The sequence below is a fragment of the Streptomyces sp. NPDC046727 genome (genome assembly GCF_040645635.1).
Taxonomy (GTDB): Bacteria; Actinomycetota; Actinomycetes; order Streptomycetales; family Streptomycetaceae; genus Streptomyces.
In genome coordinates this window covers 1-53,132 of the sequence record NZ_JBEYYR010000033.1, presented here as the reverse complement: position 1 = coordinate 53,132, position 53,132 = coordinate 1, and the positions used below count along the sequence as shown (strand labels likewise).

53 protein-coding genes and 2 riboswitches are annotated in these 53,132 nt (G+C 71.8%); of the genes, 18 read left to right on the top strand and 35 right to left on the bottom strand.

The genetic code is table 11. The features are described from left to right. Positions 1–119: 119 nt before the first annotated feature. The 3 genes from ABZ937_RS32025 to ABZ937_RS32015 all read right to left on the bottom strand — a co-directional run bounded on the left by ABZ937_RS32025 (position 120) and on the right by ABZ937_RS32015 (position 2,165). Positions 120–485: an Rv2175c family DNA-binding protein gene (locus ABZ937_RS32025; protein WP_027758504.1), complete on the bottom strand. Its 366-nt coding sequence runs from the start codon at positions 483–485 to the stop codon at positions 120–122. A 64-nt stretch (positions 486–549) separates the two neighbouring features. Next, positions 550–1,782, bottom strand: coding sequence for an FAD-dependent oxidoreductase (locus ABZ937_RS32020; RefSeq protein ID WP_361696852.1), 1,233 nt, complete (start codon positions 1,780–1,782; stop codon positions 550–552). Between the two features lie 32 nt (positions 1,783–1,814). Next, complete coding sequence (locus tag ABZ937_RS32015) at positions 1,815–2,165, bottom strand: hypothetical protein (RefSeq protein WP_361696851.1); 351 nt, start codon at positions 2,163–2,165, stop codon at positions 1,815–1,817. A gap of 53 nt (positions 2,166–2,218) precedes the next feature. After that, positions 2,219–2,330: riboswitch (TPP riboswitch) on the top strand. Here ABZ937_RS32015 and thiO point away from each other — a divergent pair. The 6 genes from thiO (at position 2,328) to ABZ937_RS31985 (ending at position 8,133) form a co-directional block, all read left to right on the top strand. Further along, positions 2,328–3,506 carry a glycine oxidase ThiO gene (gene thiO / locus ABZ937_RS32010; RefSeq protein ID WP_361696849.1) on the top strand — a complete coding sequence of 393 codons (1,179 nt, stop codon included), beginning with the start codon at positions 2,328–2,330 and terminating at the stop codon, positions 3,504–3,506. It overlaps the preceding riboswitch by 3 nt. After that, entirely contained in the window at positions 3,503–3,727 is a 225-nt protein-coding gene (thiS, locus tag ABZ937_RS32005) for a sulfur carrier protein ThiS (protein ID WP_361696847.1), read from the top strand. The genes thiO and thiS overlap by 4 nt, the downstream gene beginning before the upstream one ends. A 3-nt stretch (positions 3,728–3,730) precedes the next feature. After that, the gene (locus ABZ937_RS32000; protein WP_361696845.1) at positions 3,731–4,525 is read left to right on the top strand and encodes a thiazole synthase; all 795 of its coding nucleotides are present in this window, start codon (positions 3,731–3,733) and stop codon (positions 4,523–4,525) included. A 126-nt stretch (positions 4,526–4,651) separates the two neighbouring features. After that, positions 4,652–6,589 carry a Stk1 family PASTA domain-containing Ser/Thr kinase gene (pknB, locus tag ABZ937_RS31995; RefSeq protein WP_361696843.1) on the top strand — a complete coding sequence of 646 codons (1,938 nt, stop codon included), beginning with the start codon at positions 4,652–4,654 and terminating at the stop codon, positions 6,587–6,589. A gap of 56 nt (positions 6,590–6,645) precedes the next feature. Beyond that, positions 6,646–7,524: a deoxyribonuclease IV gene (locus ABZ937_RS31990; protein WP_361696841.1), complete on the top strand. Its 879-nt coding sequence runs from the start codon at positions 6,646–6,648 to the stop codon at positions 7,522–7,524. 75 nt (positions 7,525–7,599) lie between these two features. After that, a complete protein-coding gene (locus ABZ937_RS31985; protein ID WP_361696839.1) occupies positions 7,600–8,133 on the top strand; it encodes a DUF4396 domain-containing protein in 534 nt (177 codons plus the stop codon). Between the two features lie 12 nt (positions 8,134–8,145). Here ABZ937_RS31985 and ABZ937_RS31980 read toward each other — a convergent pair whose 3' ends face one another. After that, on the bottom strand, positions 8,146–8,778 hold the full coding sequence (locus tag ABZ937_RS31980) for a sulfite oxidase-like oxidoreductase (RefSeq protein ID WP_361696838.1): 633 nt from the start codon (positions 8,776–8,778) through the stop codon (positions 8,146–8,148). A gap of 173 nt (positions 8,779–8,951) precedes the next feature. On the opposite strand from ABZ937_RS31980, the gene bfr reads away from it, so the two are divergent. Next, on the top strand, positions 8,952–9,455 hold the full coding sequence (gene bfr / locus ABZ937_RS31975; protein ID WP_361696837.1) for a bacterioferritin: 504 nt from the start codon (positions 8,952–8,954) through the stop codon (positions 9,453–9,455). Positions 9,456–9,476: 21 nt separating this feature from the next. Here the strand turns inward: bfr and ABZ937_RS31970 are convergent, their stop codons facing one another. Beyond that, positions 9,477–9,701: a (2Fe-2S)-binding protein gene (locus ABZ937_RS31970; protein WP_361696836.1), complete on the bottom strand. Its 225-nt coding sequence runs from the start codon at positions 9,699–9,701 to the stop codon at positions 9,477–9,479. 153 nt (positions 9,702–9,854) lie between these two features. Further along, positions 9,855–11,207: a class II 3-deoxy-7-phosphoheptulonate synthase gene (locus ABZ937_RS31965; RefSeq protein ID WP_361696835.1), complete on the bottom strand. Its 1,353-nt coding sequence runs from the start codon at positions 11,205–11,207 to the stop codon at positions 9,855–9,857. A 105-nt stretch (positions 11,208–11,312) separates the two neighbouring features. On the opposite strand from ABZ937_RS31965, the gene ABZ937_RS31960 reads away from it, so the two are divergent. Together ABZ937_RS31960 and ABZ937_RS31955 are read left to right on the top strand one after the other, a co-directional pair. Beyond that, positions 11,313–11,369, top strand: coding sequence for a trp operon leader peptide (locus ABZ937_RS31960; protein WP_189697087.1), 57 nt, complete (start codon positions 11,313–11,315; stop codon positions 11,367–11,369). 92 nt (positions 11,370–11,461) lie between these two features. Beyond that, positions 11,462–13,318 carry an anthranilate synthase family protein gene (locus ABZ937_RS31955; protein ID WP_361696834.1) on the top strand — a complete coding sequence of 619 codons (1,857 nt, stop codon included), beginning with the start codon at positions 11,462–11,464 and terminating at the stop codon, positions 13,316–13,318. Positions 13,319–13,334: 16 nt separating this feature from the next. Here the strand turns inward: ABZ937_RS31955 and ABZ937_RS31950 are convergent, their stop codons facing one another. The 4 genes from ABZ937_RS31950 to ABZ937_RS31935 all read right to left on the bottom strand — a co-directional run bounded on the left by ABZ937_RS31950 (position 13,335) and on the right by ABZ937_RS31935 (position 17,276). After that, positions 13,335–14,363: a 6-phosphofructokinase gene (locus ABZ937_RS31950; protein ID WP_361696833.1), complete on the bottom strand. Its 1,029-nt coding sequence runs from the start codon at positions 14,361–14,363 to the stop codon at positions 13,335–13,337. A gap of 110 nt (positions 14,364–14,473) precedes the next feature. Next, positions 14,474–15,151, bottom strand: a complete 678-nt coding sequence (locus ABZ937_RS31945) for a response regulator transcription factor (RefSeq protein ID WP_361696832.1) — start codon at positions 15,149–15,151, stop codon at positions 14,474–14,476. Beyond that, complete coding sequence (locus tag ABZ937_RS31940; protein ID WP_361696941.1) at positions 15,148–16,347, bottom strand: DUF5931 domain-containing protein; 1,200 nt, start codon at positions 16,345–16,347, stop codon at positions 15,148–15,150. Before ABZ937_RS31940 ends, ABZ937_RS31945 begins: the two co-directional genes overlap by 4 nt. A 188-nt stretch (positions 16,348–16,535) precedes the next feature. Then, a complete protein-coding gene (locus ABZ937_RS31935; protein WP_361696939.1) occupies positions 16,536–17,276 on the bottom strand; it encodes a lysophospholipid acyltransferase family protein in 741 nt (246 codons plus the stop codon). A 117-nt stretch (positions 17,277–17,393) separates the two neighbouring features. On the opposite strand from ABZ937_RS31935, the gene ABZ937_RS31930 reads away from it, so the two are divergent. The 3 genes from ABZ937_RS31930 (at position 17,394) to ABZ937_RS31920 (ending at position 19,556) form a co-directional block, all read left to right on the top strand. After that, complete coding sequence (locus ABZ937_RS31930) at positions 17,394–18,173, top strand: alpha/beta fold hydrolase (RefSeq protein WP_361696831.1); 780 nt, start codon at positions 17,394–17,396, stop codon at positions 18,171–18,173. Then, a complete protein-coding gene (locus ABZ937_RS31925; RefSeq protein ID WP_361696830.1) occupies positions 18,166–18,813 on the top strand; it encodes a hypothetical protein in 648 nt (215 codons plus the stop codon). The genes ABZ937_RS31930 and ABZ937_RS31925 overlap by 8 nt, the downstream gene beginning before the upstream one ends. A 71-nt stretch (positions 18,814–18,884) precedes the next feature. Beyond that, positions 18,885–19,556, top strand: coding sequence for a TetR/AcrR family transcriptional regulator (locus ABZ937_RS31920; RefSeq protein WP_361696829.1), 672 nt, complete (start codon positions 18,885–18,887; stop codon positions 19,554–19,556). A gap of 105 nt (positions 19,557–19,661) precedes the next feature. Here ABZ937_RS31920 and ABZ937_RS31915 read toward each other — a convergent pair whose 3' ends face one another. From ABZ937_RS31915 to ABZ937_RS31885, 7 genes are all read right to left on the bottom strand, one after another. Next, entirely contained in the window at positions 19,662–21,026 is a 1,365-nt protein-coding gene (locus ABZ937_RS31915) for a serine hydrolase domain-containing protein (RefSeq protein WP_361696828.1), read from the bottom strand. Positions 21,027–21,124: 98 nt separating this feature from the next. Continuing rightward, a complete protein-coding gene (locus tag ABZ937_RS31910; RefSeq protein WP_361696827.1) occupies positions 21,125–21,886 on the bottom strand; it encodes an endonuclease/exonuclease/phosphatase family protein in 762 nt (253 codons plus the stop codon). Positions 21,887–21,942: 56 nt separating this feature from the next. Next, on the bottom strand, positions 21,943–22,896 hold the full coding sequence (locus tag ABZ937_RS31905; protein WP_361696826.1) for an ROK family glucokinase: 954 nt from the start codon (positions 22,894–22,896) through the stop codon (positions 21,943–21,945). Positions 22,897–22,963: 67 nt separating this feature from the next. After that, positions 22,964–23,452, bottom strand: coding sequence for a DUF5304 domain-containing protein (locus ABZ937_RS31900; RefSeq protein ID WP_361696825.1), 489 nt, complete (start codon positions 23,450–23,452; stop codon positions 22,964–22,966). A 56-nt stretch (positions 23,453–23,508) separates the two neighbouring features. Further along, a complete protein-coding gene (locus tag ABZ937_RS31895) occupies positions 23,509–24,681 on the bottom strand; it encodes an ArsA-related P-loop ATPase (RefSeq protein ID WP_361696824.1) in 1,173 nt (390 codons plus the stop codon). Positions 24,682–24,725: 44 nt separating this feature from the next. Continuing rightward, positions 24,726–25,169 (bottom strand): SRPBCC family protein, encoded by a 444-nt coding sequence (locus ABZ937_RS31890; RefSeq protein WP_361696823.1) that lies wholly within the window; start codon positions 25,167–25,169, stop codon positions 24,726–24,728. Positions 25,170–25,292: 123 nt separating this feature from the next. Further along, positions 25,293–26,090, bottom strand: a complete 798-nt coding sequence (locus ABZ937_RS31885; RefSeq protein ID WP_361696822.1) for a metallophosphoesterase — start codon at positions 26,088–26,090, stop codon at positions 25,293–25,295. A gap of 307 nt (positions 26,091–26,397) precedes the next feature. Here ABZ937_RS31885 and ABZ937_RS31880 point away from each other — a divergent pair, with 307 nt between their 5' ends. Further along, positions 26,398–28,194 carry an AMP-dependent synthetase/ligase gene (locus ABZ937_RS31880; protein ID WP_361696821.1) on the top strand — a complete coding sequence of 599 codons (1,797 nt, stop codon included), beginning with the start codon at positions 26,398–26,400 and terminating at the stop codon, positions 28,192–28,194. A 13-nt stretch (positions 28,195–28,207) separates the two neighbouring features. On the opposite strand, the gene ABZ937_RS31875 is transcribed toward ABZ937_RS31880, so the two are convergent. Further along, positions 28,208–29,794, bottom strand: a complete 1,587-nt coding sequence (locus tag ABZ937_RS31875; RefSeq protein ID WP_361696938.1) for a GMC oxidoreductase — start codon at positions 29,792–29,794, stop codon at positions 28,208–28,210. Between the two features lie 108 nt (positions 29,795–29,902). Continuing rightward, a complete protein-coding gene (locus ABZ937_RS31870) occupies positions 29,903–31,045 on the bottom strand; it encodes a glycosyltransferase family 4 protein (protein ID WP_361696820.1) in 1,143 nt (380 codons plus the stop codon). A gap of 134 nt (positions 31,046–31,179) precedes the next feature. Here ABZ937_RS31870 and ABZ937_RS31865 point away from each other — a divergent pair, with 134 nt between their 5' ends. Next, a complete protein-coding gene (locus ABZ937_RS31865) occupies positions 31,180–32,418 on the top strand; it encodes a glycosyltransferase 87 family protein (protein ID WP_361696819.1) in 1,239 nt (412 codons plus the stop codon). On the opposite strand, the gene ABZ937_RS31860 is transcribed toward ABZ937_RS31865, so the two are convergent. Next, on the bottom strand, positions 32,379–33,707 hold the full coding sequence (locus ABZ937_RS31860; protein ID WP_361696936.1) for an MATE family efflux transporter: 1,329 nt from the start codon (positions 33,705–33,707) through the stop codon (positions 32,379–32,381). The two genes, ABZ937_RS31865 and ABZ937_RS31860, sit on opposite strands and share 40 nt — an antisense overlap. A gap of 98 nt (positions 33,708–33,805) precedes the next feature. Between ABZ937_RS31860 and ABZ937_RS31855 the strand changes: the two genes are divergently transcribed. Next, entirely contained in the window at positions 33,806–34,339 is a 534-nt protein-coding gene (locus ABZ937_RS31855; protein WP_361696818.1) for a PadR family transcriptional regulator, read from the top strand. On the opposite strand, the gene ABZ937_RS31850 is transcribed toward ABZ937_RS31855, so the two are convergent. From ABZ937_RS31850 to ABZ937_RS31830, 5 genes are all read right to left on the bottom strand, one after another. Next, positions 34,320–35,507 carry a hypothetical protein gene (locus ABZ937_RS31850; protein WP_361696817.1) on the bottom strand — a complete coding sequence of 396 codons (1,188 nt, stop codon included), beginning with the start codon at positions 35,505–35,507 and terminating at the stop codon, positions 34,320–34,322. The genes ABZ937_RS31855 and ABZ937_RS31850 overlap by 20 nt on opposite strands. A gap of 27 nt (positions 35,508–35,534) precedes the next feature. Beyond that, positions 35,535–36,551, bottom strand: coding sequence for an NlpC/P60 family protein (locus ABZ937_RS31845; RefSeq protein WP_361696816.1), 1,017 nt, complete (start codon positions 36,549–36,551; stop codon positions 35,535–35,537). 239 nt (positions 36,552–36,790) lie between these two features. Beyond that, complete coding sequence (locus ABZ937_RS31840; RefSeq protein WP_361696815.1) at positions 36,791–37,831, bottom strand: NlpC/P60 family protein; 1,041 nt, start codon at positions 37,829–37,831, stop codon at positions 36,791–36,793. Positions 37,832–38,043: 212 nt separating this feature from the next. Further along, complete coding sequence (locus ABZ937_RS31835; RefSeq protein WP_361696814.1) at positions 38,044–39,387, bottom strand: NYN domain-containing protein; 1,344 nt, start codon at positions 39,385–39,387, stop codon at positions 38,044–38,046. A gap of 46 nt (positions 39,388–39,433) precedes the next feature. After that, the gene (locus ABZ937_RS31830) at positions 39,434–39,673 is read right to left on the bottom strand and encodes a hypothetical protein (protein WP_361696813.1); all 240 of its coding nucleotides are present in this window, start codon (positions 39,671–39,673) and stop codon (positions 39,434–39,436) included. A 162-nt stretch (positions 39,674–39,835) separates the two neighbouring features. Between ABZ937_RS31830 and ABZ937_RS31825 the strand changes: the two genes are divergently transcribed. Together ABZ937_RS31825 and ABZ937_RS31820 are read left to right on the top strand one after the other, a co-directional pair. Further along, positions 39,836–40,579, top strand: coding sequence for a rhomboid family intramembrane serine protease (locus ABZ937_RS31825; RefSeq protein WP_361696812.1), 744 nt, complete (start codon positions 39,836–39,838; stop codon positions 40,577–40,579). Next, positions 40,576–40,857 (top strand): Lrp/AsnC ligand binding domain-containing protein, encoded by a 282-nt coding sequence (locus ABZ937_RS31820; RefSeq protein ID WP_361696811.1) that lies wholly within the window; start codon positions 40,576–40,578, stop codon positions 40,855–40,857. Before ABZ937_RS31825 ends, ABZ937_RS31820 begins: the two co-directional genes overlap by 4 nt. On the opposite strand, the gene ABZ937_RS31815 is transcribed toward ABZ937_RS31820, so the two are convergent. The 7 genes from ABZ937_RS31815 to ABZ937_RS31785 all read right to left on the bottom strand — a co-directional run bounded on the left by ABZ937_RS31815 (position 40,854) and on the right by ABZ937_RS31785 (position 50,210). Further along, the gene (locus ABZ937_RS31815; protein ID WP_361696810.1) at positions 40,854–43,025 is read right to left on the bottom strand and encodes a PQQ-binding-like beta-propeller repeat protein; all 2,172 of its coding nucleotides are present in this window, start codon (positions 43,023–43,025) and stop codon (positions 40,854–40,856) included. The two genes, ABZ937_RS31820 and ABZ937_RS31815, sit on opposite strands and share 4 nt — an antisense overlap. Positions 43,026–43,158: 133 nt before the next feature. After that, positions 43,159–44,520, bottom strand: coding sequence for an aminotransferase class V-fold PLP-dependent enzyme (locus ABZ937_RS31810; RefSeq protein WP_361696809.1), 1,362 nt, complete (start codon positions 44,518–44,520; stop codon positions 43,159–43,161). Positions 44,521–44,648: 128 nt separating this feature from the next. After that, positions 44,649–44,765: riboswitch (SAM riboswitch) on the bottom strand. 74 nt (positions 44,766–44,839) lie between these two features. Next, positions 44,840–45,904 (bottom strand): anthranilate phosphoribosyltransferase, encoded by a 1,065-nt coding sequence (gene trpD, locus ABZ937_RS31805; protein ID WP_361696808.1) that lies wholly within the window; start codon positions 45,902–45,904, stop codon positions 44,840–44,842. A 121-nt stretch (positions 45,905–46,025) separates the two neighbouring features. Beyond that, positions 46,026–47,663, bottom strand: a complete 1,638-nt coding sequence (locus ABZ937_RS31800; RefSeq protein WP_361696807.1) for a cytochrome bc complex cytochrome b subunit — start codon at positions 47,661–47,663, stop codon at positions 46,026–46,028. Next, complete coding sequence (locus ABZ937_RS31795) at positions 47,660–48,718, bottom strand: Rieske 2Fe-2S domain-containing protein (RefSeq protein WP_361696806.1); 1,059 nt, start codon at positions 48,716–48,718, stop codon at positions 47,660–47,662. Before ABZ937_RS31795 ends, ABZ937_RS31800 begins: the two co-directional genes overlap by 4 nt. Beyond that, on the bottom strand, positions 48,715–49,527 hold the full coding sequence (locus tag ABZ937_RS31790) for a c-type cytochrome (RefSeq protein WP_361696805.1): 813 nt from the start codon (positions 49,525–49,527) through the stop codon (positions 48,715–48,717). The genes ABZ937_RS31795 and ABZ937_RS31790 overlap by 4 nt, the downstream gene beginning before the upstream one ends. 62 nt (positions 49,528–49,589) lie before the next feature. Then, positions 49,590–50,210, bottom strand: a complete 621-nt coding sequence (locus ABZ937_RS31785; protein ID WP_030348419.1) for a heme-copper oxidase subunit III — start codon at positions 50,208–50,210, stop codon at positions 49,590–49,592. Between the two features lie 166 nt (positions 50,211–50,376). Here ABZ937_RS31785 and ABZ937_RS31780 point away from each other — a divergent pair, with 166 nt between their 5' ends. Next, positions 50,377–50,778, top strand: a complete 402-nt coding sequence (locus tag ABZ937_RS31780; RefSeq protein ID WP_361696804.1) for a hypothetical protein — start codon at positions 50,377–50,379, stop codon at positions 50,776–50,778. A gap of 47 nt (positions 50,779–50,825) precedes the next feature. Here the strand turns inward: ABZ937_RS31780 and ABZ937_RS31775 are convergent, their stop codons facing one another. The 3 genes from ABZ937_RS31775 to ABZ937_RS31765 all read right to left on the bottom strand — a co-directional run. After that, positions 50,826–52,088 (bottom strand): Ig-like domain-containing protein, encoded by a 1,263-nt coding sequence (locus tag ABZ937_RS31775; RefSeq protein WP_361696803.1) that lies wholly within the window; start codon positions 52,086–52,088, stop codon positions 50,826–50,828. A 150-nt stretch (positions 52,089–52,238) separates the two neighbouring features. Next, positions 52,239–52,637: a cytochrome c oxidase subunit 4 gene (locus tag ABZ937_RS31770; RefSeq protein WP_361696802.1), complete on the bottom strand. Its 399-nt coding sequence runs from the start codon at positions 52,635–52,637 to the stop codon at positions 52,239–52,241. Beyond that, a partial coding sequence (locus ABZ937_RS31765; protein ID WP_361696801.1) for a cbb3-type cytochrome c oxidase subunit I occupies positions 52,634–53,132 on the bottom strand: 499 nt, incomplete at its 5' end. The genes ABZ937_RS31770 and ABZ937_RS31765, both read right to left, overlap by 4 nt.

Here is a 53,132-nt window from a genome sequence, read left to right as displayed (position 1 = left end):
AGCACCCGCACCACGCGTTCCCGCAGGGGCGGACCGGCCGGCTCCTCGGGGCCCACCAGGACGATGTCGCCGGGGCGCAGGTGGTGGGGGCCGCACGCCACCTCCTGGTGCGGGTCGGCTCAGACGGCGAGCGCCTGGGCGCGGCGCTTCACCTCCGTGCCGCGATTCTCGCTCAGGGCCTGCGCGGGGGTGCCGGGCAGGGTCGGGTCGGGGGTGAAGAGCCACTCGATCATCTCTTCGACCGTGAAGCCGTCGTCCCGCAGGAGCGTCAGGGTCCCGGACAGGCCCTTGACGACCTTGTCCCCGTCGATGAAGGCGGCGGGGACGTGCAGCGCCCGGTTCTCACCTCGGCGTACGGCGATGAGCTGGCCCTCCTTGACCAGCTGCCGCACACGTGTCACCTCGACGTCGAGCATCTCGGCGATGTCGGGGAGGGTGAGCCAGGCGGGGACGAGAGCATCAATCTTTGCGTCAATCTCGGTCACGGGAACTAGCCTGCCATCCCCCACTGACAGTCGGAAGTCAGGCAGGTCCAGGTGGGAGGGTGTGCTAGTCCGCCGTGGCGTCCTTCAGGGGCCGTGCCGGGTCCGCCAGGGCCTCGGGATCCATGGCGCGGCCCGCCTCGATCAGGCGGCGGCCCTGGGCCAGGTCGCGGGGGCGGCCCACCGCCAGGAGGGCCACCAGGCGGTCCTCGCGCAGCCAGCACACCGTCCAGGACGGGCCCTGCGGGTCGCCGCGCCAGACCAGGCGGTCGGCAGCGGGGTGGTGGCCGGCGTACTGCACGAAGCGGCCGAACTGCTCGGACCAGAAGTACGGCACCGGGTCGTAGACCACGTCGGTCTCGCCGAGGATGTTCGCGGCGACCGTGCGCGGCCCCTGCAGGGCGTTGTCCCAGTGGTGGACGAGGAGCCGCTCGCCGTAGCGGGCCGACGGGAACGACGCGCAGTCGCCGACGGCGTACACGTCCGGCAGGGAGGTGCGCAGACGGGCGTCGGCGAGGACCTCGCCGTGCGCGCCCAGCTCGATGCCGGAGCCCGCGAGCCAGGCGGTGGCGGGGCGGGCGCCGATACCGACGACGACCGCGCCCGCGGGCAGCCGGGCGCCGTCGGCGAGCACCACCTCGCCGGGCTCGACGCGCTCCACGCGCGCGTGCAGGCGCAGCTGAGCGCCCGCGTCGGCGTACCAGGCGGCCATGGGTGCGGCGACCTCGGCGGGCAGGGCGCCGGCCAGCGGGCGTTCGGCGGCCTCCACGACGGTCACCGCGCAGCCGGCCTCGCGGGCGGCGGTGGCGAACTCGGCGCCGATCCAGCCGGCGCCCACGACCACGATGTCGTGCTGCCGGGCGAGCACGGGCCGCAGCCGTTCGGCGTCGTCCAGGGTGCGCAGCAGATGCACACCGGGCACGCCCTCGGTGCCGGGCAGGGTGATCGGTTCGGCGCCGGTGGCGAGGACCAGGACGTCGTACGGCACCGGACCGGCCTCGGTGTCCAGCTCGTGCGCGGCGGGCCTGAGGCCCCGCACCTCGCAGCCGAGCCGCAGCTCGACCCCGAGGGACTCGAAGTCCACGTCGAAGGCGGAGTCCTCGGCCTTGCCGAGCAGCACGGCCTTCGACAGCGGCGGCCGGTCGTACGGCTGGTGCGGCTCGGCGCCGATGACGGTCACGGGGCCCGGAAAGCCCCGCTCCCGCAGGGCGACCGCGGTCTGCACCCCGGCCATGCCCGCGCCGACGACGACCACGCGCCGCCCCGGTGACGTGCCCTCTTGCGCTGTCTGCTCGCTCACCCGATCACCATAGACAATTGATGATCCGTCAGTCAGGGGGCGTGCTCGGTGACCTGCTCCACAACGCTCGTCCCGGAGCCGGGCTGGGACTCCCACTCCCAGGTCTCGTCGAGCCGCACGCGCCCGTCCGGCAGTTCCGTGACGGTGGACATGCAGTGCCCCGAGGAGGTCGAGCCGTCGGTCTTCAGCTGGACGTAGCGGAAGTCGAGCCGGTCGCCCTCGCGGGTGCCGACCAGATGACCGCGCACGACGTCGCCGCCGGCGTACTCGGCCCAGATCCCGCCGTCCTTCTCGTGGTACGCGAACCGGGTGCGGGTGCCCACCTGACCTGGGGCTTGGTCCGCCACGGGGGCGAGGATCAGTCCGTCGAGCGACCGGGCCATGAAGCAGGGCTCCCTTACGGGTGAGGAGGGGGGCGGGCTAGGGTGGCCACCGTACAAGCACTCGCGGGAGCCCGGACGCACCGGGCTGAGAGGGAGGCTGGCGGCCTCCGACCGTACGAACCTGATCCGGGTCATGCCGGCGAAGGGAGGGGCTGGACGCCCATGTCGTCACGTACGTCCGACGTCCTCGTCATCGGGGGCGGAATCATCGGCCTGGTCACGGCCTGGCGCGCGGCGCAGCGCGGGTTCGCCACGGCCGTGGTGGACCCCGAGCCCGGGGGCGGGGCCGCGCAGGTCGCGGCCGGGATGCTGGCCGCGGTCACCGAACTGCACTACGGCGAGGAGACCCTGCTCGCCCTGAACTTGCAGTCGGCCCGCCGCTACCCGGAGTTCGCGGCCGAGCTGACCGAACTGACCGGGCACGACCTCGGCTACCGCCGCTGCGGCACCCTCGCCGTCGCGCTCGACGCCGACGACCGCGCCCACCTGCGCGAACTGCACGCGCTGCAGCAGCGCTCGGGCCTGGAGTCGGAGTGGCTGTCCGGGCGGGACTGCCGGCGCCTTGAGCCGATGCTCGCGCCGGGGGTGCGCGGCGGGCTGCGGGTCGACGGCGACCACCAGATCGACCCGCGCCGGCTGGCGGCGGCCCTGGTGGCCGCGTGCGAGCGGTCCGGGGTGGTGTTCCACCGCGACTGGGCCGAGCGGCTGGACGTGGCGGGGGACCGTGCCGTCGGGGTCACCACGGCGGACGGCACCGCGCTGCGCGCCGAGCAGGTGGTGCTCGCGGCCGGGAGCCTGAGCGGGCGGCTCACGGGCGTGCCGGACGAGCTGCTGCCCCCGGTGCGGCCGGTCAAGGGGCAGGTGCTGCGGCTGACCGTGCCGCGCCGGTACGCGCCGTTCCTGAGCCGGACCGTGCGGGCCGTGGTGCGCGGCAGCCATGTCTACCTGGTGCCCCGGGAGAACGGCGAACTGGTCGTCGGCGCCACCAGCGAGGAGCTGGGCTGGGACACGACGGTCACCGCCGGGGGCGTGTACGAGCTGCTGCGCGACGCCCACGAGCTGGTGCCCGGCATCACCGAGCTGCCGCTCACCGAGACCCGGGCCGGGCTGCGCCCCGGCTCCCCCGACAACGCGCCGCTGCTCGGCCCGTCCGGCCTGGCCGGGCTGCTGCTGGCCACCGGGCACTACCGCAACGGGGTGCTGCTCACCCCGGTCACCGGAGACGTGCTGGCGCACGCGCTGGTCACCGGTGAACTCCCCGAGGAGGCACGCCCGTTCACCCCGCGGCGGTTCGGCGCCGCGCTCATGCACACGACGGACAAGCTGGAGCAGCCCGCATGAACCTCTCCGCCAACCTCTCCGTCACCGTCTCCGTCAACGGCGAACCCCGCCAGGTCGCGCCCGGCACCGCGCTGGACGCGCTGGTGCGGACCCTGACCGCGGCACCGCGCGGGGTGGCCGCCGCCGTCAACGAGACCGTCGTCCCGCGCGGGCAGTGGGCGACGACCGCCCTCGCCGACGGCGACCGGGTCGAAGTCCTCACCGCCGTGCAGGGGGGCTGAGCCATGGCCGACGATCCCCTGGTCCTCGGTGGGCTGACCTTCTCGTCCCGGCTGATCATGGGCACGGGCGGGGCGCCCAGCCTGGAGGTGCTGGAGCGGGCGCTGGTCGCCTCCGGCACGGAACTGACGACGGTCGCGATGCGCCGGGTGGACCCCTCCGTGCACGGTTCGGTGCTGTCGGTGCTGGAGCAGCTCGGCATCCGGGTGCTGCCGAACACGGCGGGCTGTTTCACCGCGGGTGAGGCCGTGCTGACCGCCCGGCTGGCCCGGGAGGCGCTCGGTACCGACCTGATCAAGCTGGAGGTCATCGCCGACGAGCGGACGCTGCTGCCGGACCCGGTGGAGCTGCTGGAGGCGGCGGAGACGCTGGTCGACGACGGCTTCACGGTGCTGCCGTACACGAACGACGACCCTGTGCTCGCGCGCAAGCTGGAGGACGTGGGGTGCGCCGCCGTGATGCCGCTCGGCTCCCCGATCGGGTCCGGGCTGGGCATCCGCAACCCCCACAACTTCCAGCTGATCGTGGAGCACGCGCGCGTGCCGGTGATCCTTGACGCGGGGGCCGGTACGGCGTCGGACGCGGCGCTCGCGATGGAGCTGGGGTGCGCTGGGGTGATGCTCGCCTCCGCGGTGACGCGGGCGCAGGAGCCGGAGCGGATGGCTGCCGCGATGCGGCTTGCCGTGGAGGGGGGCCGGTTGGCCCGGCTGGCCGGGCGGATCCCCCGTCGGTATCTCGCGGAGGCGTCGTCTCCCGCGGAGGGCTTGGCCGTGCTGGATCCTGAGCGTCCTGCGTTCTGATTCCCGTGGGGCCCCCGCCGTCGGCGGCCGCGGGTTTGTGCGAAGCGTCACAGGTCGGCTTCAGTCCCGGTGCTATCAGGGACGAACGGGCAGGGCTGTCGGTCGGTCCTCGTAGACTCCCCTCTCGTGGATACGACCCTTCAGGACCCCCTCGTCGGGCAGGTGCTCGACGGCCGCTACCGCGTCGACGCGCGCATCGCGGCCGGCGGGATGGCCACGGTCTACCGGGCCCTGGACACCCGCCTGGACCGCGTGCTCGCGCTGAAGGTGATGCACCCGACACTCGCGGCCGACGGGTCCTTCGTCGAGCGGTTCATCCGGGAGGCGAAGTCCGTCGCCCGGCTCGACCACCCCAACGTGGTGCAGGTCTTCGACCAGGGCACCGACGGGTCGTACGTCTACCTGGCGATGGAGTACATCGCCGGCTGCACCCTGCGGGACGTGCTGCGGGAGCGGGGCGCCCTGCAGCCGCGGGCCGCGCTGGACATCCTGGAGCCGGTGCTCGCCGCGCTCGGCGCCGCGCACCGGGCCGGGTTCGTGCACCGCGACATGAAGCCCGAGAACGTGCTGATAGGGGACGACGGCCGGGTGAAGGTCGCCGACTTCGGGCTGGTGCGCTCCGTGGACACGGTGACCAGCACCACGGGTGCCGTCCTCGGGACCGTGTCCTATCTCGCGCCCGAGCAGATCGAGCAGGGCACCACCGACCCGCGCGTCGACGTGTACGCGTGCGGGGTGGTCCTGTACGAGATGCTGACGGGCACGAAGCCGCACTCCGGGGACTCCCCGGCCCAGGTGCTCTACAAGCACCTCCACGAGGACGTGCCGCCGCCCTCGGCGCTCGTGCCGGGGCTGCCGTACGAGCTGGACGAGCTGGTGGCGTCGGCGACCGCGCGCCACCCGGACATCCGGCCGCACGACGCCGTGGCGCTCCTCTCCGAGGTGCGCGAGGCCCGTCGGCCGCTGACCGACGAGCAGCTGGACACACTGCCGCCGCAGGCGCTGACCGCGGCGCACGACAACGCCGAGGACCGCACGAGCGTGATCCCGCGCGCGCTGACCGTGCCCCGGCCGCTGCCCGTGAACGAGGACGTCCCGGCACAGGCCGCAGGCGACGGCACCGACCGCACCGCCCGCTTCCAGAGCCCGCCCGTGCCGCCCCGCCGGCGCCCGGCGCGGCCCCCGCGCGCCGTGCTGGCGATGCTCGCCGCCGTGCTCGTGGTGCTCGGCGTGGGCGTCGGGATCTGGTACATCAACTCCGGCCAGTTCACCAAGGTGCCGCCGCTGCTGGCGAAGACCGAGGCACAGGCGAAGGAGCGGCTGGACGCGGCCGGGCTCGACGTCGGGCAGGTCAAGCGCGCCTACAGCGACACCGTCGAGCGGGGCACGGTGATCGGCAGCGACCCGGCGCCCGGCGCGCGGATCCGGGACCACGACTCGGTGACGCTGACCGTGTCGCTGGGCCCGGAGACGGTGAACGTGCCGAACGTGCGGGGGCAGACGCTCGCGAAGGCGCGGGCGCGGCTGAAGGCGGACGGCCTGGAGCCGGGCATGGTCACCCGCGAGTTCAGCGAGGACGTCCCCAGGGGCTCGGTGATCGGGACGACGCCGGACGCGGGCACCAAGCGGCACGCGGGCTCGGCGATCGCCCTGGTCGTCAGCAAGGGCAGCCCGATCGACGTGCCGGACGTCACCGGCGACGACCTGGACAGCGCGAAGCAGGAGCTGACGGACGCCGGGCTGAAGGTGAAGGTCGCCACCGCGCGGGTCAACTCCGAGTACGACAAGGGCAAGGTCGCCGCGCAGAGCCCGGGCGACGGGAGCGAGGCCGCCGAGGGCGACACGGTGACGCTGACGCTGTCCAAGGGCCCGGAGATGGTCGAGGTCCCGGACGTGGTCGGCGACAGCGTGGACGACGCCCACGAGGCACTGGAGGGCGCGGGCTTCAAGGTGGACGAGGACCGCGGGCTGCTCGGGCTGTTCGGCGACACCGTGAAGGAGCAGTCGGTGGACGGCGGCGACACGGCACCCAAGGGGTCGACGATCACGATCACCATCCGGTGACCGGAGTCACCGGGGACCGCGGTTCGGGCACCGGGCGGGCATGACACCCTGAACGGGTGAGTCCGCTTTACTCCTCCCTCCCCCGCAACCCCGTCGGCGGCCATGTGCCCGTGGCCGGCGGCCTGCACTCCGTCGGGCTGTCGTACGCCCACGATCTGAAGGCCGAGACCGTGCAGGTCTTCGTCGCCAACCCGCGCGGCTGGGCCACGCCCGCCGGGAACCCGCGGCAGGACGAGGCCTTCCGCGCGGCGTGCGCCGAGCAGTCGATCCCGGCGTACGTGCACGCCCCGTACCTGATCAACTTCGGCTCGCACACCGAGGCGACCGTGGAGAAGTCGGTGGAGTCGCTCAGGCACTCGCTGCGGCGCGGGCGGGAGATCGGCGCGCTGGGTGTGGTCGTGCACACCGGGAGCGCGACCGGCGGGCGGGCCCGGGAGGTGGCGCTGAAGCAGGTGCGCGCGCACATGCTGCCGCTGCTGGACGAGCTGATCCACGACGACGACCCGTTCCTGCTCCTGGAGTCCACCGCCGGACAGGGCGCCTCGCTGTGCTCGCGGACCTGGGACTTCGGGCCGTACTTCGAGGCGCTGGACGCCCACCCGAAGCTGGGCGTGTGCCTGGACACCTGCCACATCTTCGCGGCGGGGCACGACCTGACCGGGCCGAGCGGCATGCACCAGACCCTCGACCTGCTGGTCGACACCGTCGGCGAGGGCCGGCTGAAGCTGATCCACGCCAACGACTCCAAGGATGTGGTGGGCGCCCACAAGGACCGGCACGCGAACATCGGCGCCGGCCATATCGGCGAGGACCCGTTCCGGGCGCTCATGACCCACCCCGCGACCGAGGGCGTCCCGCTGATCATCGAGACGCCGGGCGGCAAGGAGGGGCACGCGGCGGATGTGGAGCGGCTGAAAAAACTGCGCGACGGATAACCACTTGGGGAATACCCCTGGGGGGTATACGGTTCTTGCTGGGCGCAGGAGCCGTTACCTGACATGGGGGCAGTCATGCAGCACGAAGCACACGCAGAGCACACAGAGCACGCTCACCACCACGAAGCACACGCTCACCACCACGGCGCGCACGCGCACCACCACGCGTCCGCCGCCACCTGGCCCATGGCCGCCCAGGCCACCCTGCACTGCCTCACCGGCTGCGCCATCGGCGAGGTGCTCGGCATGGTCATCGGCACGGCGTTCGGGTGGGGGAACCTGCCGACGATGATCACGGCGATCGTGCTGGCCTTCTTCTTCGGCTACTCGCTCACCCTGCGCGGGGTACTCAAGGCGGGCGTCGACTTCCGTAGCGCCTTCCGGGTGGCACTGGCCGCGGACACCCTGTCCATCGCCGTGATGGAGCTGATCGACAACGGCGTGATCCTGGTCTGGCCGTCCGCGATGGACGCCATGCTGGGCGACGCGCTGTTCTGGATCTCGCTCGCGGCCTCGCTCGTGCTCGCCTTCGTCGTGACCACCCCGGTCAACAAGTGGATGATCGGTCGGGGCAAGGGCCACGCGGCGGTGCACCAGTACCACCACTGAGCAGGCCGGGAATCAGAGCTCGGGGCCGTCCCCGGGCTCTTCCTGGTAGGAGTAGCGCTGCTCCTTCCAGGGGTCACCGATGTTGTGGTAGCCGCGCTCCTCCCAGAAGCCGCGGCGGTCGGTGGTCATGTACTCCACACCCCGGACCCATTTGGGGCCCTTCCAGGCGTACAGGTGGGGGACGATCAGGCGGACCGGGAAGCCGTGCTCGGCGGTGAGCAGTTCGCCGTCCTTGTGGGTGGCGAAGATCGTACGGTCGGAGGCGAAGTCCGACAGGCGCAGATTCGAGCTGAAGCCGTACTCCGCCCAGACCATCACATGGGTGACATCCGGCGCCGGCGGGGCCAGGTCCAGGATCGCGCGGGCCGGGATTCCGCCCCACTCCGCGCCGATCATGCTGAACTTCGTCACGCAGTGCAGATCGGCCACCACGGTGGTGTACGGCAGGGCCGTGAACTCCTCGTGGCTCCAGGTCCGCTTGTCACCGTCCGCGGTGGCACCGAAGACCCGGAACTCCCAGCGCTCGGGCCGGAACTTCGGGACGGGACCGTAGTGCGTGACCGGCCAGCCACGCTGGAGCCGCTGACCCGGCGGAAGCTCGGACCCTGCCGCTGCCCCAGACTCTCGCTCCACCGGATGACCCATGTATCCATCCTGACAGACCTTGGGCGGTACCCTTGACCACCCTCCGACGAATCGGACAACTAGGGTAAGCCAGCACTTACTTACTAAGTATGCACTTACTGGACGATCTTCACGGGCGGTGCGATCATGCGGCGCTATCGACTGATGCCAGTTGCCCGGAAGGAGTCCATCGCATGCAAGGCGACCCCGAGGTCATCGAACTGCTCAACGAACAGCTGACCGCCGAGCTGACCGCGATCAACCAGTACTTCCTGCACTCCAAGCTCCAGGACCACAAGGGGTGGGTGAAGCTCGCCGAGTACACGCGGGCCGAGTCGTTCGACGAGATGCGGCACGCGGAGCTGCTCACCGACCGCATCCTGCTGCTGGACGGCCTGCCGAACTACCAGCGGCTGTTCCACGTCCAGGTCGGGCAGACGGTGACCGAGATGTTCCAGGCCGACCGGCAGATCGAGGTCGAGGCCATCGACCGGCTGCGCCGGGGCATCCAGCTGATGCGGGAGAAGAACGACATCACATCGGCGAACATCTTCGAGGCCATCCTGGCCGACGAGGAGCACCACATCGACTACCTGGACACCCAGCTGGAACTCGTGGACAAGCTGGGCGAGGCGCTCTACCTCTCGACCGTGATCGAGCAGAGCCAGCCCGACGCGTCGGGACCGGGCGCGCACTGAGCGGCTTCGGGCCCAGAGCGGCTAGGCCGCGTCGTCCAGCCGTTCGAGAGCCGGGGCGTGCCGGTTGATCAGCTCCCGGCGGGGGCAGGCGCCCCGGCCGAGGAGGGCCTGGATCCGGCGCACGCACGACCCGCAGTCCGTGCCCGCCTTGGAGGCGGAGGCTATCTGGCGCGGGGTGCAGGCGCCGTTCTCCGCGTGCTGCTTGACCTGGGCCTCGGTGATGCCGAAGCAGCTGCAGACATACACGCGGATTCACCTCCCGACGGGATCGTTGATTCTCCTGCCATCCCGCTTTCCGGTGAGGCAAACCTAACCTTACCCATCCCACGGCACGCGCAAAAGTGGGTGGGGCGCGGATCGGATGTGATCCGCGCCCCAGGGTGGCTCAGCGGTTCCCGGTCACTGGTCCCGGTACATCTCGGCCACGAGGAACGCCAGGTCCAGCGACTGGCTGCGGTTCAGCCGCGGGTCGCAGGCCGTCTCGTAGCGCTGGTGCAGGTCGTCGACGAAGATCTCGTCGCCGCCGCCCACGCACTCCGTGACGTCGTCGCCGGTCAGCTCCACGTGGATGCCGCCCGGGTGGGTGCCGAGCGCCTTGTGGACCTCGAAGAAGCCCTTGACCTCGTCCAGCACGTCGTCGAAGCGGCGGGTCTTGTGCCCGGAGGCCGCCTCGAAGGTGTTGCCGTGCATCGGGTCGGTCACCCAGGCCACCGTCGCACCGGACGCCGTGACCTTCTCGACCAGCTCGGGGAGCTTGTCGCGGATCTTGTCGGCGCCCATGCGGACGATGAAGGTCAGCCGGCCGGGCTCCCGCTCGGGGTCGAGGCGGTCGATGTACTGCAGCGCCTCCTCGGCCGTGGTGGTCGGGCCGAGCTTGATGCCGATCGGGTTGCGGATCTTCGAGGCGAACTCGATGTGCGCGCCGTCCAGCTGCCGGGTGCGCTCACCGATCCACACCATGTGCCCGGAGACGTCGTACAGCTTGCCGGTGCGGGAGTCGACCCGGGTCAGGGCGGACTCGTAGTCCAGCAGCAGCGCCTCGTGGGAGGAGAAGAACTCGACGGTCTTGAACTCCTCCGGGTCCGTGCCACAGGCCCGCATGAAGTTCAGCGCGTTGTCGATCTCCCGCGCCAGCTGCTCGTAGCGCTGGCCCGACGGGGAGGTCTTCACGAAGTCCTGGTTCCAGGCGTGCACCTGGCGCAGGTCGGCGTAGCCGCCGGTGGTGAAGGCGCGCACCAGGTTCAGCGTGGACGCCGACGCGTGGTACATGCGCTTGAGCCGCTCCGGGTCCGGGATGCGGCTGGCCTCGGTGAAGTCGAAGCCGTTGACGGAGTCGCCCCGGTACACCGGGAGCGTCACGCCGTCGCGGGTCTCGGTCGGCTTGGAGCGGGGCTTGGAGTACTGCCCGGCGATACGGCCGACCTTCACCACGGGCACGGAGGCCGCGTAGGTCAGGACGGCACCCATCTGGAGCAGCGTCTTCAGCTTGTTGCGGATGTGGTCGGCGGACACCGCGTCGAATGCCTCGGCGCAGTCGCCGCCCTGGAGAAGGAACGCCTCTCCCTTGGCGACGGCCGCCATCCGGGCGCGCAGCTGGTCGCACTCGCCCGCGAAGACGAGCGGCGGATACGACTCGAGGTCCGCGATCACTGCGCGCAGAGCCTCGGTGTCGGGGTACTCGGGCTGCTGCGCCGCGGGCAGGTTTCGCCAGGTGTTGCCAGCGCCAGGGCTGGTCTTAGCGTTCACGGTCACCTCGTAAACATTACGGGGTCGTGCCACGGGATTTTCCTCCGGCTCGAAGGGTGAGACGGAGTGATTACCCCGTGGACACCGGTGGGGTGGGGTAGGGTTTGTTCCATGTTCGCGCATTCGATCCAGAACTGGTGGTGGACCGCTTCTCCGGCGGCCCGCTGATCGCGCGTACGACAAGGACTTCGCGAAGGCCGCCCGAGGGGCGGCCTTCGGCGTATCCCGGGGTCGTTCCTCCTCACCACGGAAGAGGAACCATGGATCTGGCACAGCTGCTGCACGACCCCCGCCCCTTCGCCCTGCTCCGCCGCCGCACCCCGGGCCGCGACGAGCAGCTGGTGGAGGTGCTGCTCGGCCCGGTGACCAGCCGTGACCGGCTCGCCGACCTGCCCGGCGAGGGACTCGCCCTCGTCCCGTTCCGGCAGATCCGCGAGCGCGGCTTCGACGTCCGCGACGACGGCACCCCGCTGCTGGTGCTGACCCCCGAGGAGTCGTACGAGATCCCGCTCGCCGAGGCACTGGCGCAGCTCCCGGGGCACGCGGTGCGGGTCGAGGGCGGGGGCTTCGACATCGGGGACGAGGAGTACGGCGAGATCGTCGGGCGGGTGCTGCGCGAGGAGATCGGCCGGGGCGAGGGCGCGAACTTCGTGATCCGGCGCACGTACGAGGGCGAGATCCCCGGCTTCGGCCGCGCGGACGCCCTCGCGCTGTTCCGGCGGCTGCTGGCGGGCGAGCGCGGCGCGTACTGGACGTTCGTGGTGCACACCGGGGACCGGACGCTGGTGGGCGCCAGTCCCGAGGTGCACGTGCGGATGTCCGGCGGGACGGTCGTCATGAACCCGATCAGCGGCACGTACCGCTATCCCGCAGCGGGGCCCACGCCGGAGCACCTTCTGGAGTTCCTCGCCGACAGCAAGGAGATCGAGGAGCTGTCCATGGTCGTCGACGAGGAACTGAAGATGATGTGCACCGTCGGCGACATGGGCGGGGTCGTCGTCGGCCCGCGGCTCAAGGAGATGGCGCACCTCGCGCACACCGAGTACGAGCTGCGCGGGAAGTCCTCCCTGGACGTGCGGGAGGTGCTGAAGGAGACCATGTTCGCGGCGACCGTCACCGGGTCGCCGGTGCAGAACGCGTGCCGGGTGATCGAGCGCCACGAGGCCGGCGGTCGCGGCTACTACGCGGGGGCGCTGGCGCTCATCGGCCGGGACTCCGGGGGCGCCCAGACCCTCGACTCCCCCATTCTGATCCGCACCGCCGACATCGCCGCCGACGGCCGGCTGCGCGTCCCGGTCGGGGCGACGCTGGTGCGCGGCTCGGACCCGGCGGGCGAGGTCGCCGAGACCCATGCGAAGGCGGCGGGCGTGCTGGCCGCCCTCGGGGTACGGCCGGCCCGGCCGCGGGCGGAGCGGGAGGGGCCCCGGCTGGCCGACGACCCTCGGGTGCGGGCCGCGCTGGACGGGCGCCGCTCGTCGCTGGCGCCGTTCTGGCTGCGGATGCAGGAGCGGTCGGCGTCCCTGGCGGGCCACGCCCTGGTGGTGGACGGCGAGGACACGTTCACGGCGATGCTGGCGCACGTGCTGCGCTCGGCCGGCCTGGAGGTGACCGTCCGGCGCTACGACGAGCCGGGGCTGCGCGAGGCGGTGCTCGCGCACGAGGGGCCGGTGGTGCTCGGCCCCGGCCCGGGCGACCCGGCGGACCTCACCGACCCGAAGATGCGGATCCTGCGGGACCTGGCCGCCACCGTCGTCCGGGAGCACCGGTACGGCGTGCTCGGCGTCTGCCTCGGGCACGAGCTGATCGCGGCGGAGCTGGGCCTGGAGATCGTACGGAAGGAAGTGCCGTACCAGGGGGCGCAGACGGAGATCGAGCTGTTCGGGCGGAGCGAGACCGTCGGCTTCTACAACAGCTTCGTGGCGCGCTGCGACGACGAGGAGGCGGATGAACTGGCCGCGCACGGGATCGAGGTGAGCCGGGCCGCGAACGGCGAGGTGCACGCCGTCCGCGGAACGGGCTTCGCGGGCGTCCAGTTCCACCCGGAGTCGGTCCTGACGCTGAACGGGGCCGCGGTCGTGCGGGAGCTGATCGGTCAGCTGCGCCGCACGACCGTGTAGCCGTCCGGGGCCGCCGTCAGCCGAAGAAGACGCCGACCTCCGCGTAGAGCTTCGGGTCCACCGTCTTCAGCCTGGCCGTGGCCTCGGAGATCGGGACGCGGACGATGTCGGTGCCGCGCAGGGCGACCATCTTGCCGAAGTCGCCCTCGCGGACGCAGTCGATGGCGTGCAGACCGAAGCGGGTGGCGAGCCAGCGGTCGAAGGCGCTGGGGGTGCCGCCGCGCTGGATGTGCCCGAGGACCGTGGTGCGGGCCTCCTTGCCGGTGCGCCTCTCGATCTCCTTGGCCAACCACTCGCCGACGCCGGACAGCCGGACGTGCCCGAAGGAGTCGAGCGAGCCGTCCTTGAGGACCATCTCGCCGTCCTTCGGCATGGCGCCCTCGGCGACGACGACGATCGGGGCGTACGACGCCTTGAAGCGGGAGGTGATCCAGGCGCACACCTGGTCCAGGTCGAAACGCTGCTCGGGGATGAGGATGACGTTGGCGCCGCCGGCCAGGCCGGAGTGCAGGGCGATCCAGCCGGCGTGCCGGCCCATCACCTCGCAGACGAGGACCCGCATATGGGACTCGGCGGTGGTGTGCAGCCGGTCGATGGCCTCGGTGGCGATGTTGACGGCGGTGTCGAAGCCGAAGGTGTAGTCGGTGGCGGAGAGGTCGTTGTCGATGGTCTTCGGTACGCCGACGCAGGGCACGCCGTACTCGTCGGCGAGGCGCGCGGCGACGCCGAGGGTGTCCTCGCCGCCGATCGCGACGAGGGCCTCGACCTCCAGTTTGGCGAGGTTCTCCTTGATGCGGCGGATACCGCCGTCCACCTTGAGGGGGTTGGTCCGCGACGAACCGAGGACGGTGCCGCCGCGGGGCAGGATGCCGCGCACCGCGGGGATGTCGAGGCGGACGGTGTCGCCTTCGAGGGGGCCTCGCCAGCCGTCCCGGAAGCCGACGAAGTCATAGCCGTACTCCTGCACGCCCTTGCGCACGATGCCCCGGATGACGGCGTTGAGCCCGGGGCAGTCGCCGCCTCCGGTGAGTACTCCGACCCGCATGGAAATGTCCCTTCGCCACAACTGCCTGACGCTCAGTCACGCTAATGGTGATTCGCGTCACATCGGGAGAGGCGGGAAGGGTGATTCCGGTGCGTTGCGCCGGAAACCGGCTACTCCTCGTCGAGTCCGCGCTCGATGGCGTACCGGACCAGTTCGACCCTGTTGTGCAACTGGAGCTTGCCGAGGGTGTTCTGGACGTGGTTCTGCACCGTGCGGTGGGAGATGACGAGGCGTTCGGCGATCTGCTTGTAGCTCAGCCCCTTCGCCACCAGCCGCAGCACCTCCGTCTCCCGGTCCGTCAGCCGGGGCGCGCCCGGCTCCTCGGCGTCCGGGGCGGGCGCGGGCTCGGCGGCCAGCCGCCGGTACTCGCCGAGGACCAGTCCGGCCAGGCCCGGGGTGAACACCGGGTCGCCGACGGCCGTTCGGCGCACCGCGTCCAGCAACTCCTCGGTGGAGGCCGACTTCAGCAGGTAGCCGGTCGCGCCGGACTTGACGGCCTCCAGCACGTCCGCGTGCTCGCCGCTCGCCGAGAGGACGAGGACGCGCAACGCCGGGTTGTGGCCCACCAGTTCCTTGCACACCTGGACGCCGGGCTTGGCGGGCAGGTTGAGGTCCAGCACGAGGACGTCGGGGCCGGCGGCCTTGGCGCGGCGGACCGCCTGCTCGCCGTCGCCGGCGGTGGCGACCACCTGGAAGCCGGACTCGGCCAGGTCACGGGCGACCGCGTCACGCCACATCGGGTGGTCGTCCACCACCATGACCTTGATCGGGCCCTGCTGCTGAGTCATCGCTGTTCCGCCTTCTTCCCCCGCGCCCGCGCGGCGCCCTTCGGTACCTTCAGTTCGACTTCCGTGCCCTGCCCGGGGACGGAGACGACCTCGGCGCTGCCGCCGAGGTCGCGCAGCCGGCCCCGGATCGACAGGGCCACCCCGAGCCGGCCCTCGCCCTCGGCCTGGGCGAGCCGGCCGTCGGGGATGCCGGGGCCGTCGTCCCGGACGGTGACGACGATCTCGTCCGGCTCGTCCTCCACGAGGATCCAGGCCTGCGCCCCCTCCCCGGCGTGCCTGCGCACGTTGTCCAGGGCGGCGCCGACGGCGGCGGCCACCTCGCGGGCCGCGGCCGGCGGCAGCAGCACCGGGGCGCCGGGCTCGGCGAGGCTGACCCGGGCGCGGGCGTAGGGGGCGAGCAGGGAGCGCAGGTCGACCGGACCTTCGTCGTCCGGTTCGTCCACCGCGCGGACGACGGCACCGGCCGCCAGGTCCTCCGAGACCCGGGACACCGGCACCAGCCCGCCCGACACCAGCGTGCGCAGGGCCACTTCCTGCTCCCCGGCCAGCCGGCCCAGCTCGGCCGCCTCGCCGCCGAGGGCCGCGCCCCGGCGCTTCACCATCGCCAGCACCTGGAGCACGCCGTCGTGGATGTCCCGGGCCAGCCGCTCCCGCTCCCGGGTCGCGGCCTCGATCTCCAGCGCGCGGGCGAGGGTGCGCTCGGAGGCGCGGGCCACCTCCACGACGTAGCCGATGGCGATGGAGGCCACCCAGACGAGGATCACGTTGTGCACGGTGTCCCGGGCGGGGTGGCCGCGCTCGACCAGGTTCACGGCGGCGACGGCGGTGGAGGCGATCGCCGCCCAGCGCCAGCCGCCCTTGATGGCGAAGGCCAGCACCGCGCCGGCGGTCCATATCGACGGCAGTGTGGGGCCGCCGTCCGCGATCCGCTGGTGGCTGTCGGCGACCGGGGTGAGCAGGATGCCGACGAGGGCGACGGCCAGGTCGACGGCCAGGAAGCGCTTGGTGCAGGCGGCCTCGCCGGACACCTTGGGCAGGGTGGCGAGGGTCCACACGGCCAGGACGGCGTAATAGGCGACGGCGACCCAGGGCCGGGCGAACCGGTCGTACGCGGTGGCGCACAGGCCGATCGCGTACAGCATGGTCAGGACGCGGTAACCGGCGAGCGCGCGCCACAGCGGCAGCTCGACCGACATCCGCATGACGCCCCACTTCTTGGCTCGTCCGCCTCCGGGCGCCCCAGCCGGTGGCGAGAGGCCGACCGTGCTCACCCCTTCGGGCCTCCGCGCGCTCGGCCTCTCGCCACCGGCGCGCCCTACGGCTCCCTCGCGCTCGCGCTTGGGCATCTCCCCCGGTCCCCCCGGCTCCCCCTTGTGCCCCTGTTCTAGGACTCGTCCTGCTTCTTCCCGGCCTTCTCCGTCTTGCCGGCCTTCTCCGCTTCCTTCGCCGCCTTGGCCGCCTCCGCGATCTGCCGCTTGGCGGCGGTGGCGTACATGTCGACGTACTCCTGGCCGGAGAGCTTCATGATCTCGTACATGACCTCGTCGGTCAGGGCGCGCAGCACGAACCGGTCGTGCTCCATGCCCTGGTAGCGACTGAAGTCCATGGGCTTGCCGATGCGGATGCCGGGCCGCATCAGCTTCGGCACGACCTTGCCGGGCGGCTGGATCTTCTCCGTGTCGATCATGGCGACCGGGATGACCGGCGCGCCGGTGGCGAGCGCCACGCGCGCGAGGCCGCCGGGCTTGCCCCGGTACAGCCGCCCGTCGGGCGAGCGGGTGCCCTCCGGGTAGATGCCGAACAGCTCGCCGCGCTCCAGCACCTCTATGCCGCTCTTGATCGCCGCCTCGCCCGCGCCGCGCGCCCCGGAGCGGTCCACCGGCAGCTGGCCGACGCCCTTGAAGAAGGCCGCGGTGAGCCGGCCCTTCACTCCGGGGGTGGTGAAGTACTCGGCCTTGGCGATGAAGGTGACCTTGCGGTCCAGCACGATCGGCAGGAAGAACGAGTCCGAGAAGGACAGATGATTGCTGGCCAGGATCGCCGGGCCCGTGGCCGGAACGTTCTCCAGGCCCTCCACCCAAGGCCTGAAGGCAACCTTCAGCGGCGCTCCGATGGCGACCTTCATCGTGCCGTACAACACCCGTGTGCCTCCTGTTTCCGTCGAGGAGACCTTAACCCGGAGTACCGTCAATGGACCCGACGACCCTGGTCGGTGTCAGTGCGGTCGCGTACGGTGAACCACATGCCAGTTCTCCCCGGAGCCGAGCCGTACCGCCACGAGGGCGGGGAGGTGGGGGTTCTCCTCTGCCACGGCTTCACCGGCTCGCCCCAGTCGCTGCGCCCCTGGGCGGAGCACCACGCGGCCCACGGCCTGTCCGTGTCCCTGCCGCTGCTGCCCGGCCACGGCACGCGCTGGGAGGACATGCAGCTCACGGGCTGGCAGGACTGGTACGCGCAGGTGGACCGCGAGCTGCGCGTCCTGGCCGAGCGCTGCTCCCGGGTGTTCGTCGCGGGCCTGTCGATGGGCGGGGCGCTGGCCCTCCGGCTGGCCGCCCGGCACGGCGAGCGGGTCGCGGGCGTGGTGGTCGTCAACCCGGCGAACAAGGTGCACGGCCTGTCGGCGTACGCCCTGCCGGCCGCCCGGCACCTGGTGCGGACGACGAAGGGCATCGCCAGCGACATAGCGAAGGAGGGCGCGGCGGAGCTGGGGTACGACCGGGTGCCGCTGCACGCGGCGCACTCGCTGCGGGCGGGTCTGCGCCGGCTGGACGGCGAGCTGCCCCAGGTCACGCAGCCGCTGCTGGTGCTGCGCAGCGCCCAGGACCATGTCGTCCCGGCGGCCGACCCGGCGCGGGTGCTCAGCCGGGTGTCGTCCACGGACGTCACGGAGGTCGTGCTGGAACACAGCTACCACGTGGCGACGTTGGACGTGGATGCGGACCGGATCTTCGAGGAGAGCCTCGCCTTCATCGGCCGGCTCGCACCCAGTGTCGGCAAGGAAGGGACGGCCGCAGTTGGCTGAGCACGACTCCGACCGTGAGGACCGCGAGGGCCGTGAGAACCCCGGGGACCGCGAGCCGGACAAGCAGGAGGTGCCGTTCGACGAGGACGCCGCCTGGCGGGCCATCGTCGCCGGATACGGCGAGGAGCCGCCGGATCCGCCGGGCGCCCGGCCCTTCAAGTCGGTGGAGGATCTCGCGCTCCTGGAGCCGAACCCGGCGAAGGACTCGGTGAAGGACTCGGTGAAGGACCCGGCGAAGGACCCGGAGGGCGAGCCGCAGCGCGACGCGGACGAGTCCCCCGACCGGCAGGCCGCCCGGCCGCTGGGCGGCTCGGTCGCGTTCGCGCCCGGCGTCGGCCCGCGCGACTTCACGGTGGCCGAGCCCTCCGACGACGACTTCGACGAGGGGGACGAGGGTCATTTCGTCCCGCCGGAGCCGCCGCCGCTGCCGACCGCGGACACGACCGCGAAGTTCGCCTGGCTCGGCGTGGTCGGCGGCCCCGTCCTGCTCCTGCTGGCGGTGGTGCTCGGCTGGGACATGACCTGGTGGCTGGCGACGCTCGGCATCGGCGGCTTCCTCGGCGGCTTCGCGACGCTGGTGACGCGGATGCGGACGGACGACGACGAGGACGACGACCCGGGCCGCGGGGCCGTGGTCTGACGGTGCGGGGAAGATCCGGGCCGCCGCCTGAACTTTGTACAGGAGGCGGCTCGGTGACCTATCGTGAGCCCATGCCGCGCGACACGCTCACCCAGGAGACGATCGTCCGGACCGCCGTGCAGCTGCTGGACGAGGAGGGCCTCGAAGGCCTGAACATGCGCAGCCTCGGCAAGCGGCTCCACGTGGCCGCCACGGCCGTCTACTGGCACGTCAAGAACAAGGACGACCTGGTGCTGATGGTCGCCGACCACGTGTGGCGGGAGATCGACCTGCCGCCGCTGGACCCGGACGACTGGCGCGGCACGGCCACGGCGATGGCCGACGCCCTGTACGCGATGCTCGTCCGCCACCCCTGGCTGGTCCAGGCCATCAGCTCCCACTTCGTCTACGGCACCGCCAAGTCCCGCTATGACGACCACCTCCTCGGCGTCTTCGAGATCGCCGGCTTCACCGCGGAGGAGTCCGACCGGGCCGCCGGCGCTCTGGTCACCTTCGTACTGGGCAACGCACTGGGCGCGTCCGCCACGGCCTCGTTGACGCGCAAGGTGCAGCGGGCCGGGGGCGACAGTGAGGATCAGTTCCGGGCGGTGCTGGCGAAAGCCGCCGAGACGGCTGCCGTCTTCCCCCGGCTGCGGGCCCGTCTCGACACGCCGGCGGCGACGGAGTACGCCGGCGCGCCCGAGGGCACCTTCGCAAGCGGTCTGCGGGCCTTGCTCGACGGGCTGGGCCCGGACACCGTCTGACGGCCGGACAGGCGCTGCTCGCGGGAGGTGCCGCTGCGAGCGCCCGTCAGGGGCGCGGGGAACTGCGTGATCAGCCCCCGCGCACCCGCGGCCGGGTACGACGCGTCAGGCCCCCGCGAAGAGGCGCCCGGCCAGATCGACGCCCGTCACCGTGCCGTCGGCCGCACGGGAGAAGAAACCCCGCTGGCCCTTCAGACCGCCCTCCGTGATCACGTACTCGTCGCCGTCGCCGGGCAGGAAGCCGATCGCGGCGGCCGGGTAGTCCGGCGGCATCTCCGCCTCGGAGGCGGCGCGGATCTCCGGCTTGATGCCGACGGCGAGGGTGAGCCGGCCGTCCTCGTCCGCGATGTCGAGGTACATGGCGTCGATCTCGTACCGTCCGGCGATCTCGCGGGCCCGCGTCCCGTCGTACGGCAGCGGCTCCGGGTCCCGCTCGACCACGCCGAGGTACAGCTCCAGCGCGCGCTTGAGGACGGCCTGGTTGAACAGGTAGCCGTCGGGGCCCGCGTTGGCCAGCGAGACGAAGGCGAAGTCGTGCTCGGGGACCAGGAGCAGCTCGGCGAACTGCCCGTTGCCCGAGCCGCCGTGGCCGACCGTGCGGACCCCTTCGACGTCGCGCAGGAACCAGCAGATGCCGAAGGCGTCGCCGAGCGTGCTGCCGCGCAGCTCGGCCGTCGGCTGCTTCATCCGGTCGAGCGCCTCGGCGGACAGCAGGCCCTCGCCGTCGCCCAGCTGGAACCGGGCCCAGCGCAGCAGATCGCTCGCCGAGGAGACGATGCCGCCGCCGGGGTTGTTGCCGTGGGTGCCGGCCGGCCATGACTTCCAGGGGCGGGCGGGGGTGAGGGTGCCGTCCTCGGCGCGGTTGTGGCCGACGGCGAACCGCCGGACCACGACGTCGTCCAGGTCGAAGACGGTGTCGGAGAGGCCCAGCGGGTTCAGGAGCAGGTCGGACAGGGCCTTCTCGAACGGCAGCCCGGTGACGTTCTCGATCAGCAGGCCGAGCAGGTTGTAGCCGGCCTGGCTGTAGGAGGCGCGGGCGCCGGGCGGCGCGATCTGCGGCAGCCGGTCCAGCTGGGCGACCCAGGCGGCCAGCGAGCCGTCGGTCTCGTCGGCGTCGACCAGGTTCCAGTCCAGGCCCGCGGTGTGGTTGAGGAGGTTCAGCACGGTGATCCGGCCGGCGGCCTCCTCGTCGGCGAGCCGCAGGTCGGGGACGTAACGGCGGACCGGCGCGGCCAGGTCCACGCGACCCTGCTCGACCAGGCGCATGAGCGCGGTCGCGGTGAAGCTCTTGCTCACCGAGGCCAGGTGGAAGAGCGTCCGCTCGTCGACGGGCAGGGGGTGGTCGGTGCTGGTGACACCGTGCGCGATGTAGCTCTCCCGGCCGCCGCTGAGAACGCCGACGGCGGCGCCGGGTATCCCGTACTCCTTCGCGGTGGCGGCGACGAACGCGGACAGTTCCTCGTACGACATCGGTTTCCCCCTGCTGGTCGTCCGTTGACTTGAACTAAGTACAGGAAGGACAGTAGAGCGCCCGCCGCAGGGTGCGCAAGAGATTTCCTGTACTTAGTTCAAGTCGCTTCGGCGGGGACGCGCAGGGCGGCCAGCACCGGGAGGTGATCGGTGGCCGCGATCAGGTCGGCCGGGGTGATGCCCGGCTGGTCCAGCGGGACACCGCAGCCGAGCACCTCGATGCCCTTGCTGGCGAAGATCGCGTCGATGCGCTGGTGGGGGTCGGCGGGGGTGGACGTGAACTCGCCGCCCCAGGGTGCGGTCGTACGGCAGTCCTGGAGGTTCTCGGCGAGGCGGCGGAAGGTGCGGCCGTCGGGGCGTTCGTTGAGGTCGCCGCCCGCGACGGCGTGCTCCACGCCCAGGCCGGCGAGGCGACCGAGGAGCATGCCGCCCTGGTCGTAGCGCTCGTCCTTCTGCAGTGACAGATGACAGCTGATCACGCCCAGGCGGGCCGAGCCGAACCGGACGACGGCTGTGGCGAAGCCGCGCCGGTGGAGGCCGGGGGTGAGCGGGAGGAGTACGTCTTCCGTCCGTTCGACGGTGGCGCGCAGGCTGCACAGAACGGCCGGTCCCGCCGCCGTCGCTCCGCCGGTGAGGACGACCTGTCCCGAGGCCGCCGCCAGCCGCGCCAGCTTCTTGCGCCAGCGGAAGAATCGGGGGGCTTCCTGGACGAGGACCAGGTCGGGGGCGCAGGCGGTGATCACCCTGGCCAGGGCGTGGGTGTCGTCGCGCATCGAGCGGATGTTGTAGCTGAGGACCCGGATGACGGCGGAACCATCCGGTTCCGTACGGGAGTTGGGAAGCAGCATGACGATCAACATACGACGATGCCCGCCGTCCCGGGACCGGACGCGGCGGGCACTGTCGTACCGCCTCACTACATGATCGGGTCGGGCTCCCGGGCCAGGTCGGCCGCGCCCACCATGCCCGCCTTGTTGCCCAGCTGGGCCGCGATCACGTCGGCGACCGGGCGCCAGTTGCCGCCCACCAGCCAGCGCTTGTAGGACTTGCGGATCGGGTCCAGGACCAGTTCGCCCTCGTCGGAGAGGCCGCCGCCGACGATGAACGCGGAGGGGTCGAAGAGGGAGGCCAGGTCGGCGAGGCCGGCGCCGGCCCAGCGGGCCAGCTCGCGGTAGGAGTCCACGGCGACCGGGTCGCCCTGGCGGGCGGCCATGGAGATGTGCTTGCCCTCGATGCCGTCGGGGGTGCCGTCGCCCAGCGAGAGCAGCAGCTCCGCGTTCTCCGGGGTGGCGTTGGCGCGCTGCTTGGCGTAGCGGACGAGGGCGCGGCCGGAGGCGTACTGCTCCCAGCAGCCCTGCGAGCCGCAGCCGCACAGCAGGCCGTCCGGGACCATCCGGATGTGGCCGAACTCGGCGGCCACGCCGAAGTGGCCGCGGCGCAGCTTGTTGCCGATGATGATGCCGCCGCCGAGGCCGGTGCCGAGCGTGATGCAGATGACGTTGCGGTGGCCCTTGCCGGCGCCGAACCTGTACTCGCCCCAGGCGGCGGCGTTGGCGTCGTTCTCGACCACGACCGGGAGGCCGGTGCGTGCCTCGACCTTTTCCTTGAGCGGCTCGTTGCGCCAGTCGATGTTCGGCGCGAAGTACACGGTGGAGCGCTGCCGGTTGACGTAACCGGCCGCGCCGATACCCACGCCGACGATCTCGTGCCCGGCGCGCGCACCCTCCACCGCCGAGGCGATGGCGTCCACGATGGCCTCGGGCGTGGTGGGGGTCGGCACCTTGAAGGTCGAGAGGATGTTGCCTTCCTCGTCGACCACGCCGGCCGCGATCTTCGTGCCGCCGATGTCGACGCCGATGGTGAGTCCCATGAATCCCTCAGTTTCGGTCGAGCCCCGCTACGGCCAACCGTACCCGAGGCCCTGCCGGGAGAGGGCTTCAGTCCAGGTCGATGCGCTCCCCCGGGCCGGTGCCCTCGCCCCGGTCGCGCCGGTCCGGCCCGCCCTCGGCCGGGTCGGCCGTGCGGGCGGTCCAGCGGCGCTCCTGGGCCTGGACGGCGGAGCGGTAGGCGGCGAGCAGCTCGCTGCCGGCCGCGGCCAGATGGTCGAAGACGTCCGGGTTGCGGTCTATGACGGGCTCCACGGCGGCCTTCGCCTGCTGGACGACCTGTCGCACCACCTGCTGGGCGGCGGGTCCGGCGAGGCCGCCTAGGAGCGGGGACTGGAGGCCGGACAGCTTGTCGGCCACCGTGTCCACGAGTTTCTTCAGTTCCTCGGCGGCCGAGCCCGGCGGGGAGCCGTGCTCGGCGCGGCGGCGGGCCTGCTCTGCGGCGAGATCCTCGGCGCAGGCCGTGGCCCAGGCGTCGGCGTCGGTCGCCCGCGCCTGCTCCTCCTCGAAGGGGTCGGGTGCGGGGCGCTCTTCGCTCATGGCGGCTCCTGACTACGGTTCGCCTTTACGACGTTACCCGAACGCGCGTACCCGGTTCACCGTCGAGCGGCGGGCCACAGATCCGGGTCCGGGGCGAACCGGATGCGCAGCTCACCGTCCCGGAGTCCGGCGCCGGCGACGGTGCAGCGGCGCAGGGCGGAGGGCAGCGGCACGATCCGGCGGAAGGGACCCGCCGTGATCAGGAGTTCGTCGCCGCGCCGGATCAGGTCCAGCTCGTCCCGTATCGCGCCGGGCAGTGGCAGGTGCCAGACCAGCACGCCGTCCTCGGCGATCCGGTTGGTCACGGGCCACTCGACCGGGGTGGGCGCCGGGTTGACGGCGGGCACGGCGAGGGCGGTGAGGTCGTCGGGGCCGTGCGGGTCGCGGCCGAGGTGCGGGACGGGGTGGACGTCGTACGGCTCCGCCCAGTCGGCGAGCGCCTTGCGCTGCTGGGCGAGGAGCGAGCCGAGCCAGCTGCCGGCGTCCGTCTCGGGCAGGGTGCGGTTGGCGATCAGGGCTTCGGTGCCCAGGCCGCGCAGGGCGAGGCCGAGGCCGGCGGCGCGGACGGCGTCGGCGCCCGCCGGGCCGGGTTCGGCGACCAGGCGTACGACGGTGTCCGGGTCGGTGAGGACGGCCTCCACCGCGGCCAGTTCGACGTCCCAGCGGGCCGCCGTCTCGTACAGCCACTCGGCGGGCATGGGGACGCCGGCCAGCCGGCCGAGGACCGGGCGCAGGGCGCGGGCGGCCTGCCGCTCGGGCGGCAGGAGGCGGCGCAGATAGCGGCGCAGCTCCTCGGGCAGGGCGAGCAGGGCGAGGGCCGCAGGGAGGGGCGGGAGGTCGACGACGAGGAGGTCGTAGCGCTCGGAGAGGGCCGCGTCGCGCAGCGCGCGCAGGAAGGACAGCTCCTCGGCGCCGGGCAGCGGGGTGACCTCCTCGGCGTCCAGGCGGGCCGCGCCGAGGAGGTCGAGGACGTTCGCGGCGCGGGTCTGGAACGCGGTGAGGTCCTGACGGAACCGTTCCGTCGCGTCGGGCCGCCAGGCGGTGAGGTGCTCGGCGACGCCGGTGGGGGTCGGTCCTGTCGCGGTGCCCAGTGCCCTGCCCAGGGTGTCGGTGCGGTCCGCGCTCAGCAGCAGCGTGCGGGTGCCGTCGGCCGCGGCGCGCAGTGCGGTCGCGGCGGCGATCGTGGTACGACCGCTGCCGCCGGGGCCCGTGATCAGGATGGTGCGCATGAGGGTGAACGCTACCGTCGTGCGCGGGAGGTGAACCGGGGTGACTACTTCTCCCCCGACTCCACCCTCTTCTTCAGACCCGCCAGCGCCCGGTCGATGATGACCTTCTCCGCCTTGCGCTTGATCATGCCCAGCATGGGGATCTTGACGTCGACGGTGAGCTGGTAGGTGACCTCGGTGGCGCCGGCGCCGGCCGGCTTCAGGAGGTAGGAGCCGTCCAGGGAGCGGAGCATCTGGGACTTGACCAGGGTCCAGGAGACCTCGTGGTCGCCGGTCCAGGTGTAGGCGAGGGTCTGGTCGTCCTTGATGGCGCCGGCGTCCATGACGAGGCGGACCTGCTCGGCGCGGCCCCGCTCGTCGGCGGCGAGGACCTCCGCCTCCTTCACCTCGCCGGTCCAGTCCGGGTAGCGCGCGAAGTCGGCGATCACCGCCATGACGTCGGCCTGGGCCGCCTCGATCGTGATGCTCGAACTGGTGTGTTCCGCCATCGCCGTGGCTCCTCCAGATGCGGGCCGTGTTGAGAGGTTCTGCGTGCGCCGGGCTGCGCACGTGTGTGCAGCGTGAAGGCTACCGCGCCGCCGACCTGCCGCCTTCACCGCGCCCGCCGGGCCTCACCATTCGAGCGCCCAGGGCGTGCCGGTGCCGGCGAAGTGCCCCACGTTCACACACTCCGTGGCGCCGATCCGCATCCGGCGCGCCAGCGGCTGGTGCACATGCCCGAACAGGGCGTACCGCGGCCGGGTGCGGCGGATGGCGTCCAGCAGGGCGCGGCTGCCCCTCTCGAAGCGGCGGGCCACGGTGTCGTAGACCAGCTCGGGCACCTCCGGCGGGATGTGGGTGCACAGCACGTCGACCTCGCCGACGGCCTCGATCTTCGCCGCGTACTCCTCGTCGCTGATCTCGTACGGCGTGCGCATCGGGGTGCGCAGTCCGCCGCCGACGAAGCCGAAGACGCGCCCGCCGATCTCCACCCGCTGGCCGTCGAGGACCGTGGTGCCGGGTCCTGCGTACTCCGCCCACAACTGCGGCATGTCGACATTTCCGTAGGTGGCGTACGTCGGTGCGGGGAACGCGGCGAACAGCTCGGCGTACTGCTTGCGGACGGCCTTCTCGATGGCCGTGGCCCGGTCGGTGCCGATCCCGGCCCACAGCCGGGCGCCGAACTCGCGGGCCTCGGCGAACCGGCGGGCGGTGCGCAGCTCGACGATCCGGTCGGCGTTCTCCTCGCCGAACAGGTCGGGGAAGATGCCGCGCGAGTGGTCGGCGTAGTCAAGGAAGAGGACGAGGTCGCCCAGGCAGATGAGGGCGTCGGCTCCTTCTCCGGCCCGGGCCAGGTCACGGGCGTTGCCGTGCACGTCACTGACCACGTGGACGCGGGTCCGCCGGTTGCCGGAGGGTGTGGATGCCATGGCGATCAAGCGTAGGCGTGTGCGGTCCAGGTGAACAGTGCCGGTCCGGCCTGCGGTTACTGGCCGGTCGGTTCGGCCGTGGACTACTGTGCGCGAAGGAAAGCCCACGTGTGTGACGCAGCGAACATCTCGCCGGGACCCCCTGTCCTAGACGCCATACCGGCGGGTAACGTCCGGGCAGTCCAGTCGTGCTCTGGATTTCAACATGTGAATCTTCATGGTGATCCGGAGTACTTGCCCGAGCCTTGGACCGCACCGTCGCATCGCACAACGTCGTGGCGCCGGCGCCCTATGAGGAGCAGCAGTCTTGCGCGAGTTCAGCCTTCCGGCTTTGTACGAGGTCCCTGCCGACGGCAATCTGACCGACATCGTCCGCAGAAACGCCGCGCAGCATCCCGACGTCGCCGTCATCGCCCGCAAGGCGGGCGGTGCCTGGCAGGACGTGACCGCCCGGGAGTTCCTGGCCGAGGTCCGCGCCGCCGCCAAGGGCCTCATCGCCTCCGGCGTGCAGCCGGGCGACCGCGTGGGCCTGATGTCGCGCACCCGGTACGAGTGGACGCTTCTCGACTTCGCGATCTGGAGCGCGGGCGCGGTCACCGTGCCGGTGTACGAGACCAGCTCGCCGGAGCAGGTGCAGTGGATCCTGTCCGACTCGGGCGCGACCGCCTGTGTCGTGGAGCTGGACACCCACGTGGCGGCCGTCGAGTCGGTGCGCGACTCGCTGCCCGCGCTGAAGCACGTCTGGCAGATCGAGGCCGGGGGCGTGGCGGAGCTGGACCGGCTCGGGCAGGACGTGTCGGACGCGACGGTGGAGGAGCGCAGCTCGCTCGCCAAGGCCGACGACCCGGCGACCATCGTGTACACGAGCGGCACGACCGGGCGCCCGAAGGGCTGTGTGCTGACCCACCGCAGCTTCTTCGCCGAGTGCGGCAACATCGTGGAGCGGCTGCGTCCGCTGTTCCGCACCGGCGAGTGCTCGGTGCTGCTCTTCCTGCCGCTCGCGCATGTCTTCGGGCGGCTCGTGCAGATCGCGCCGATGATGGCGCCGATCAAGCTGGGCTGTGTCCCGGACATCAAGAACCTCACGGACGAACTGGCCGCGTTCCGGCCGACCCTGATCCTCGGTGTGCCGCGGGTCTTCGAGAAGGTCTACAACACGGCGCGCGCCAAGGCGCAGGCGGACGGCAAGGGCGGGATCTTCGACAAGGCGACGGACATCGCCATCGCCTACAGCAAGGCGCTGGACAGCCCGTCGGGCCCGTCGTTCGGTCTGAAGGTCAAGCACAAGGTCTTCGACAAGCTGGTCTACAGCAAGCTGCGCGCGGTCCTGGGCGGCCGGGGCGAGTACGCCATCTCCGGCGGTGCCCCGCTGGGCGAGCGGCTCGGGCACTTCTTCCGCGGCATCGGCTTCACGGTGCTGGAGGGCTACGGCCTGACGGAGTCCTGTGCGGCGACCGCGTTCAACCCCTGGGACCGGCAGAAGATCGGCACGGTCGGGCAGCCGCTGCCCGGCTCGGTGGTGCGGATCGCGGACGACGGCGAGGTGCTGCTGCACGGGGAGCACCTGTTCAAGGAGTACTGGAACAACCCGGGCGCGACGGCGGAGGCGCTGGCCGACGGCTGGTTCCACACCGGTGACATCGGCACCCTCGACGAGGACGGCTACCTGCGGATCACCGGCCGGAAGAAGGAGATCATCGTCACGGCGGGCGGCAAGAACGTGGCCCCGGCCGTGATCGAGGACCGGATCCGGGCGCACGCGCTGGTCGCGGAGTGCATGGTGGTGGGCGACGGGCGGCCGTTCGTGGGCGCGCTGGTCACCGTCGACGAGGAGTTCCTGGGCCGCTGGTGCGCCGAGCACGGCAAACCGGCGGGCGCCACCGCGGCGTCGCTGCGCGAGGACCCGGATCTGCTCGCGGCGATCCAGGCGGCCGTGGACGACGGCAACGCCGCGGTGTCGAAGGCGGAATCGGTGCGGAAGTTCCGCATTCTGTCCTCCCAGTTCACGGAGGAGTCGGGCCATCTCACCCCGTCGCTGAAGCTGAAGCGGAGCGTGGTGGCGAAAGACTACGCGGACGAGATCGAGGCGATCTACGCCAAGTGACCCCGGCGGTGCCTCATGGCGCGGTGTCCTCGACGAGGACCCGCGCCATGGTGCGTTCGGCGAGGGCCGTGATGGTGACGAAGGGGTTCACGCCGATCGACCCGGGGACCAGCGAGCCGTCGGTGACGTACAGCCGTGAACACCCCTTGACCCGCCCGTAGTTGTCGGTCGCCCGGCCCAGTACGCAGCCGCCGAGCGGGTGGTAGGTGAAGTCGTCGGCGAAGATCTTGCTGCCGGAGCCGAACAGGTCGTACCGGTAGATCGTGGCGTTGGCCCGGTTGATCCGGTCGAACAGCTTCTTGGCCATGCTCACGGAGACCGCGCTCTGGGCGGCGGTCCAGCCGAGTCCCACCGCGCCGGACGAACTGTCGTACGAGAACGACGCCCGTTCGGGGTTCTTGGTGATCGCGAGATACAGGCTGATCCAGTGCTCGAAGCCCATGGGCAGCGGGGCGATCTCCGCGAAGACCGGGTTGTCGGGGTTGGCCCAGTCGTCGATGCCCATGACGGGCATGGTGGCCTGGTCGGCGCCGACGGTGTCCCACACGTGGTTGGCGCGGCCGAGCATGGTGTTGCCGTTGGTGCCCCAGCCCGCGCCCACGTCGGAGTCCAGGCCGGGCAGGGTGCCGGTGTCCCGGGCGCGCACGAGGAGTTCGGTGGTGCCGAGGCTGCCGCCGCCGAGGAACAGCCGGGTGCAGCCGTACTGCCTGGTCTCGACGACCGCGCCGGTGGCGTCGATCCGGTCGGCGGTCAGCACGTACGATCCGTCGCCCGCCCGGCTGATCGACGTGACCTTCTCCAGGGTGTGGATCGTGACGTTGCCGGTGCCGAGGGCGGCGGCCAGGTAGGTCTGGTCGAGGCTGCGCTTGCCGTGGTTGTTGCCGTAGATGACCTCGCCGGCGAGCGCGGACTTCGTGGCCGTGCCGGCGGCCTCGCGCTGCATGTGGCCGAAGTCGTAGACGTTCGGCACGAAGGTGGTCCTCAGGCCGGCGTTGGCGGCGGCCTTCCGGGAGGTCCGGGTGAACCGGTACCACTCGGTGGACTCGAACCAGGCCGGGTCGACGGAGTTGACGCCGAGCATGGCGCGGGCGCGCGGGAAGTACGTGCCGTACATCTCGTCGGCGTCCACGGCCGGGAACTGCTCGGTGAAGTAGGACCTCGGCGGGGTGACCGCCATGCCGCCGTTGACCAGGGAGCCGCCGCCGACGCCCCGGCCGACGTAGACGGACATGTGGTCGTAGTGCACGCGGTCCAGGACGCCCGGGTAGGGGGAGATGGCCCTGTTGACCACGTCCAGCCAGAGGAAGGTGGCGAGCGGGGCCTCGGTGCGGCTGCGGAACCACATGGAGCGCTGGTCGGGGGCGCTGGTGGAGCAGAACACCTTGCCGTCGGCGCCGGCGGTGTTCCACAGCCGGCCCATCTCCAGGACGAGCGTGCGGATGCCGGCCTGGCCGAGGCGGAGGGCGGCGACCGCTCCGCCGTAGCCGGAACCGACCACGATCGCCGGGGAGTTGTCGGTGGGGTTGGGTTCGGCGGCCCGGGCGGACTGGAGGCCGATGCGGGTGAAGCCGAGGGAGGCCGCCGCCTGGAGCGCGGCCATACCGAGGATGTGACGTCGAGTCAGCGTCAGCTGACGCTGCATCAGGTTTGCTGCCATGCGCGCAGCATGTGCGGATTTTCCGGTTCCGCCTAGGGTCCCGGCGAGGTTTCAGAGCAAGGCTTTGAGCTTCTCTGCCAGCAGGTCCCAGCGCCACTTCTCCTCCACCCACCGGCGGCCCCGCTCGCCCATCCGGCGGCGCAGCTCGGGGTCGCCGAGGAGCGCGACGATCCGCTCGGCGGTCTGCTCCGCCGAGCCGCCCCGGACCACCCAGCCGGTCTCCCCCTCCAGGACCGCGTCCGGTGCGCCGCCGGAGTCCCCCGCGACGACCGGCAGGCCGGTGGCGGAGGCCTCCAGGTAGACGATGCCGAGGCCCTCCACGTCCAGGCCGCCGCGACGGGTGCGGCAGGGCATGGCGAAGACGTCCCCGGCGCCGTAGTGCGCGGGCAGCTCGGACCAGGGCACGGCGCCGGTGAAGCGCACGGAGGCCTCGACCCCCCGCTCGCGGGCCAGACGGCGCAGGTCCTGCTCGTAGGGGCCGCCGCCGACGATCAGCAGCACGGTGTCCGGCTCGGCCGCCAGGATGCGGGGCATGGCCTCGATCAGGGTGTCCTGGCCCTTGCGCGGCACCAGACGGGAGACGCAGACCACCACCGGCCGGTCGGTCAGGCCGAGCCGCGCCCGGACCTCGTCGCCGCCGGAGCCGGGGTGGAAGGTCTTCTCGTCGACCCCGGGCGGCAGCTGCACCATGCGGCCGGCCGCCTCGGGGGTCAGCGCCGTGGCGATCCGGGAGCGGGTGTACTCACCGAGGTAGGTGATCGTGTCCGTGGACCGGCCGATCCGGCGCAGCAGCTGCCGGGCGGCGGGCAGCTGGGCCCAGCCGGCCTCGTGCCCGTGGGTGGTGGCCACCAGCCGCCGGGCGCCGGCCCGGCGCAGCGCGGGCGCCATCAGGCCGAGCGGGGCCGCCGCGCCGAACCACACCGAGGTGCAGCCGTGCTCGCGGAGCAGCCCGACCGCCCGCCGGGTCGCCCCCGGGGTGGGCAGCAGCATCGTCGTGCGGTCGCGGACGACGGTGAAGGGCTGCTCGGCGTCGAAGGCGGCGGTGGCCTCGGCGCCTTCCCGGCCGCGCTTCCAGGTGGAGGCGTAGACGACCACCCGGTCGGGGTCCAGGCGGAGGGCCATGTTGTGCAGGAAGGCCTGGATGCCGCCCGGCCGGGGCGGGAAGTCGTTGGTGACGATCAGGGTCTTGTGCATCGCCGCCGACCCTACCGAATGGGCCGCGCCGGGCCGGGGGCGGCCGAGCCTGTGGCCGGGGCACAGGGTCGCAGGACATCATGGTCGCTCGAAGCGGATTCGAACGGCACGGGAATCGAACGGCAGGGGATCACGTGGAGACGAAGGGCGCCGGGCGGTCCCTGGCATGGCTGCTCGCGACCTGGGGCGTCACCCGCGTGATGCTGCTGCTGTTCGTGTTCCGGGTGTACGCCTTCCCGGGCCCGGACGTCACCTCGGACGTGTCGGTGATCTACCGCGGCTGGTACGAGGTGCTCCAGCAAGGAACGTTTCCGCTGGACGACGTGACCTGGCAGTACCCGCCCGCCGCCGCCCTGCCAATCCTCTCCCCCGCCGCCTTGCCGTTCCTGTCGTACGCGCACGCCTTCTTCGTGCTGGCCTGCCTCGCCGACCTCGTCGTGCTGGCCCTGCTGCGGTACGCCGGCGGGCGCTCCGGCCGGTCCCCGCGCGGGGCCTGGGTGTGGGTGGCGGGCGTGCCGCTGCTCGGGCCGACGGTGTACGCCCGCTACGACGTGATGGTGACCGCGGTGGCCGTGGCGGCGCTGCTCGCCGGGACCCGGCACCCCCGGGTGATGGGCGCGCTGACCGCGGTCGGGGCGCTGCTGAAGGTGTGGCCGGCGCTGCTGCTGGTCGGCGCCGTGCGGCGGCGGGCGTGGGCGTCGGCGGCGGTGACCGCGGCGGGCGTCGCGCTGCTGTTCGCGGTGACCATGCCGGGCGCGTTCGCGTTCCTGACCTTCCAGCGGGACCGGGGCACCGAGGTGGAGTCGCTGGGCGCCCTGGTCTTCCATGTGGCCCGGCACTTCGGCTGGCACGGCGAGGTGCTCCTGAACTACGGCTCGATCGAGTTCCTGGGCCCGCATGTGGACCAGGTCAGCACGGCCGCGCTGGCGCTGACCGGGGTCGCGTTCGGCTGGCTGCTGCTGTGGCGGCTGCGTGCGCGGGGCCTGAGCGACCCGCACACCCTCGCCGAGGCGGCCCTGACGGCCGTGCTGCTGTTCACGGTGACCAGCCGGGTGATCAGCCCGCAGTACCTGGTGTGGCTGATCGGTCTGGCCGCCGTCTGCCTCACGTACCGGGCGAGCCGTATGGTCGCGCCCGCGCTGCTGGTCGTGCTCGCGTCCTTCGTGACGGTCCTGGAGTTCCCGCTCGGCTTCTCGCACGTGGTGCTGAGCGACGGGTACGGCATCGCGCTGCTGGTGCTGCGCAACGGGCTGCTGGTCGCGGCCACGGTCACGGCGGCCCGCCGGCTGTGGCGCGCGACCGTCCCGCCGCCCCGGGCCGCCCCCTTCCCGCCTCAGGCCACCCGGGCCGAGGAGACCCCGGTCTCCTCCTGACGCCCGGACCGCCGCGGCAGCAGCACCGCCACGGCCGCGCACTGCACGGCCATCGCGAGCGCCAGCGCCAGGCAGACGCCGGGCAGGCCGAGGCCGGACAGGGCGTACGCCAGCGGCAGCTGGACGGCGGTGCCGAGGAGGGTGACCCGCAGCAGCGCGGGCGCTGACCCGCTGCCCTCGAAGACCCCGCCGAGCGCGATGAAGCAGGCCATCAGCAGCAGGTAGGGGCCGATGCAGCGCAGGAACAGCACGCCCTGGCGGGCGACCTCGGGACCGGCGCCGAAGGCGGCCGTGATCCAGGGTGCGGTGGCGGCGAACAGGACGGCGGCCAGCAGGCCCAGCGCGCCGGCGAGGAGCACCGCCTGCCGGCCGATGTCCCGGCGCGCGTCCTGGCCCGCGCCCCGGGTGTGCGCGGTGTGGATGGCCGCGGCCTGGCGTACCGCGTAGAAGGCCATGGTGGCGACGTACATGACCTTGTACGCGATGGCGTACGCGGCCACCGCCGTCACCCCGAGCCGCGCCACGATCGCCACCAGCACCAGTGCCCCAGCCTGCCGCACGGTGAAGTCGGCGGACATGGGCAGCCCGGTGGCGAGGGTGCGGCGCAGGGCGGCGGGGAGGGGTCCGGCGGCGAGCGGGGCCCGGGCGGCCGTCCGCAGCAGGGGGGTGCGGCGCAGGGCGCGCAGCCCCACCGCGAGGGCCGCGCCACGGCACAGCACGGTCGAGGCGGCGGCACCCCGGACGCCGTAGAGGTGGATCAGAACGGGGTCGCAGACCAGGATCAGCCCGTTGGCCAGCAGGGCGAGCCGCATCGGGGTACGGGTGTCGCCCGCGCCCTTGAGGATGCCGTCGACGAGCTGCTGCACGAAGAAGACGGCCATGCCGGGCAGGGAGATCGCGAAGTACGCGGCGGCCAGACGCGGGGCCGCGCCCTCGCCGCCGCCGAGCACCAGGGCGGCCAGCGGCTCGCGCAGCAGCCAGCCGCCCGCCGCGACCACGGGCGTGACCAGCGCGCACAGCGCCCAGCCCCCGCGCACGGCGGCCCGTACGGCGGCCGGGTCGCGGGCCCCGCGGGCGTGCGCCACGAGCACGGTCGTACCGGAGGCGAAGACGAGCGCCACGCCGAGCAGCACGTTCTCGGCGTTGGTCGCGACGGCCACGGCGGCCACGGCGGCGCCGCCGAGGCGGGAGACCCAGACGGTGTTGATGATCCCGGAGGCGACGGAGGCGAGGAGCGAGAGGTAGACGGGGCGGGCGAGCGAGACGAGCTGCCCGCGGTGGGCGTTCACGGGTTTCACGAGATCCCCCTCTTATCGAGCTATCTCGTTTCGAGGTAGCTCGATAAGAGCTAGCATGGATCCGTCGCCGACCGCAATGAGGAGTTCGCGTGCTGGAGTTGTCGATCCTGGGCTTCCTCGCCGAGGAACCGCTGCACGGCTACGAGCTGAAGGAGCGCATCAAAGCACTGAGCGGGCACGTCCGCCCGGTCAGCGACGGCGCGCTCTACCCGGCCATCAACCGGCTCGTCACCGCCGGCCTGCTCGACCAGCGCACCGAGGAGGGCGCGAGCGCCGCCCCGCGCCGAGTGCTGTCGCTGACCGGGAAGGGCAGGGCCGAGCTGCTGGAGCGGCTGCGCGCCCCCAAGCAGGCGGAGATCACCGACCACGTCCGCTTCAACACCGTCCTGGCCTTCCTGCGGCACCTGGACGACCCCGCCGAGCAGGCCGCCGTGCTCCGCCGCCGGCTGGACTTCCTCCAGACTCCGGCGAGCTTCTTCTACCGGGAGGGCGAGCCGGTGCCCGCGGAGGAGGCCGGGGACCTGTTCCGGGAGGGCATGCTGCGGGTCGCCCGGGCCACCGGGGCGGCCGAGCGGGAGTGGCTGCGCGAGGCCGTCGAGACGCTCAGCCGAGCTGCGTCGTGACGTAGGCGCGCCAGCGTGCCGTGAACTCCTCCGGGGTCGTCCCGAGCACCTTCTTCAGCGCCTCCTCCACCGCGCCCGCCCGCTTCCCGTGGGCGCCGACGGCCCGGTAGAAGGCGCCGAGCCGGGCCTCGCCCCACCGGTCGGCGATCATCCGGCAGGCCAGCCAGCCGCTCTCGTAGGCCCGCGCCAGTTTCGTGGGCTCGCTGGTGAAGCCGAAGTCCTCGTCGCCGGGGAGCGCGTCGGGCGGCTCGCCGTCCCGGACGGCACGGGCCAGTTCCGGGGCGGCCTCGGGCGGGGTGCGGCCGGTGCCGAGATAGCCGGTCCAGTCGGCGTAGCCCTCGGAGAGCCACAGCGGGGTGGCGGCGGTGGTGCTCGCCCGGGTCGCGACATGGGTCGTCTCGTGCGTGAGGACGACCTGCCTGCCGAGGTCACCGAGCACGGCGTACGCCTCCGGGTTGACCACCACCCGGTCCGCCGGCGCCTGGGCCGGGCCGCCCGCCTCCCCTGTCGTGACGGCCGCGATGCCCCGGTAACTGGCGGCCGGCGAACCGAGCAGGGCCGCCATGCCCGCGAGGGACCGCGGGACCAGGACGACGACCCGGCGGCTCCAGCCGGTGCCCCAGACCCCGGAGACGGCCGGGACCGCGCGGTCGGCGAGCCGGGCGTACGGCTTCAGCCGGGCGGCGGATCCGCCGGTGCCGAGCACCAGGCTGTGCGCGCCCCGGACGGCGGTCACCGTGCCCTGGTCCCACAGCTGCTGCCCGGCCTTCCCGGCGGGCCTGTCGGCGGTGACGTACCAGTGGCCGTCGGCGGTGCGGCCGAGGGTGAGGGTGCGGCGGGTGTCGACGGGGGCCCGGTCGTAGCCGGCGACGCGGTAGCGCAGGTCGGCGTCGGCGGTGGCGCCGGAGGCGGTGCGGTGCAGGGCGGTGACCCGGTAGCTCCAGGAGGCCAGCGGCAGGGCGCGCAGCCGGGTGTACTCCGTACGGGTGCCGGTCGCGCCGTACGCCCCCTCGTCGTGGCCGAGCAGGGCCGCCGAGCGCCGGTCGAGCACCTGCTGCACCTCCGCCCGGGCCGGGTCGGCCGTCGGGTGCCCGCCGCACCCGGCGAGGGGCAGCAGCAGACCGAGCCCCAGGGCTCCGATGCTCCACGCCCGTCCGCGACCAGCCACTTTCCGATCGTACGGCCGGCGGCGCGGTCAGGGCCGGGTGACCGAGGAGACCGGCATCATCCCGACCGGGTCGTACCGCACCGGAGCGCCGGGGTAGGGCGCGTGGATGACCTGGCCGTTGCCGGCGTACATCGCCACATGGCTGGCGTCGGAGCGGTAGACGACCAGGTCACCGGGGCGGGCCTGGGAGAGCGGGACCTGCCGGCCGGCGAACCGCTGCGCCTGCGAGGTGCGCGGCAGCTGGATGCCGGCGTGCGCGTACGCCCACTGCATCAGGCCCGAACAGTCGAAGCCCGAGGGGCCGTTGGCGCCCCACACATACGGGCGGCCGAGGGCGGAGCGGGCGGCGGCCAGGGCCGAGGCGGCACGGCCGTCGACCGCGGCGGCGCCGGTCAGGTCGGGCAGCTCGGGGCGGCTGCCGCGGGAGGCCCGGTCGTAGGCGGCGCGTTCGGCGGCGGGCAGGGCGTTGAGCAGCTGCCGGGCCCGGGCGAGCTTGCGCTCCACGGTCCGCTTGTGGGCGGCCACGGCCCTGCGGCTCTTCTCCAGCTCGGCGAGGGTCCCGGCCGCCTCGGTGCGCTCCTGGGCGAGGTCGCGCAGCGCGGACTGCAACTCCTTGAGCCGGCCGGCCTGCCGGGTGCCGATGCGGTCGAGCGTGGACGCCTTGTCCAGGTAGTCGTCGGGGTCGGCGGAGAAGAGCAGGGCGACCGTCGGGTCGATGCCGCCGGCCCGGTACTGGGCACCGGCCAGCGAACCGATCTGCTCCCGCAGGTCGTTGACGCGCTGCTGCTGGCGGGCGATGTGGTCCTGGGCGTCGTGGACCTCCCGGCGCAGCTCTCCGGCGCGCTCGTCGGCCTTGTCGTAGGCCTGGGTCGCCTTCTCCGCCTCCTCGTACAGGCGGTCCACCTCGGCGCGGGTGCCGGAGCCCGGCGCCGCGTGCGCCGCCGGTACGGCGCCGAGCGCGGTCGCGGCAGCCGACAGTACGAACACGGCAGCGGCGGCGCCCCGGTCGAATCCGGACGGAGCAAGGCGGCGATGGGACCCCACGGCAGTCCTTCTGCTGGCGGACACAAGACCGTTTCCCCGGCGCCTGGGGACGGGGAGGCCCCGGCGCCGGGGAAACGCGGCAGACAGTAGCCGTGCGGACGCGCCGGAGCCAAAGGCCTTGGGGTCAACTCAGAGTGACGCCCCGCCGCTGACGCAGGTCACCGGCGGGGCGTGGAGTCAGTTTCGCTCCCGGGGATTCGCCCGTTCGGGCGCCACCCGGGTCCGTGTGTCGCCGGGTGTCAGACCCGGACGCCGAACATGAAGGGGCCGCCGATGGTGGTCATGGACTCGTACCGGACGACGGTGCCGGTGCGCGGGGCGTGCAGGATCTGGCCGTTGCCCGCGTAGAGGCCGACGTGGTGCAGGTCGTTGAAGAAGAAGACCAGGTCGCCGACCTTCAGGTCGCTCTGGTTGTAGATCTTCGTACCGATCTGGGCCTGTGCCTCGGAGGTGCGCGGTATGGAGACGCCGGCCTGGGCGTAGGCCCAGGAGGTCAGGCCCGAGCAGTCGAAGGAGGACGGGCCGGTGGCGCCGTAGACGTAGGGCGAGCCGAGCCGGGTCTGGGCGGCGGAGAAGGCCGCCTGGGCGCGCCCGGAGGCGGGCGGGGCGTCGCCGAGGTCCACGCGCTCGGTGGAGGAGCGGTTGGCGCGCTGCTCCTTCTCGGCGAGCTGCGCCTTCTCCTTGGCGGTCAGGGTGTTCAGGAGCTTCTGCGCCTCGGCGAGCTTGCCCTGGACTTCCTTCTTCTTGTTGCCCAGTTCGGTGCGGGTGGCGGAGAGGTCCTTGAGCTTCTCGGTGGCCTCGGCCCGCTCCTGGGCGAGTTCGCGCTGTTTGTCCTGAATCTTCTTCAGGGCGTCGACCTGCTGGCTGCTCAACTGGTCGAGCGTGGACGCCTTGTCGAGGTAGTCGTCCGGGTTGGACGACAGGAACAGCTGGACCGAGGCGTCGATGCCGCCCGAGCGGTACTGGGCGGTGGCCAGCGAACCCAGGCCGTCGCGGAGCTTGTTGAGCTCCTCCTGGCCGCGGGCGACGTTGTCCTGGATGGTGGAGATTTCCTTCTGCAGCTTCTGCTGCTTCTCCTTGGCGCCGTTGTACTTCTCGGTCGCCTGCTCCGCCTGCTCGTAGAGCTTGTCGACCTTGGCCTTGACCTCGTCCTTGCTGAGCTTCTCGCTCGGCGCGGCGTTGGCGGCGTTGGCGCTGAGCGCGACGGCAGCTGCGGCAGCGGTGGTGAGCACGGTCACGCGCGTGCGGCTCGGCTGCTTGGGTCGACGGTGGGACGCCACGGAGGACGAACTCCTTCTTGTGAGTGATCACCCGTTCGGAGGTTCGAGCCCAGACCCTAGTGACCCAGTTGTGATCAGTTCAAATCCTCACAGCAAAAAACCTCGTCACGCAATGCATTCTTTGCACACAACACACATGCAGTGACGCCGGATTGACGCTGCGCTGCGTGACGATACGGCCAATTCGGGCATTGCCTATGCCCGTTGGACCTTCAGGACAGTCGCTTGAGAAGCACCGCAGAGGCCACCGGTCGGGCACCCGCCTTGGCGACCCCGTCGGCGACCTCCCGGTCGGTGGAGGCGACGATGACCGGACGCCCCGGCGGCTCCGCGCGCACCAGCTGGCGGATCAGCTCGTCGGCCGTGACGCCCGGCTTGGAGAACAGCACCCGCACCCCGCGCGGCGGCGCGAGCAGCACCGGCGCGGCCAGTTCGGCGCCGTCGAAGACACAGGTCACCTCGGCCCCGGTCTGCGCGGCGAGCGCGGAGAGCTGACCCAGCAGCCGCAGCCGCTGCTTCTCCAGCGGCATCTGCGGATAGCCGGTCTTGGTCACGTTGTAGCCGTCGACGACCAGATGCGCCTGCGGCAGCGCGAGCAACTGGTCGAGAATGGCCGGATCGTTCTCGGACAGGGCCCGGGTCGCGATGTCCTTCGGGGTCATTCGTCCTGGTTCGACGGCATCCACCGTCTCGGCCGGACGCACGGACACCGGAGGCAGGGCGAGTTCGCGGCGCAGCCCCTGGGTGGCGTCCAGCAGGGTGTCGAGCAGCAGCCGGACCCGCATGTCCTCCACGCTGCGGCCCTCGCGGGCGGCCCGGCGGGTGGCCTCCAGCGCGGCCTCGGCCTCACCGAGACGGGCCTTGAGCCGGCGGGACTCACTCTCCGCGGCCGACACCTGAGCCTGCGCATCGGCGCGCACGGCGTCGATCTCGCCGTGCGCCTTGCGCAGCGCGGCCTCGCCCCGCTTCACATCGCTGAGCGCGGCACGCAGCTTGCGGTGAAGCGATTCCGCTTCCTTCTTCGCCGACTCCAGCTCCGCGCGCAGCCGTTCGTTCTCGGCGCGGGTGTGCTCACGGGCCTGCGCCAGCTCGGCGCGCAGCCGCTCCAGCTCGGCCCGACTCTCCTCGTCGGCCCGCTCGGCGTCCGCGCGCTGGGCCTCCTCGCCGGCCGCGGTGACCAGCTTCACCCAGTCCGTCGGGCGCAGCACATAGGCCGCAGCCGCCACGTCGAGCGGGTCCGCGGCCGGGGGCGGGGAGCCGGAGTCGAGGGCGCCGGCGAGTTCCGGTTGCGCCTCTCTGAACTTCTCCCCGATCCGCTGCCGGAACAGCGGATCGGTCTCCAGCGCCGCCGCCATCGCGTTCCCGGCGAACTTCGCCCGGCGATTGGGGGCGAACCGGGCGTACTGCCTGAGCTGGGCGGGCAGTTCCGCCACGGTCAGCCCGCCGAAGCCGTCCGAGACGATCTGCACGACCCGCCGGCGCACGCCGTCGGGCAGCGGACGGTCAAGCACCTCAGCGGTGCCGTCGCCCGGCCCCCCGCCTGCGGTCTCCACCATCCGTCACACCCCAATGCCCACTATGTCCCTCCGGGAGCCGCTCCGCTCAGGAGCCGCCGCCCGGCCTGTCCACGAGTTCCACCTGGTCCACCGCGTTGCACCAGCGACAGCGCACCGATTCGATGGTCTCACTGACCACCTCGCGCTCCTCCACGGTCGGCTCGCCCGCCAGGTCGAGGTGGACGTACTCGACGACCTTCGACGAGCGGGTCACGTCGAACCGGGTGAGGTTGCCGCACAGGGTGCAGCGCCATCGCGTGGTGGCCGTCGGCAGGGGAACCGTCATCGTGACCGTCCACTTCCTTCTCGTGTGCGTCGTGCGCGTCCGCGCCGCTCCCCGACGCGTGTGGCTCGTAACCCTACGGCCTGGCGGGTACTCGCCGCCCGTCCGTCCACGGCGGCGAGGCGGTCTGTCAGCTTGCGTCCCGTTACGTCATGCTCTGTAGTCATGATCAGCACCTGGAGCACGGCCGCCGGCCGGACACTCAGAACGGTCCGGGGCATCTCGGCGCCCCTGACGTACGGCCTCATCGCGCTGTGCTGTCTGGTCTTCGCCCTCGGGCCGGCCTCCGGGCTGGTCCCCGGGTACGGCTCCGGGGACGCGCTGCTCGCCGCGCAGCGGGCGTACTTCCGGCACTGGGGCGTGGTCCCGGCCGAGCTGTTCGCCAGACCCGCCGGGGCGGCGCTCACCCCGGCCACCGCGCTGTTCGTGCACGGCAGCTGGGTGCATCTGCTCGGCAACATGCTCTTCCTCTTCGTCTTCGGGGCGATGACCGAGGAACGGATGGGCCGAGTGGAGTTCACCCTCTTCTACGTCGGCTGCGGCTACCTCGCCCTGCTGGGCTACGCCGCGGCCAACGCGGCCTCCGAGCAGTCGCTGGTCGGCGCCTCCGGGGCGGTATCGGCGGTCCTCGGAGCGTTCCTCTACCTGTTCCCCCGCGCGAGGGTGACCAGTCTTCTGCCGTTCCTGTTCTTCCTGCCGCTGCGCTTCCCGGCGTGGGTCGTGCTGCCGTTCTGGGCGGCTCTGCAGTGGCTGGCGGCGGGCCGGGCCTCCGACGGGCCCGGGGTGGCGTACCTGGCGCATCTGGTGGGGTTCGGTCTGGGGTTCGGCTACGCGTGGGTGAGATATGGCCGTACGGCTAGAGTGAAGTCCGCCCCAGCTCCGGTCACCGAGGGAGAGAAACAACCGTGATCACCGCGATCGTTCTGATCAAGACCAGCGTGGACCGGATCCCCGAGATCGCGGAGCAGATCGCCGCGCTGGACAGCGTCAGCGAGGTCTTCTCGGTCACCGGCACCTACGACCTGATCGCCATGGTCCGGGTCCGGCAGCACGAGGACCTGGCCGAGGTCATCCCGGGCCGGATCAGCAAGATCCCCGGCGTGGAGGGGACGGACACGCACGTCGCGTTCCGCACCTACTCCCAGCACGACCTGGAAGCGGCCTTCGCGATCGGCCTCGACAACTAGGACCCCAGCTCCACCGCGGCGATGCCGGTGCCCGAGGGGACGTAGAGGCGGCTGCCGCGCACGACCGGGGTGTGCTGGTCGTCGCCCGCGTCCCGGCCGAGGGTCGCGCTCCAGCGCTTCTTCCCGTTCAGGTCCAGCGCCCAGACCCGGCCGGCCGCACGGGCGTACACGGTGGTACCGGCGACCACCGCCCGGGGCTCGAGCGAGCCGCTCTCGACGTCGTACGTCCAGGCGTGGGAGCCGTCCGCCGCCCGGACGCCGTACACGGTGCGCTGTTCGGTGCCGACGGCCAGTGACCGGTTGCCCGCCGTCATGGCTCCGGCGTCGGCGTCCCTGCGCCACAGCCGCCGGCCGTCCGTGACACGGAAGCCCTGGCGTACGGCGGGGGCGTCCACGATGAGGGTGGTGCCCGCGAGGGCGACGGCCGTGGCGTCGGGGCCCGCGGACACCTGCCACTTCCGCGACCCGTCCCGCGCGTCCAGCGCCAGCAGGATGTCACCGAAGCTGCCCGTGCAGACCGTATCGCCCGCGACGAGGGGCGTACCGGTGGGGCCGGCCGGGGTCTTCGCGGTCCACACCTCACTGCCGTCGGAGGCGTAGCGGCGCAGCCCGCCCGCGTCGGTGCCGCCGATCGTGACGAGCAGGTCCGCGCCGAGCGGCACCGGGACGGCGTACCCCCGGTCGCCGAGGGTGCGGGTCCACTGCGGGCTGCCGGACAGGTTCACCGCGGTCAGCCGGCGCACGTCCTCGTCGTGGAAGCCCACCACGCAGTACACGCCGTCCCGGGTGGCCACGGGGGTGGAGACGTCGTCGCCGAGCCGGACCTTCCAGCGCTTGGAGCCGTCCCGGGAGATCGCGTGCAGGACACCGCCGGCGGTGCCCGCGTAGACGACGGAGCCGTCCGGGGAGAGCGCGCAGCAGGGGCCGTCCAGGCCGCCGATGCCGCCGAGGTCGTACTGCCAGCGCAGCACGGCGGGCGGGGTCTTCGCCGTGCCGGTGTCCGACTGCCGGGGCGAGCTGCTGCTGTCGCCCTCGGACTCGACCGTGAACGCCCGGTCCCACAGCAAGCCGCCGGCCCCCACGGCGACGGCTCCGCCGGCGAGGACCTTCAGCAGACGGCGACGGCCGGGGGCGACGGGGCCCAGGCGGCGGACGGGGGTGGTGGGGAGCGAGGGAGCTGTCGGGGCCGGGGGTGCGGAGGGTGCGGAGGGTTCCACGGGTGCGTTGGGTTCCACGGGTGCGGTGGGCTCGGGCGTGGGTGCCAGGTACTCCACCCCGCTGGGGCGGTCCTCGGGGGCCGGGCGGGACCCGGCCGCGGGGCCGTACCAGCCGGGGCGGACGGCGGCGCGCAGGGTGTCCGGAGTGAATCCGGCGCCCGCCACCACCTCCGCCGGCTCCGGGCGCTCCAGCGGGTCCTCGCGCAGACAGGCCGTCACCAGCGGCCGTACCCCCTCCGGCACGCCGGACAGGTCGAAGTCGCGGGTCAGGACGCGCAGCAGGACCACCGAGTCCTGGCCCTCGCCGAACGGCTCCCGGCCGGCCGACGCGTAGGCGAGGACCGCCCCGAGGGAGAAGACGTCGCTCGGCGGGCCGACCTGGCCGCCGTTGCGGATCTGCTCCGGCGAGACATAGCCGACCGAACCGACGACCGCGCCGGTGCGGGTCAGCGCGGTGGCCTCCAGGGCCCGGACGATCCCGAAGTCGATGACCCGGGGCCCGTCCGGGCCCAGCAGGATGTTCGACGGTTTCAGGTCACGGTGGACCAGGCCCTTGGCATGGATGGCGGCCAGCGCCTCACCGAGCGCGGCGGCGAGGATCCGGACCGCCGGCTCCGGCAGCGCGCCGTGGTCCAGGACCGCGTCCCGCAGATTCGGGCCGGCCACGAACTCCGTCGCCATCCACGGCCGTTCGGCCTCGGTGTCCGCGTCCACGACCCGGGCGGTGTACGTGCCCACGCCGCCGACGGTCTGCGCGGCGCGGACCTCGTGGCGGAACCGGGCACGGAAGGTGCGGTCCTCGGCGTGCTCGCTCCGGACCACCTTCACCGCGACTGCCAGTCCCGTGCGGGACCGGGCGAGGTAGACCTCGCCCATGCCGCCCGCGCCGAGTCTGTGCGTGGTGGTGTACGGGCCGATGTGGCGCGGGTCGACTGCGCGCAACGGCTGCACTCCGGGTCCCCCTGTCCGATGTGGTGTCAGAGGGAGGTTATATGCGCCGTCTCGTCTGCCGCGTCCGGAGGTACGGCGACTGCGGGTGCGTTGTGGCTGCTCGCGCAGTTCCCCGCGCCCCTTCGGGGCGCTCTCACACCGCCGGGACGCAGCGGCCCTCCTCCGTGCGGTACTGCCACTTCGCGCCCTGCGTCACCAGTTCCTTCACCGCGTCGACGAAGCGCTCGACGTGTTCGTCGGGGGTGCCCGCGCCGAAGCTGACGCGGATGGCGTTGAGGGACTTCTCGCCGGGGGCCGCCTCGGGGGCGCCGCACTCGCCCTGGGTCTGCGGGTCGGAGCCGAGCAGGGTGCGGACCAGGGGGTGGGCGCAGAAGAGGCCGTCGCGGACGCCGATGCCGTACTCGGCGGAGAGGGCGGCGGCGAAGTGGGAGCTGTTCCAGCCCTCGACGACGAAGGAGAGGACGCCGACGCGCGGGGCGTCGTCGCCGAAGAGGGAGAGGATCTTCACCTCCGGGACCTCGGCGAGTCCCTCGCGGACCTTGGCGATCAGGTGCTGTTCGCGGGCGACCAGGGTGTCCCAGCCGGCCTCGGTGAGGGCCTTGCAGGCGGAGGCGACGGCGTAGGCGCCGATGACGTTCGGGGAGCCGGCCTCGTGGCGGGCGGCGGTCTCGTGCCACTCGACGGCCACTCCCCCGTCCTCGCGCCGGGTCACCCTGCGGCTGGCGCCGCCTCCCGCGAGGTACGGCTCGGCCGCCCGCAGCCAGTCGGCGCGGCCCGCGAGGACACCCGAGCCGAAAGGGGCGTACAGCTTGTGGCCGGACAGGGCGACCCAGTCGACGTCCAGGTCACGGATGTCCACGGGGTGGTGCGGGGCCAGCTGGGCGGCGTCCAGGACGATCCGGGCGCCGTGGGCGTGCGCGGCGGCGGCCAGCTCCCGCACCGGCCACAGCTCGCCCGTGACGTTGGACGCGCCGGTGACGCAGACCAGGGCCGGGCCGTAGGGGTCACGGGCGGCCAGGGCGCGCTCCAGGGTCTCGACGGCCTGGGCCGGGGTGCGCGGGGCGTCGAGGTAGGTGACCCGCGCGTCCTGCCAGGGCAGCAGGGAGGCGTGGTGCTCGGTCTCGAAGACGAAGACCTGGCAGCCGGCCGGGATCACCCGGGCGAGGAGGTTGAGGGAGTCCGTCGTGGAGCGGGTGAAGATCACCTGATCGGTGGCCCGGCAGCCGAGGAACTCGGCGACCGTCTTGCGGGCGTTCTCGAACAGGTCCGTGGAGAGCTGGGAGAGGTAGCCGGCACCGCGGTGGACGCTGCCGTAGTACGGGGCGTACGCGGCGACGTCGTCCCAGACGCGCTGGAGGGCGGGGGCGCTGGCCGCGTAGTCGAGGGCGGCGTAGGCGACTTCGCCGCCGGTGACCAGCGGGACGGTGACATCTCGTCCCAGAACGGGCAGAGGGGTGCAAACGGACTGGTCGGAGGCAGCGGTGAAGACAGACATGGCGGAACTCCCGTGAGAGGAAGAAGAGGAAGAGAGAAAGGGTGTGCGGAGGCGGGGCTCTGCGGCCCTAACGCATTCGCTTGCTCACGGGAGACTCCTCGACGACCAGGATCCCTGGGTTCGTGAGGGATCCGCGCTTGCCGTACACCTTGCTGTGCACGGCCTGGTCTTCACCCGGGGCACCCCGCCACGGACGGAGGGTTGCCGGACAGTCGGCCGGGGCCTCATGACTGTCACTCATGACCTGGTACAGGAACGTACGCGAAATGATCGTCGTCCCGCAACCGGTGTCCGGATCGCGGGACGACTCCCGGTGGGGTCAGGCGTTGCTGACGGCCACCCAGCGGTCCAGCGTGCGCCTGGCCGCGCCCGAGTCGATCGACTCGGCCGCCTTCGCCATGCCCGCGCGGATCTGCTCGGCCAGCGGCGCGTCCGTCGGCCGGAGGGCCACCAGGGCGGCCGCGGAGTTCAGCAGGACGGCGTCCCGTACGGCCCCCGTCTCGCCGTCCAGCAGCCGGCGGGCGACCTCCGCGTTGTAGGAGGCGTCGGCGCCGCGCAGGGCGTCCACGGGGACCAGCTCGATGCCGACCTCCCGCGGGTCGAAGGTCTCCTCCGTGACCTTGCCGTCGCGGACCACCCACACCCGGGAGGTGGCGGTGACGGTCAGCTCGTCCAGGCCGTCGTCGCCCCGGAAGACCAGGGCGGAGTTGCCGCGCTCGGCGAGGACGCCGGCCACGATGGGCGCCATGCGCGGGTCGGCGACCCCGACCGCCTGGGCGCGCACCTTGGCCGGGTTGGTCAGCGGGCCGAGCACGTTGAAGGTGGTCCGGATGCCCAACTGGGCGCGGGCCGGGGCGACATGACGCAGCGACGGGTGGAACCGGACCGCGAAGCAGATGGTGATGCCGGCTTCCTCGGCGACCTCGGCGACCCGCCGCGGGGTCAGGTTCAGGTTGATCCCGAGCTTCTCCAGGACGTCGGAGGAGCCTGAGGAGGAGGAGGCGGCGCGGTTGCCGTGCTTGACGACCTTCGCGCCGGTGCCCGCGACGACGATCGAGGACATGGTGGAGATGTTCACCGTCTTGGCGCCGTCGCCGCCGGTGCCGACGATGTCGACGGCCGGGCCGGGCACCTCGATCACGTTCGCGTGCTCGTACATCGTCCGGACGAGTCCGGTGATCTCCTGGACCGTCTCGCCCTTGGCCCGCAGCGCCACCATGAACGCGGCGATCTGCGCGTCGGTCGCCTCGCCACGCATGATCAGGTCCATCGCCCAGGCGGTGTCGTCGGCGGACAGGTCCCGGCCGTCCAGCAGACCGTTCAGCAGGGCGGGCCAGGAGCGGCCCGCCGCGGTGTCGCCTCCAGCGGGGGTCACAGCGCTCATCAGCCGCTCCTTGAACAGATTCCTGCCATGTCGTACCCCACCCTATCCACCCCGAGGCACGGCGAAGGGCCCCGTCCGTAACCCGGACGGGGCCCTTCAGCGTGGCGTGGCGACGCGGGGATCAGTGGTGGCCGTGGCCGCTCGTGATCTCCTTGTACTCCTCGACGGTGGGCTTGGGGATCTGGTTGTCCTCGCCGTAGTAGGCGTTGCTGAGCTTGGCGCGCAGCTTCTGGGACACGGGCACCTTGCGCTCGACACCGTTCTCGTCGACCGTCGGGCCGATCTCGGCCGGCTCGTACTGGTGGTGCGCGGTGAGGGTGTGCAGCTGCTCCTGGCTGAGCGGCTCGTGCACCTCGATGAACTCACCGTGCGGCAGGCGCTTGATGATGCCGGTCTCGCGACCGTGCAGCACCTTGTCGCGGTCACGCCGCTGCAGACCCAGGCAGATCCGCTTGGTGACGATGAACGCGATGACCGGGCCGGCGAAGAACGCGATCCGGACGAACCAGGTGACGGAGTTGATCGACAGGTCGAAGTGGGTGGCGAAGAGGTCGTTGCCACCGCCCACCAGGCCGACCATGTAGACCGTCACCCAGGCGACACCGAACGCGGTACGGGTCGGGGCGTTGCGCGGGCGGTCCAGGATGTGGTGCTCGCTCTTGTCGCCGGTGACCCAGGACTCGATGAACGGGTAGACCGCGATCGCCGCCAGGACCAGACCGAAGAGCACCAGCGGGATGAACACGCCCAGGACGAGCGTGTGACCCCAGAAGTTGATCTCCCAGCCCGGCATGTAGCGGACCAGACCCTCGGCGAAGCCCATGTACCAGTCGGGCTGGGCGCCGGTGGACACCTGGTCCGGACGGTAGGGACCCATGGCCCAGATCGGGTTGATCTGCGCGACCGCGGCGATGGCCGCGATGACACCGAAGACCAGGAAGAAGAAGCCTCCGGCCTTGGCCATGTAGACCGGCAGCAGCGGCATGCCGACGACGTTCTTCTCGGTCTTCCCGGGGCCCGCGAACTGCGTGTGCTTGTGGTAGAAGACCAGGATCAGGTGCGCCACCATCAGGCCGAGCATGATGCCCGGCAGCAGCAGGATGTGGATCGAGTAGAACCGGGCGACGAAGTCGTGGCCGGGGAACTCGCCGCCGAAGAGGAACATCGAGATGTACGTGCCGACGATCGGCATGGACAGGATCGCGCCCTCGGTGAAGCGGACGCCGGTGCCGGAGAGCAGGTCGTCCGGCAGCGAGTAACCGGTGAAGCCGGTGAACATGCCGAGGACGAACAGCAGGAAGCCGAACAGCCAGTTGATCTCACGCGGCTTGCGGAACGCGCCGGTGAAGAACACGCGCATCATGTGCACGAACATGCCGGCGAGGAAGATCAGCGCGGCCCAGTGGTGGATCTGCCGGATGAGCAGACCACCGCGCACGTCGAAGGAGATGTGCAGGGTCGAGTTGAACGCCTCGGACATCAGCTGTCCCTGGAGCGGGACGTAGCTGCCGTGGTACTCCACCTCGTTCATCGACGGGTGGAAGAACAGCGTCAGATAGACACCCGTCAGGATGATGATGATGAAGCTGTACATGCACACTTCGCCCAACATGAACGACCAGTGGTCGGGGAAGATCTTGCGCATGTTGGCCTTGGCCAGGGAGTAGATCCCGAGCCGGCCGTCGGCCCAGTCGGCGATGCGCTCGCCGGCCGGGGCCTTCCCGCGAGAGCGGGAGCTGTCGTTCTGTGAAGTACTCATCCGCGCTCCCAGAATGCAGGACCGACGGGCTCCTCGAAGTCGCCGAGCGCCTGGAGGTAACCCTCACTGTCCACGCCGATGCGCAGCTGCGGCAGGGCGTGGCCGGCGGGGCCGAAGATCACTCGGGCACCGTCGGAGAGGTCGAAGGTGGACTGGTGGCACGGGCACAGCACGTGGTGCGTCTGCTGCTCGTACAGCGAGATCGGGCAGCCGACGTGGGTGCAGATCTTCGAGTAGGCGACGATGCCCTGGTGCGACCACTCCAGCTCGCGCTTGTCCTTGATGTTGCCCGGCTGGATCCGGACGATCATCAGGGCAGCCTTGGCGATCTCGTTCTGGAACTCCTCGTCGTGCTCCTCCAGGCCGTCCGGCTTGGCGAAGGTGAGCGAGCCCACGGCGACGTCCTCGGGACGCAGCGGCTGGTTCGTGTTCATGTTGACCAGGCGCATGCCCTTGGCCCACATCGTGTGGCGGAGCTTGGTGCCGGGCGCCGGACCGAGACCGCCGAGCAGCATGACGCCGGAGAGCGGCACGAAGGCCAGCGCGCCGAACATCGTGTTGCGGATCAGCTTGCGGCGGCCGAGCGCCGACTCCTTGGCACCCTCGCGGAAGTCCGCGTGAACCTTCGCCCGGACCTCGGGAGCGGCCTCGATCGGGTGACGGTCGTCGGCGACCTCCACGTCGGACATCAGGGTGCGGGCCCAGTGGACCGCGCCCGCGCCGATGCAGAACAGCGCCGTGCCGAGGGTCAGACCCAGCGCGAAGTTCATCGCGCTGATGTGCCCGATCGGGAAGACGAAGATCGACTTGTCGTTCGGGATGGCCAGGTACGCGACGATGAAGCCGATGGTGGCCAGCATCGACACCGTGAACAGCAGGGCGACCATGCGCTCGGACCGCCTGGCGGCCCGCTCGTCGATGTCCTGGATCCGGTGCTCGTGCGGCGGCAGCCCCGGGTCCGCGAACGGGTTCTCCTCGTCCGCGACCGTCACCGCGCCGGCGGCGTGGTCCTGCTCAGCGGGCAGGTTCTCTTCTGGAATGTCTTGGCTACTCATGACTTCTTGGCCTTTGCGGTCCGAGCGGCGACCCAGACGGCGACCGCGATCAGCGCGCCGAGGCCGAAGATCCAGGCGAACAGGCCCTCGGTGACCGGCCCGAGGCCGCCCAGCTCCAGACCGCCCGGGTTCTCCGTCTTGCTGCCGTTGACCGCGTTCAGGTACGCGATGATGTCCTTCTTGTTCTTCTCCGACATCGTGGTGTCGGGGAAGGACGGCATGTTCTGCGGGCCCGTCTGCATGGCCTCGTAGATGTGCTTCGGAGCGACACCCTCCAGGCTCGGCGCGAACTTGCCCTTGGTCAGGGCACCGCCCTTGCCGGTGAAGTTGTGGCACTGCGCGCAGTTGGTGCGGAACAGCTCGCCGCCCTTGGCGATGTCCGCGCCCTCGGGGCCGTACTGCTGCTTGGTGGGCACGCTCGGGCCGGCGCCCAGCGACGCCACGTAGGCGGCGAGCTGGTCGATCTGGGCCTGCGTGTAGATGTTCTTCTTCTTAACGACCTGCGGGCCCTGCGAGGTGGCGGCCGGCATACGGCCGGTGCCCACCTGGAAGTCGACCGCGGCGGCGCCGACACCGACCAGGCTCGGGCCGTCGGAGGAGCCCTGGCCACCGGTGCCGTGGCAGCTGGCGCAGCCGACCTCGTAGAGCTTCTTGCCCTCCTTGATGGTCAGGGACTGGGAGGTTTCATCGGCCTGCGCCTTGTCCGCGGGCGCGAACGCGGCGTACAGCCCCCCAGTGGCCGCCAGCGCGAGGAGTAGGACGACGACCGCCGCCAGCGGATGGCGTCGTCGTGCGGAGAGCTTTTTCACGGATTACCCCGGTGTCAGGATCTTCTGCGTCGGTGCTTCTGGATGTGCGGGAGCGGTCCCGGCTACTTGATCAGGTAGATCGTGGCGAAGAGGCCGATCCAGACGACATCGACGAAGTGCCAGTAGTAGGACACGACGATGGCGGCGGTCGCCTGCTCGTGGGTGAACCTCTTGGCCATGTAGGTACGGCCGAGGACCAGCAGGAAGGCGATGAGACCGCCCGTCACGTGCAGGCCGTGGAAGCCGGTGGTCAGGTAGAACACCGAGCCGTACGGGTCGGAGGACAGCGAGATGCCGTCCTTCTTCACCAGCTCCGTGTACTCGTAGATCTGACCGCCGATGAAGATCGCACCCATGATGAAGGTGAGGATGAACCAACCACGGAGCTTCTTCACATCGCCGCGCTCGGCCGCGAACACGCCGAGCTGACAGGTGAGGGAGGAGAGCACCAGGATCGTGGTGTTCGTCGCGGAGAACGGCACATTGAGCGCCTCCGCCTGCTCCTTCCAGTGAACGGGTCCGGTCACCGATCGGAGGGTGAAGTACATCGCGAAGAGGGCCGCGAAGAACATCAGCTCGGAACTCAGCCAGATGATGGTTCCGACGCTGGTGAGGTTCGGCCGGTTGACCGACGGGTGCGCGTGCCCGGTTTCTACTGTCGTTGCTGTCGCCACGACCGACATTATGTCGGTCGCTTATCTCGCGCTCACTCCGGGGGGTGCCGTTCGGAGTGTTGCCCCCCGCCAGACCGGTGTTGACGTGGTGTTCACGGTGACGACGACGGGAGTAACATCCGCCCGGACGGCCCTGCCCGTCCTGTCCGTACGACGCTGACGTCTCGGAGGAACAATGCAGCCGACCGCCACGGTGCTGGTCTACAGCGACGACTCCACCACCCGCGAGCAAGTACGGCTGGCCGCCGGGCACAGGCCGGCTCCGGACGTCCCCAGGGTGGAATTCCTGGAATGCGCGACTCCGGACGCGGTGCTGCGGGAACTGGCCAAGGGGGGCATCGACGTCTGCGTGCTGGACGGCGAGGCCGTGCCGATGGGGGGCATGGGGGTGTGCCGGCAGATCAAGGACGAGGTGTTCAACTGCCCGCCGGTGCTGGTTCTGATGGGGCGGCCCCAGGACGCGTGGCTGGCCACGTGGAGCCGGGCCGACGCGGCCGTCACCCTGCCGGTGGATCCGGTGGAGTTCGCCTCCGCGCTGGCTTCTCTGCTCCGTCAGAGGCGGTTGGTGGGCGCCTAGCGGCGGCAGCCGCGTGCCGGACACGGCCCCGCACCCCTTCAGGGCGCTCACAGTGCCGCTGGCTGGATCCTCAGCGCGTCCTGGGGGGCCGGGCCGTCCGGTCTGCCGTCGAAGAGGGCGCTGCCGGTGCGCCACTTGTTCCAGTCGACGTTCCAGTCGCCGAAGCCGTTGCCGAAGGGCTCCATGGGGTCGCCCGCGGAGTTGACGACCTTGACGATGTCGCCCGCGCGGATGTTGTCGTAGAACCACTCGGCGTTGGACGTGCTCATACCGGTGCAGCCGTGGCTGACGTTCTCGTAGCCCTGGGAGCCGACGGACCAGGGGGCGGCATGGACGTACTCGCCGGACCAGGTGACCCGGGTGGCGTAGTAGACCGGCAGGTCGTAGGAGTCCGAGGTGCCCTCGGCGATGCCGACGGTGGTGCCGCGCATCCGTACGAAGTACTGCTTCTCCAGGACGACCTTGACACCGTTGCGGGTCTCGAAACCGGGCTTGCCCGTGGTGACCGGGATCTGCTCGATCTGCTGGCCGTTCTTGTAGTACGTGAGCTGGTGCGCGGCGGCGTCCGTGACGACCTCGACCCGGTCGCCGATGGTGATCTTCAGGTCCTTGGACTTCGCGCCCCACAGCCGGTCGCCGATCCTGACGCCGTCCAGGTTGCTGTGCGCCAGGACGGTCGCGTGGACCGGCCAGTACTCCTTGGGGCGGTAGTGGAGTTCCTTGTCGCTCACCCAGTACCAGGAGCCCGGCACGGCCGGCACGGAGTCCACGCGCAGCGCACGCTCCACGACGGCGCGCTGCGCCTTGTCCTTGATCTCCTGGTCGAGCTGGGCCGTGATGGGCTGCCCGACGCCGTAAGTGCCCTTCTGGGGCCCGAACGTGACGTTCAGGCGCTTCTTGCCGGCGGGCTTGCCGGTGTCGAACGCGAGGACCCTCCGGCCGGGTGCGCCGTCCTCGTCCTCGGTGCTCACCGTGACCGTGTAATGGGCGTCGGCGGCCAGCGGAGAGGTGCTGTGCCAGCGGCTGCCGTCGGCCGCGAGTTCGCCCGCCACATAGCGTCCGGTGGAGTCCTGGGCCGTGACGTCCGTGATCCGCCCCTCACCGCTCTCGGCGGTGATCTCCAGGGGCTTGTCCGGGTCGGCCCGCTTCCCCGCATCGGTGGGGCCGTTGAAGGAGATCTGGTCCGCCGCGTCGTACGGCCTGGCCGACAGGGGGTTGCCGTCCGAACCGCAAGCGGTGACGCCCGCGCCGAGGGCGACCACCAGCAGCGTGCAGCTGACGACGGTGCGGGTCCGCGGAGTGTGGTTCATACGATCACGCTATGAGGTGGCGGGCGCACCGGCGCGTCGGGCGACTCGTTCGAGGGAACGCCGTTGCGGCAGACGACGGACCCTCCGCGAACGCCGGGAGCCCGGACCCTCCGTCAGGAAGGTCCGGGCTCCCGGTGCGTTCGGCGCGTCCTACTGGGTGCGGTTCTCACCGTGGTAGTACTCGAACACCCAGCCGAACAGGCCGACCAGGATGAACGGGGCGGAGAAGTAGATCAGCCACCAGCCGACCGCGATGCTGAGGAAGGCGATGGCACCGCCGAAGCCCAGCACGAGCGGCTGCCAGCTGTGCGGGCTGAAGAAGCCCAGCTCGCCCGCGTCGTCCGCGACATCCGCCTCCTTGTCGTCCTGGGCGCCCGCGTCGACCCGCCGGGCGGTGAAGCCCAGGTAGAAGCCGATCATGACGCTCAGGCCGAAGGCCAGGAAGAGCGCGGTGGTTCCGGCCGGCTCCTTCGACCACACGCCATACACGATGGCCATGATCAGGATGAAGACGCTCAGCCAGATGAACATCCGACCCTGGATCTTCACTTGCCGGCCTCCTTGCTGCCCGCGACGGCGGTGCCGTGACCGGCGTGCTCAAGCTGTTCGAGCGCGGCGATCTCAGGGTGGTGCAGGTCGAACGCCGGGGATTCGCTGCGGATCCGCGGCAGGGTGAGGAAGTTGTGCCGCGGCGGCGGGCAGGAGGTCGCCCACTCCAGCGAGCGGCCGTAGCCCCACGGGTCGTCCACGCCGACCGGCTTGCCGTACTTGGCCGTCTTCCAGACGTTGTAGAGGAACGGCAGGATCGACAGGCCGAGCAGGAAGGAGCTGATGGTCGACACCGTGTTCAGCGCGGTGAAGCCGTCGGCCGCCAGGTAGTCGGCGTAACGACGCGGCATGCCCTCGGCGCCCAGCCAGTGCTGGACCAGGAAGGTGCCGTGGAAGCCGATGAACAGCGTCCAGAAGGTGATCTTGCCGAGGCGCTCGTCCAGCATCTTGCCGGTCCACTTCGGCCACCAGAAGTGGAAGCCGGCGAACATCGCG

What these genes read in the sequence shown, in the direction of transcription:
- ABZ937_RS32015 (WP_361696851.1), bottom strand. Translation starts at nt 2,165, where the DNA reads ATGGCCCGGTCGCTCGACGGACTGATCCTCGCCCCCGTGGCGGACCAA.
- thiO (WP_361696849.1), top strand. Translation starts at nt 2,328, where the DNA reads ATGTCGTCACGTACGTCCGACGTCCTCGTCATCGGGGGCGGAATCATC.
- thiS (WP_361696847.1), top strand. Translation starts at nt 3,503, where the DNA reads ATGAACCTCTCCGCCAACCTCTCCGTCACCGTCTCCGTCAACGGCGAA.
- ABZ937_RS32000 (WP_361696845.1), top strand. Translation starts at nt 3,731, where the DNA reads ATGGCCGACGATCCCCTGGTCCTCGGTGGGCTGACCTTCTCGTCCCGG.
- ABZ937_RS31985 (WP_361696839.1), top strand. Translation starts at nt 7,600, where the DNA reads ATGCAGCACGAAGCACACGCAGAGCACACAGAGCACGCTCACCACCAC.
- ABZ937_RS31980 (WP_361696838.1), bottom strand. Translation starts at nt 8,778, where the DNA reads ATGGGTCATCCGGTGGAGCGAGAGTCTGGGGCAGCGGCAGGGTCCGAG.
- bfr (WP_361696837.1), top strand. Translation starts at nt 8,952, where the DNA reads ATGCAAGGCGACCCCGAGGTCATCGAACTGCTCAACGAACAGCTGACC.
- ABZ937_RS31955 (WP_361696834.1), top strand. Translation starts at nt 11,462, where the DNA reads ATGGATCTGGCACAGCTGCTGCACGACCCCCGCCCCTTCGCCCTGCTC.
- ABZ937_RS31950 (WP_361696833.1), bottom strand. Translation starts at nt 14,363, where the DNA reads ATGCGGGTCGGAGTACTCACCGGAGGCGGCGACTGCCCCGGGCTCAAC.
- ABZ937_RS31945 (WP_361696832.1), bottom strand. Translation starts at nt 15,151, where the DNA reads ATGACTCAGCAGCAGGGCCCGATCAAGGTCATGGTGGTGGACGACCAC.
- ABZ937_RS31940 (WP_361696941.1), bottom strand. Translation starts at nt 16,347, where the DNA reads ATGTCGGTCGAGCTGCCGCTGTGGCGCGCGCTCGCCGGTTACCGCGTC.
- ABZ937_RS31935 (WP_361696939.1), bottom strand. Translation starts at nt 17,276, where the DNA reads ATGAAGGTCGCCATCGGAGCGCCGCTGAAGGTTGCCTTCAGGCCTTGG.
- ABZ937_RS31930 (WP_361696831.1), top strand. Translation starts at nt 17,394, where the DNA reads ATGCCAGTTCTCCCCGGAGCCGAGCCGTACCGCCACGAGGGCGGGGAG.
- ABZ937_RS31920 (WP_361696829.1), top strand. Translation starts at nt 18,885, where the DNA reads ATGCCGCGCGACACGCTCACCCAGGAGACGATCGTCCGGACCGCCGTG.
- ABZ937_RS31915 (WP_361696828.1), bottom strand. Translation starts at nt 21,026, where the DNA reads ATGTCGTACGAGGAACTGTCCGCGTTCGTCGCCGCCACCGCGAAGGAG.
- ABZ937_RS31910 (WP_361696827.1), bottom strand. Translation starts at nt 21,886, where the DNA reads ATGTTGATCGTCATGCTGCTTCCCAACTCCCGTACGGAACCGGATGGT.
- ABZ937_RS31905 (WP_361696826.1), bottom strand. Translation starts at nt 22,896, where the DNA reads ATGGGACTCACCATCGGCGTCGACATCGGCGGCACGAAGATCGCGGCC.
- ABZ937_RS31900 (WP_361696825.1), bottom strand. Translation starts at nt 23,452, where the DNA reads ATGAGCGAAGAGCGCCCCGCACCCGACCCCTTCGAGGAGGAGCAGGCG.
- ABZ937_RS31895 (WP_361696824.1), bottom strand. Translation starts at nt 24,681, where the DNA reads ATGCGCACCATCCTGATCACGGGCCCCGGCGGCAGCGGTCGTACCACG.
- ABZ937_RS31890 (WP_361696823.1), bottom strand. Translation starts at nt 25,169, where the DNA reads ATGGCGGAACACACCAGTTCGAGCATCACGATCGAGGCGGCCCAGGCC.
- ABZ937_RS31885 (WP_361696822.1), bottom strand. Translation starts at nt 26,090, where the DNA reads ATGGCATCCACACCCTCCGGCAACCGGCGGACCCGCGTCCACGTGGTC.
- ABZ937_RS31875 (WP_361696938.1), bottom strand. Translation starts at nt 29,794, where the DNA reads ATGGCCGCGCTCCAGGCGGCGGCCTCCCTCGGCTTCACCCGCATCGGC.
- ABZ937_RS31870 (WP_361696820.1), bottom strand. Translation starts at nt 31,045, where the DNA reads ATGCACAAGACCCTGATCGTCACCAACGACTTCCCGCCCCGGCCGGGC.
- ABZ937_RS31835 (WP_361696814.1), bottom strand. Translation starts at nt 39,387, where the DNA reads ATGGTGGAGACCGCAGGCGGGGGGCCGGGCGACGGCACCGCTGAGGTG.
- ABZ937_RS31830 (WP_361696813.1), bottom strand. Translation starts at nt 39,673, where the DNA reads ATGACGGTTCCCCTGCCGACGGCCACCACGCGATGGCGCTGCACCCTG.
- ABZ937_RS31825 (WP_361696812.1), top strand. Translation starts at nt 39,836, where the DNA reads ATGATCAGCACCTGGAGCACGGCCGCCGGCCGGACACTCAGAACGGTC.
- ABZ937_RS31810 (WP_361696809.1), bottom strand. Translation starts at nt 44,520, where the DNA reads ATGTCTGTCTTCACCGCTGCCTCCGACCAGTCCGTTTGCACCCCTCTG.
- trpD (WP_361696808.1), bottom strand. Translation starts at nt 45,904, where the DNA reads ATGAGCGCTGTGACCCCCGCTGGAGGCGACACCGCGGCGGGCCGCTCC.
- ABZ937_RS31800 (WP_361696807.1), bottom strand. Translation starts at nt 47,663, where the DNA reads ATGAGTACTTCACAGAACGACAGCTCCCGCTCTCGCGGGAAGGCCCCG.
- ABZ937_RS31795 (WP_361696806.1), bottom strand. Translation starts at nt 48,718, where the DNA reads ATGAGTAGCCAAGACATTCCAGAAGAGAACCTGCCCGCTGAGCAGGAC.
- ABZ937_RS31785 (WP_030348419.1), bottom strand. Translation starts at nt 50,210, where the DNA reads ATGTCGGTCGTGGCGACAGCAACGACAGTAGAAACCGGGCACGCGCAC.
- ABZ937_RS31780 (WP_361696804.1), top strand. Translation starts at nt 50,377, where the DNA reads ATGCAGCCGACCGCCACGGTGCTGGTCTACAGCGACGACTCCACCACC.
- ABZ937_RS31775 (WP_361696803.1), bottom strand. Translation starts at nt 52,088, where the DNA reads ATGAACCACACTCCGCGGACCCGCACCGTCGTCAGCTGCACGCTGCTG.